General features: G+C 50.3%; 50 protein-coding genes (2 of these 50 running past the window's edge). 19 read left to right on the top strand and 31 right to left on the bottom strand.

From position 1 onward, the window contains the following. Positions 1–423, bottom strand: partial view of a Glu/Leu/Phe/Val family dehydrogenase gene (locus H8L47_RS06755; RefSeq protein ID WP_110255884.1) — the beginning only. Its footprint begins 609 nt before the window's first position; only the first 423 of its 1,032 coding nucleotides appear in the window; the start codon lies at positions 421–423; its stop codon lies beyond the left edge, outside the window. Between the two features lie 229 nt (positions 424–652). Further along, on the bottom strand, positions 653–1,243 hold the full coding sequence (locus H8L47_RS06760) for a dienelactone hydrolase family protein (protein WP_186952568.1): 591 nt from the start codon (positions 1,241–1,243) through the stop codon (positions 653–655). Between the two features lie 224 nt (positions 1,244–1,467). Here H8L47_RS06760 and H8L47_RS06765 point away from each other — a divergent pair, with 224 nt between their 5' ends. The 3 genes from H8L47_RS06765 (at position 1,468) to H8L47_RS06775 (ending at position 7,942) form a co-directional block, all read left to right on the top strand. Beyond that, positions 1,468–2,691: an efflux RND transporter periplasmic adaptor subunit gene (locus tag H8L47_RS06765; RefSeq protein ID WP_186952570.1), complete on the top strand. Its 1,224-nt coding sequence runs from the start codon at positions 1,468–1,470 to the stop codon at positions 2,689–2,691. A gap of 3 nt (positions 2,692–2,694) precedes the next feature. Continuing rightward, the gene (locus H8L47_RS06770) at positions 2,695–5,892 is read left to right on the top strand and encodes an efflux RND transporter permease subunit (RefSeq protein WP_186952572.1); all 3,198 of its coding nucleotides are present in this window, start codon (positions 2,695–2,697) and stop codon (positions 5,890–5,892) included. A 448-nt stretch (positions 5,893–6,340) separates the two neighbouring features. Then, entirely contained in the window at positions 6,341–7,942 is a 1,602-nt protein-coding gene (locus H8L47_RS06775) for a POT-type proton-dependent oligopeptide transporter (RefSeq protein ID WP_230413623.1), read from the top strand. A 78-nt stretch (positions 7,943–8,020) separates the two neighbouring features. Here the strand turns inward: H8L47_RS06775 and H8L47_RS06780 are convergent, their stop codons facing one another. Next, entirely contained in the window at positions 8,021–9,703 is a 1,683-nt protein-coding gene (locus H8L47_RS06780; protein ID WP_230413624.1) for an alkaline phosphatase family protein, read from the bottom strand. 286 nt (positions 9,704–9,989) lie between these two features. On the opposite strand from H8L47_RS06780, the gene H8L47_RS06785 reads away from it, so the two are divergent. Beyond that, positions 9,990–11,240: a sensor domain-containing diguanylate cyclase gene (locus H8L47_RS06785; RefSeq protein ID WP_186952574.1), complete on the top strand. Its 1,251-nt coding sequence runs from the start codon at positions 9,990–9,992 to the stop codon at positions 11,238–11,240. A 29-nt stretch (positions 11,241–11,269) separates the two neighbouring features. Here the strand turns inward: H8L47_RS06785 and H8L47_RS06790 are convergent, their stop codons facing one another. Continuing rightward, the gene (locus H8L47_RS06790) at positions 11,270–12,400 is read right to left on the bottom strand and encodes a DUF3667 domain-containing protein (RefSeq protein ID WP_186952575.1); all 1,131 of its coding nucleotides are present in this window, start codon (positions 12,398–12,400) and stop codon (positions 11,270–11,272) included. A 482-nt stretch (positions 12,401–12,882) separates the two neighbouring features. On the opposite strand from H8L47_RS06790, the gene H8L47_RS06795 reads away from it, so the two are divergent. After that, entirely contained in the window at positions 12,883–13,260 is a 378-nt protein-coding gene (locus H8L47_RS06795; protein WP_186952577.1) for a lysozyme inhibitor LprI family protein, read from the top strand. Positions 13,261–13,528: 268 nt separating this feature from the next. Here the strand turns inward: H8L47_RS06795 and corA are convergent, their stop codons facing one another. Both corA and H8L47_RS06805 read right to left on the bottom strand, forming a co-directional pair. Continuing rightward, entirely contained in the window at positions 13,529–14,494 is a 966-nt protein-coding gene (gene corA, locus H8L47_RS06800; RefSeq protein ID WP_186952579.1) for a magnesium/cobalt transporter CorA, read from the bottom strand. Between the two features lie 92 nt (positions 14,495–14,586). Next, positions 14,587–15,663, bottom strand: a complete 1,077-nt coding sequence (locus H8L47_RS06805; RefSeq protein WP_186952581.1) for a GlxA family transcriptional regulator — start codon at positions 15,661–15,663, stop codon at positions 14,587–14,589. A 332-nt stretch (positions 15,664–15,995) separates the two neighbouring features. On the opposite strand from H8L47_RS06805, the gene H8L47_RS06810 reads away from it, so the two are divergent. Genes H8L47_RS06810 through H8L47_RS06820 form a run of 3 tightly spaced genes read left to right on the top strand, consistent with a single transcriptional unit; the run spans position 15,996 to position 18,829 of the window. Beyond that, positions 15,996–16,769 carry an N-acyl amino acid synthase FeeM domain-containing protein gene (locus H8L47_RS06810; protein WP_186952583.1) on the top strand — a complete coding sequence of 258 codons (774 nt, stop codon included), beginning with the start codon at positions 15,996–15,998 and terminating at the stop codon, positions 16,767–16,769. A gap of 1 nt (position 16,770) precedes the next feature. After that, on the top strand, positions 16,771–17,697 hold the full coding sequence (locus H8L47_RS06815; RefSeq protein ID WP_186952585.1) for a ThiF family adenylyltransferase: 927 nt from the start codon (positions 16,771–16,773) through the stop codon (positions 17,695–17,697). Beyond that, the gene (locus H8L47_RS06820) at positions 17,684–18,829 is read left to right on the top strand and encodes a nitroreductase family protein (RefSeq protein WP_186952587.1); all 1,146 of its coding nucleotides are present in this window, start codon (positions 17,684–17,686) and stop codon (positions 18,827–18,829) included. The genes H8L47_RS06815 and H8L47_RS06820 overlap by 14 nt, the downstream gene beginning before the upstream one ends. A 36-nt stretch (positions 18,830–18,865) precedes the next feature. Here H8L47_RS06820 and H8L47_RS06825 read toward each other — a convergent pair whose 3' ends face one another. The 9 genes from H8L47_RS06825 to H8L47_RS06865 all read right to left on the bottom strand — a co-directional run bounded on the left by H8L47_RS06825 (position 18,866) and on the right by H8L47_RS06865 (position 31,206). Then, a complete protein-coding gene (locus H8L47_RS06825; RefSeq protein ID WP_186952589.1) occupies positions 18,866–19,615 on the bottom strand; it encodes a Crp/Fnr family transcriptional regulator in 750 nt (249 codons plus the stop codon). A 171-nt stretch (positions 19,616–19,786) separates the two neighbouring features. After that, positions 19,787–20,878 (bottom strand): DUF3667 domain-containing protein, encoded by a 1,092-nt coding sequence (locus tag H8L47_RS06830; RefSeq protein WP_186952591.1) that lies wholly within the window; start codon positions 20,876–20,878, stop codon positions 19,787–19,789. Positions 20,879–21,041: 163 nt separating this feature from the next. Further along, positions 21,042–21,569, bottom strand: coding sequence for a DUF4124 domain-containing protein (locus tag H8L47_RS06835; protein WP_222616429.1), 528 nt, complete (start codon positions 21,567–21,569; stop codon positions 21,042–21,044). Continuing rightward, positions 21,566–24,397 carry an ATP-binding protein gene (locus H8L47_RS06840; RefSeq protein ID WP_186952597.1) on the bottom strand — a complete coding sequence of 944 codons (2,832 nt, stop codon included), beginning with the start codon at positions 24,395–24,397 and terminating at the stop codon, positions 21,566–21,568. The genes H8L47_RS06835 and H8L47_RS06840 overlap by 4 nt, the downstream gene beginning before the upstream one ends. Positions 24,398–24,402: 5 nt before the next feature. Then, positions 24,403–25,185, bottom strand: a complete 783-nt coding sequence (locus H8L47_RS06845; protein WP_230413625.1) for a hypothetical protein — start codon at positions 25,183–25,185, stop codon at positions 24,403–24,405. Beyond that, on the bottom strand, positions 25,182–26,567 hold the full coding sequence (locus tag H8L47_RS06850; protein ID WP_230413626.1) for a hypothetical protein: 1,386 nt from the start codon (positions 26,565–26,567) through the stop codon (positions 25,182–25,184). The genes H8L47_RS06845 and H8L47_RS06850 overlap by 4 nt, the downstream gene beginning before the upstream one ends. A gap of 178 nt (positions 26,568–26,745) precedes the next feature. Next, on the bottom strand, positions 26,746–27,078 hold the full coding sequence (locus tag H8L47_RS06855) for a hypothetical protein (RefSeq protein ID WP_186952600.1): 333 nt from the start codon (positions 27,076–27,078) through the stop codon (positions 26,746–26,748). A 555-nt stretch (positions 27,079–27,633) separates the two neighbouring features. Then, a complete protein-coding gene (locus tag H8L47_RS06860; RefSeq protein ID WP_186952603.1) occupies positions 27,634–30,063 on the bottom strand; it encodes a DUF4214 domain-containing protein in 2,430 nt (809 codons plus the stop codon). A 246-nt stretch (positions 30,064–30,309) separates the two neighbouring features. Continuing rightward, entirely contained in the window at positions 30,310–31,206 is an 897-nt protein-coding gene (locus H8L47_RS06865) for a LysR family transcriptional regulator (protein ID WP_186952606.1), read from the bottom strand. A 121-nt stretch (positions 31,207–31,327) separates the two neighbouring features. On the opposite strand from H8L47_RS06865, the gene H8L47_RS06870 reads away from it, so the two are divergent. The 6 genes from H8L47_RS06870 to H8L47_RS06890 all read left to right on the top strand — a co-directional run bounded on the left by H8L47_RS06870 (position 31,328) and on the right by H8L47_RS06890 (position 35,352). After that, the gene (locus H8L47_RS06870) at positions 31,328–31,987 is read left to right on the top strand and encodes a DsbA family protein (protein ID WP_186952608.1); all 660 of its coding nucleotides are present in this window, start codon (positions 31,328–31,330) and stop codon (positions 31,985–31,987) included. Between the two features lie 318 nt (positions 31,988–32,305). After that, positions 32,306–32,509, top strand: coding sequence for a GFA family protein (locus H8L47_RS30500; RefSeq protein ID WP_456243382.1), 204 nt, complete (start codon positions 32,306–32,308; stop codon positions 32,507–32,509). Beyond that, positions 32,509–33,000 (top strand): DUF7000 family protein, encoded by a 492-nt coding sequence (locus H8L47_RS06875; RefSeq protein WP_186952611.1) that lies wholly within the window; start codon positions 32,509–32,511, stop codon positions 32,998–33,000. Before H8L47_RS30500 ends, H8L47_RS06875 begins: the two co-directional genes overlap by 1 nt. A gap of 199 nt (positions 33,001–33,199) precedes the next feature. Then, positions 33,200–33,748, top strand: coding sequence for a peptide-methionine (S)-S-oxide reductase MsrA (gene msrA, locus H8L47_RS06880; RefSeq protein WP_186952614.1), 549 nt, complete (start codon positions 33,200–33,202; stop codon positions 33,746–33,748). Between the two features lie 15 nt (positions 33,749–33,763). Next, on the top strand, positions 33,764–34,189 hold the full coding sequence (locus tag H8L47_RS06885; protein WP_186952616.1) for an HIT family protein: 426 nt from the start codon (positions 33,764–33,766) through the stop codon (positions 34,187–34,189). 116 nt (positions 34,190–34,305) lie between these two features. Next, entirely contained in the window at positions 34,306–35,352 is a 1,047-nt protein-coding gene (locus tag H8L47_RS06890) for a hypothetical protein (RefSeq protein WP_186952619.1), read from the top strand. Between the two features lie 39 nt (positions 35,353–35,391). Here H8L47_RS06890 and H8L47_RS06895 read toward each other — a convergent pair whose 3' ends face one another. From H8L47_RS06895 to H8L47_RS06930, 8 genes are all read right to left on the bottom strand, one after another. Then, positions 35,392–35,994, bottom strand: a complete 603-nt coding sequence (locus H8L47_RS06895; RefSeq protein ID WP_186952622.1) for an SRPBCC family protein — start codon at positions 35,992–35,994, stop codon at positions 35,392–35,394. Beyond that, a complete protein-coding gene (locus tag H8L47_RS06900) occupies positions 35,991–36,569 on the bottom strand; it encodes a dual specificity protein phosphatase family protein (protein WP_186952626.1) in 579 nt (192 codons plus the stop codon). The genes H8L47_RS06895 and H8L47_RS06900 overlap by 4 nt, the downstream gene beginning before the upstream one ends. Beyond that, positions 36,559–37,065, bottom strand: a complete 507-nt coding sequence (locus tag H8L47_RS06905; RefSeq protein WP_230413627.1) for a hypothetical protein — start codon at positions 37,063–37,065, stop codon at positions 36,559–36,561. Before H8L47_RS06905 ends, H8L47_RS06900 begins: the two co-directional genes overlap by 11 nt. A 14-nt stretch (positions 37,066–37,079) precedes the next feature. Further along, entirely contained in the window at positions 37,080–38,210 is a 1,131-nt protein-coding gene (locus H8L47_RS06910) for an MGDG synthase family glycosyltransferase (protein ID WP_186952629.1), read from the bottom strand. Between the two features lie 111 nt (positions 38,211–38,321). Beyond that, the gene (gene pdxH / locus H8L47_RS06915) at positions 38,322–38,957 is read right to left on the bottom strand and encodes a pyridoxamine 5'-phosphate oxidase (RefSeq protein WP_186952632.1); all 636 of its coding nucleotides are present in this window, start codon (positions 38,955–38,957) and stop codon (positions 38,322–38,324) included. Positions 38,958–38,995: 38 nt separating this feature from the next. Next, entirely contained in the window at positions 38,996–39,529 is a 534-nt protein-coding gene (locus H8L47_RS06920; RefSeq protein WP_186952634.1) for a hemerythrin domain-containing protein, read from the bottom strand. A gap of 72 nt (positions 39,530–39,601) precedes the next feature. Beyond that, entirely contained in the window at positions 39,602–40,477 is an 876-nt protein-coding gene (locus H8L47_RS06925) for a class I SAM-dependent methyltransferase (RefSeq protein WP_186952637.1), read from the bottom strand. Further along, a complete protein-coding gene (locus H8L47_RS06930; protein WP_186952639.1) occupies positions 40,474–41,892 on the bottom strand; it encodes an FAD-binding protein in 1,419 nt (472 codons plus the stop codon). Before H8L47_RS06930 ends, H8L47_RS06925 begins: the two co-directional genes overlap by 4 nt. A 126-nt stretch (positions 41,893–42,018) precedes the next feature. On the opposite strand from H8L47_RS06930, the gene H8L47_RS06935 reads away from it, so the two are divergent. The 3 genes from H8L47_RS06935 to H8L47_RS30225 all read left to right on the top strand — a co-directional run bounded on the left by H8L47_RS06935 (position 42,019) and on the right by H8L47_RS30225 (position 45,526). Further along, positions 42,019–42,762 (top strand): helix-turn-helix domain-containing protein, encoded by a 744-nt coding sequence (locus H8L47_RS06935; RefSeq protein WP_186952642.1) that lies wholly within the window; start codon positions 42,019–42,021, stop codon positions 42,760–42,762. 72 nt (positions 42,763–42,834) lie between these two features. After that, on the top strand, positions 42,835–43,647 hold the full coding sequence (tcdA, locus tag H8L47_RS06940) for a tRNA cyclic N6-threonylcarbamoyladenosine(37) synthase TcdA (RefSeq protein WP_186952645.1): 813 nt from the start codon (positions 42,835–42,837) through the stop codon (positions 43,645–43,647). A gap of 247 nt (positions 43,648–43,894) precedes the next feature. Next, positions 43,895–45,526: a methyl-accepting chemotaxis protein gene (locus tag H8L47_RS30225; RefSeq protein WP_186952647.1), complete on the top strand. Its 1,632-nt coding sequence runs from the start codon at positions 43,895–43,897 to the stop codon at positions 45,524–45,526. Positions 45,527–45,592: 66 nt separating this feature from the next. Here H8L47_RS30225 and H8L47_RS06950 read toward each other — a convergent pair whose 3' ends face one another. The 4 genes from H8L47_RS06950 to H8L47_RS06965 all read right to left on the bottom strand — a co-directional run bounded on the left by H8L47_RS06950 (position 45,593) and on the right by H8L47_RS06965 (position 51,598). Continuing rightward, complete coding sequence (locus H8L47_RS06950) at positions 45,593–46,345, bottom strand: energy transducer TonB (protein WP_186952650.1); 753 nt, start codon at positions 46,343–46,345, stop codon at positions 45,593–45,595. Between the two features lie 394 nt (positions 46,346–46,739). Next, a complete protein-coding gene (locus H8L47_RS06955; RefSeq protein WP_186952653.1) occupies positions 46,740–47,780 on the bottom strand; it encodes a GMP reductase in 1,041 nt (346 codons plus the stop codon). 178 nt (positions 47,781–47,958) lie between these two features. After that, positions 47,959–48,888, bottom strand: coding sequence for a metallophosphoesterase family protein (locus H8L47_RS06960; RefSeq protein WP_186952656.1), 930 nt, complete (start codon positions 48,886–48,888; stop codon positions 47,959–47,961). A gap of 79 nt (positions 48,889–48,967) precedes the next feature. Next, positions 48,968–51,598, bottom strand: a complete 2,631-nt coding sequence (locus H8L47_RS06965; RefSeq protein WP_186952659.1) for a heavy metal translocating P-type ATPase — start codon at positions 51,596–51,598, stop codon at positions 48,968–48,970. An 83-nt stretch (positions 51,599–51,681) separates the two neighbouring features. On the opposite strand from H8L47_RS06965, the gene H8L47_RS06970 reads away from it, so the two are divergent. Then, positions 51,682–52,104: a MerR family transcriptional regulator gene (locus H8L47_RS06970; RefSeq protein WP_186952663.1), complete on the top strand. Its 423-nt coding sequence runs from the start codon at positions 51,682–51,684 to the stop codon at positions 52,102–52,104. Here the strand turns inward: H8L47_RS06970 and H8L47_RS06975 are convergent, their stop codons facing one another. The 4 genes from H8L47_RS06975 to H8L47_RS06990 form a co-directional block, all read right to left on the bottom strand. Next, a complete protein-coding gene (locus tag H8L47_RS06975; protein ID WP_186952666.1) occupies positions 52,105–53,715 on the bottom strand; it encodes a DUF3369 domain-containing protein in 1,611 nt (536 codons plus the stop codon). A gap of 82 nt (positions 53,716–53,797) precedes the next feature. Continuing rightward, on the bottom strand, positions 53,798–54,613 hold the full coding sequence (locus H8L47_RS06980; protein WP_186952671.1) for a substrate-binding periplasmic protein: 816 nt from the start codon (positions 54,611–54,613) through the stop codon (positions 53,798–53,800). 122 nt (positions 54,614–54,735) lie between these two features. Continuing rightward, positions 54,736–55,359, bottom strand: a complete 624-nt coding sequence (locus H8L47_RS06985; RefSeq protein ID WP_186952674.1) for a TetR/AcrR family transcriptional regulator — start codon at positions 55,357–55,359, stop codon at positions 54,736–54,738. Then, positions 55,352–56,794, bottom strand: coding sequence for an aminotransferase-like domain-containing protein (locus H8L47_RS06990; RefSeq protein WP_186952677.1), 1,443 nt, complete (start codon positions 56,792–56,794; stop codon positions 55,352–55,354). Before H8L47_RS06990 ends, H8L47_RS06985 begins: the two co-directional genes overlap by 8 nt. A 267-nt stretch (positions 56,795–57,061) precedes the next feature. On the opposite strand from H8L47_RS06990, the gene H8L47_RS06995 reads away from it, so the two are divergent. Beyond that, positions 57,062–57,671: the 5' end (the start) of an aspartate aminotransferase family protein gene (locus H8L47_RS06995; RefSeq protein WP_230413628.1), read on the top strand. 701 nt of this gene lie beyond the right edge of the window; the window shows 610 of its 1,311 coding nt (coding positions 1–610); it begins with the start codon at positions 57,062–57,064; its stop codon lies off the right edge, out of view.

Below are 57,671 nucleotides of genomic sequence, written 5' to 3' on the forward strand. Positions count from 1 at the left end.
ACGGTCGCCCAGGCCGGCAACATATTTGGTCTTGCTGGCGACATTGGCCATGTCAGCCGGGCTGGTGCCTACATCTTCAGCTGTGACATAACGGCCACCCAGGCGCTCCAGGGCTTCACCCAGGGCTTCAAACAGGGCAGGGGTCTTGTCAGTCTTTGGGTTGCCGATGATGACGCTTTTGCCGCCGCCGATGGGCAGGCCAGCAACTGCATTCTTGTACGTCATGCCGCGCGACAGGCGCAATACATCACGTACAGCTTCGGCTTCATCTGCATAATTCCACATGCGGCAACCACCCATGGCCGGGCCAAGATTGGTGTTATGGACTGCGATGATGGCTTTCAAGCCGGATTTGGCTTCGGATGCGAACACGACTTGTTCGTGGTCGTCGAAATTGATTTCATTAAATACAAAGGCGGTCATGCTTATGGCTCCGCGCGGATCAACCAGACGAGCTGCCAGATCAGGCAGATGCACTGGTGCCGCAAAAAAGTTATTAAATAAGTGGTGGCGTTGTCATGCAAGTAAAACGGTCCCTGATCACTGGTTGGTAATCAAAAACACAAGGCGGTGATTGTGTCACGCGTGCGAAGTATAGGGTAAGAGGGGGCGAAACTCAATCTTGCCTGGTAGCTATAGGTATCAAAACGGCTCAGGCCGCCGCGCTGATTTGTGTCAGATTGAGCAACTCTTTCAAAAATAGCTCCTGGGTTTTCAGGCAAAAACCGGCAGAATAGGGGTTCATGAAACCATGTTTACTGCCCTTGACCAGCTCTGCATCCTGGTTGCGCTGCCTCAAATCGGCCACCAGTTTTGCTGGTTCAAATGCGGCTTCTTGCTCTGCAAATATCAGGCGCGTGGGACACACAGGTTGCACGTCGCGATAGTCACGAATGCGCGAGCCGTAAAACAATACGGCTTGCTGCAGCTTTGCCATTGCTGGATTGGCACTATTAAGCCACAGGGCGCTGGCACCCGCGCTAAAACCGAATGCATAACGCAGGCTGGACTGATTTGCCTCTATTAATTGGGCAACATGTTCGGCATAGGCTCCGACTCCACCCTCAGCAATAAAGGCATGATAAGCCAGAGTTTCTGCCGGATATTGTGTTTTCTCACCGCTAAAAGGCGATGCAATCAGGCAAGGCACAGGAAACTGTCGGGCAAAGCTGGCAATCGCAGGAGTATTGCCGAAAACATCAGTAACGATCAGTAAGACAGGTGGCGACACAGTAACAGACACAATAAGGGACTTGGTAAACACGCAGGAGGCGGGAGCCTACCGGACTTGTGCAGGGAATGCAAGAAAATCGCCCATAAACAAGGCGCTCGGGGTCAGTGTTGCAAGCAGGTAATGCATGATTGACACTTGCATACATGCTCATGGATACTTGGCAAGAATTAGAACTTTTTGTTACAAATCAGCTTCTTAGACAAACATTTATTATAAATATACGGAGATTCACCATGTTGCGACCCAGTCTGATTTTCCTTTCCCTTGCCCTGGTATTGACGGCATGCAGCAAGGGAGGGAAAGAGGGTAAGGAATCGGACCAGGCCAAGTCCAGTGCAGGTTCAGCGAGTTCAAAGTCGGCCAGTGGCAAGATACCGGACAGCCCTTTGCTGGTGACGCAAGAAGATTTGCAGCTTATCCAGAATAGCGCACTCTCGTCAGGCCCCGTGATTACCGGCTCAATACAGCCTGAACGCAAGGCTGACCTGCGTTCTGAACTGTCCACGGTGGTTTTGCAAGTATTGAAAGAAAACGGCGAGACAGTGAAACGTGGTGATTTGCTGGTGCGCCTGGATGATACCTCGATACGCGACAGCCGCAATTCGGCAGAAGAAGCTGCGAGGGCATCTGCCCAGTCGCTGGAGCAGGCTGAGCGCCAGTTCCAGCGCCTGAAGACTTTGCGTGCATCGGGAATGACTTCAACCCAGCAACTGGAAGATGCGGAAATCCGCCGCAATAATGCCCAGAGTGATCTGGTGGCTGCCAAGGCACGGGCAGCGCAGGCGCGCCAGCAAATGCAACGCACAGAAGTGCGCGCTCCCTTTGACGGCGTAGTCAGCGAGCGCAAGGTGTCTGCCGGCGATACCGCGCAGATAGGCAAAGAACTGGTCAAGGTCATCGACCCGACCAGCATGCGTTTTGAAGGCTTGCTGGCTGCTGACAAGGTCAATAAGGTTAAAATAGGCCAGGCAGTTAGTTTCCGTGTCAATGGTTACGGTGACCAGGTTTTTGCGGGCAAGGTGAAGCGTGTAGATATGGCAGCAAATGCCACCACCCGGCAGGTGGAAGTGCTGGTGGCCTTTGCCGATGCAAGTCCACCAAGAGTATCTGGCTTGTACGCAGAGGGCCGTATAGAAACAGGTTCGACCCAGACCCTGATGATCAAGAGTACGGCATTGGTGCGTGACGGCGACAAGGCTTATGTCTGGCGCATCAAGGATGGTGTTGTCAACAAAATCAGTATTGTGGTTGGTGAGCGTGACCCGCGTCGTGGTGATTTTGAAATTCGTAGCGGACTGGTCGATGGTGACAAGGTGATACGCAACCCGGTTTCCACTTTGGTGGATGGACAAAAAGTGAAGATGGTGGCTACGGCCGGCGCCGTGTTGCCAGCGGCTTCGGCAAGTGCAGCAATTGCAGCTTCGAGCACTGCACCTGCCAATCCACAAGGGAAATAAATCATGTTCCTTTCCGATTTCAGTATTAAGCGTCCGGTCGCGATGATCGTGATCATCATCGCCCTCATGTGTATGGGCTTGCTGGCGCTGAAGAAACTCAAGGTTAACCAGATTCCCGATGTGGAAGAGCCAGTGCTGGTGGTCAGCATCCCTTATCCAGGCGCATCACCAGAAACGGTGGAGCGCGAGATCGTCAATCGCCTGGAAAAATCACTGCAAAGCATTACCGGCGTGTACCAAGTGCGTTCGACAGCATTTGAAGGCCGTGCGCAAGTCGTGATCGTTTTCAATTTCAATAAGAACCTCATCGAAGCCTCGGATGAAGTGCGAAACGCGATAGCATCAGTTCGCTATAAATTGCCGACGGAAATGCGCGAGCCCATACTGGAGCGTAGCGACCCCTCGGCGCAGCCCATCATGCAGATGGCATTGTCTTCCAGTACCCTCAGTCATGCCGAGATTTCACGCCTCGCCGAAGATGACTTGTCCGATAAGTTTCGTGGCATTGATGGTGTTGCCACGGTCAGTGTGAACGGGGCGTTGCGACGCGAACTGACAGTCTTGCTGCATGCGCAGAAATTGCGTGAATACAATGTCTCAGTTGGTGAAGTGGTCACTGCGTTGCGCAATCAAAATACCACGGCACCGGTAGGCAAAGTACGCGGCAAGCTCGATGAGCAAAGCATAAGGCTTATAGGTCGCATAGAGTCCCCGGCAGAATTCCAGAACATCGTCATCAAGCGCCGTGGTACTGATCTGGTCAGACTGGCGCAAGTGGCCGAAATTGCTGACAGCTTTGCTGAAATCGGTGGTTTCAGTATACGTAATGGTAACCCCAATGTCGGTATTTCTGTTACCCGTTCACGTGATGCCAGTACCGTGACGGTAGCCAATAAAGTACGTGTACTGATCGAAGAAATCAACAAAACTCTACCAAAAGGCAGCAAGCTGGAAGTCACGCAGGATGGTGGCAAGGATGCGCAATCCAGCCTGAATAATGTCATTGAGTCCCTGATGTTTGGTGCAGTACTGACGATTTTCGTGGTGTATGTATTCCTCAATTCCTGGCGCTCCACGCTGATCACTGCCTTGAGTTTGCCGACCTCTGTGATTGCCGCCTTTATCGCCGTCTGGTTATGTGGTTTTACCCTCAACTTCATGACCCTGCTGGGCTTGTCGCTGGCGATAGGCGTGCTGATTGATGATGCGATTGTGGTGCGCGAAAATATCGTGCGCCATATGGAGATGGGATCAGACCGCCGTACAGCTGCCAGCAACGGCACCAAGGAAATTGGTCTGGCAGTTGCTGCGACTACTTTTTCTATTATTGCCGTGTTTATTCCAGTGGCCTTCATGCCCGGTGTTTCAGGTGAATGGTTCAGACCGTTTGCGCTAACGGTTGCCAGTTCTGTCCTCGTCAGTCTGTTTATCTCGTTCACGCTTGATCCCATGTTGTCTGCTTACTGGGGTGACCCGATAGGCCATCACCTGGAGAAAAAACGTGGCATCAGTCTGGTGCTGGCTAAATTCAATACCTGGTTTGATCATCAGGCAGACCGTTATGGCAACGTGATTGCCTGGGCCTTGCATCACCGTATCTGGATGGCGCTGATCGCAGCACTCAGTTTTGGCGGTGCCATCGCCTTGCATGCAGCCAAGGGTGGCACTAGTTTCTTGCCAGTCTCAGACAATGGTACTTTGGTGATAGATGTGCGCACACCATCCAGTTCCAGTCTCGATTATGGTCGCATGAAAGTAGAGAAAGCTGCTGAGTTGGCACGTACCCTGAAAGAGACCAAGGCGACCAACAGCGTCATCAACAGCGGCGGTGGGCGTGTGTATGTCGACATCGGCAAGAGTACCGAACGCAAACGCTCGGCGACTGAGGTTGGCGTCGAGTTGCGCAAACTGGTAGCCACCATTATCGGTGCTGAATATGTGGTGCAGGACGACCTCAGTAATGGTGCCAGAAAGCCTGTGCAAATCAGATTCTCTGGCCCTGACTCCAGAAAGCTGACTGAGATTGCAACTGATTTCATGGGGCAGTTAAGTAAAGTGCCGGGCGCAGTAGATGTTGGCTTATCCGAGCAAGATCCCAAAGATGAATTGCAGATAGAACTGGATCGTGGTCTGGCCAACTCTCTTGGCATTTCGGTCAATGATGCAGCCCAGGCTTTGCGCGTGGCGTTTGCCGGGGTCGAGATTGGTGACTGGGTTGATCCTACCGGTGAAGCGCGTGATGTGGCAGTGCGCCTGCATCCTGATGACAGGATCAGTGCAGAAAACATAGAGCGTCTGCCGATCGCTGTGGCGGGTAGTGACAAAATGGTGCCGCTGGAACAAATTGCCAAAATCACCATGGGCAAGGGGCCAGCCAAGATCCAGCATACCGATGGCAAACGCATGATAGAAGTATCTGCCAATGCACAAGGGAAGTCTTCTGGAGAAGTCACGACAGAGGCGCTGAAGCTCGCCAAGGCCATGAACTTCCCAGCTGGCTTTGGCATAGAGCTGGGTGGTGCGGCACGTTCGCAAAAAGAATTGTTTACTGAAATGACCATCGCTCTGGTATCCGGCATAGGCCTGATGTACCTGATCCTGGTCATGCAGTTTGGTTCTTTCACTGCCCCCATCGCCGTCATGCTGTCCTTGCCTTTGAGTTTGATCGGCGTAGTCGTTGCCTTGTTGATGACCAAGGGTACACTGAACCTGATGAGTTTCATCGGTATCATCATGCTCATGGGGCTTGTCGCAAAGAACGCGATTCTCTTGCTTGACTGTGCCAGGAAGCGCGAAGAAGAAGGCTATGACCGCGAAGAGTCACTCATGTATGCTGGCCGCAAGCGTCTGCGTCCTATTCTGATGACGACCTTTGCATTGATCGCCGGTATGCTGCCCGTGGCTATCGGTCTGGGTGAGGGTGGTGAGTTCTATCGCCCATTGGCGATTGCAATTATTGGCGGCACCATCACTTCTACCTTCCTGACTTTACTCGTGGTGCCGACTTTCTATGACAGCATAGAAATCAGCCGTGACCGCATGCTGGCCAAGTTCCGTAGCCGTGAATCGCGCTGGAATACTTTCTTTGCCTTCATTACGACATTTGTTGAAGCCTTGCTGACACTGATCATGTTGCGCTTTATCTACCGCCTGCCATTTAAGGTGTGGCGCAAAATCAGCGGCAAACCTGCTGTAAGTTGATGCAAGAAATGCCCACCTGACCAGTGGGCATTTTCATTTTGCGGGTGAGATATTCTTTGAAACGGATAAAAATATTATGCTGAAATTGTATTCATAACCGTATAGTCATGCATCCATAAGTTTTTTCTTTCTGCACTGCACAAAGCTAGCATTTACGAGGCTTGCAGCCCGGCTGGCAATTTGTTAAAGGCGATATTCTGATAGCTGTCTGGCATCATTTTCAAACCCTGTTCCAGATGAGCTCGCATGTGCTGCTTTTCTCTGGTCATCAGGTACGTTTTCAGGCTTGACTACCCCTTCACAAATCTGGATACTTCGCCCACTGTTTTTCCAGATATATCCAATTTATATACCGGACAAAACAAATCCATAATCCCAAATAGCAATCCCGTCTTCAAAAGAGATTTTTGCTGATGCAGTGATAAAAACAATTGAACAGGAGAGATGAATGACTCAATCCGCGGCTATGGATGGCGCTGAAAAAGCGCAGATGCCAAAGCAAATACCCTATATCATCGCCAATGAGGGCTGTGAGCGCTTCAGCTTTTATGGGATGCGTAATATCCTCACGCCTTTCCTGATTACCAGCCTGCTGTTGTCCATGCCGGAAGAATTGCGCAAGGGCATGGCGAAAGAAGTGTTTCATACTTTCGTCATCGGTGTGTATTTCTTCCCTTTGCTCGGTGGTTGGCTGGCTGACAGATTCTTTGGTAAGTACAATACTGTGTTGTGGCTCAGCCTGGTATATTGCTGCGGCCATGCCTGCCTGGCTATTTTTGAGAATAACCGTAACGGATTTTATACCGGGCTTTTCCTGATTGCCTTGGGGTCAGGGGGTATCAAACCGCTGGTGACTTCTTTTGTCGGTGACCAGTTTGACCAGTCGAATCGCTCTCTCGCACAGAAGGTATTTGATGGCTTTTACTGGATCATCAACTTCGGTTCTTTCTTCGCCTCTTTGCTGATGCCTTTCTTCCTCAAAGAATTCGGTGCCAGTATCGCTTTTGGTATCCCGGGTGTGCTGATGTTGATTGCGACCATCATTTTCTGGTCTGGTCGTACCAAATACATCCATGTACCACCAGCCCCGCGTGACCCGCATTCCTTCTTGAATGTGGTGCGTACAGCCTTGACGACCAATGTGCCTGGTCAGGCCAGGAGCGGTTATTTCATGGCAGTGGCAGGTGTCTTGCTGGCGATAGGTTCCATGTTCCTGATCCCTAAAGTCGGTATCGTCGCTGCCCTGTGTCTGGCGCTGGTACTGGTCCTGGGCTTTGGTGGCATGGGTGCCTGGATGCAGTTGGAACGTGCCCGTGGTATCCATCCTGACGCCGCGGTTGATGGCGTACGCTCAGTCTTGCGTATCCTGGTGGTGTTTGTCTTGGTGACACCATTCTGGTCCCTGTTTGATCAAAAAGCATCGACTTGGGTATTGCAGGCTAATGATATGATCAAGCCGACAATATCATTTTCTATATTTTCCTCCAGTTTCTCCTTTGAGTTCCAGGCTGCCCAAATGCAGGCGTTGAACCCTTTGCTGGTGATGTTGCTGATCCCTTTCAATAATATTGTCTTGTATCCTTTGTTGAAACGCAATGGCGTTGAATTGACAGCCTTGCGCCGCATGGGGGCTGGCATTGCCTTCTCAGGCCTTGCCTGGATCGTGGTTGGCTTCATGCAGTTGGCAATTGATGGTGGCAATGCCTTGGAAATCACCTGGCAAATCTTGCCGTATGCCTTGCTGACATTTGGTGAAGTGCTGGTGTCCACCACAGGCCTGGAATTCGCCTACAGCCAGGCACCTTTGGCGATGAAGGGCGTGATCATGAGTTTCTGGAATTTGTCCGTCACGATAGGCAATCTGTGGGTATTGCTGGCAAACTCCAGCGTCAAGAGCGCAGCTGTAACAGAGCAAATCAAGGCAACTGGTATGAGCGTCACTGCTTTCCAGATGTTCTTCTTTGCCGGTTTTGCCCTGTTTGCTGCCTTCCTGTTTGCGCTCTATGCGCGAGGCTATACGATGCAAAACAATTATCGCCAGGCCAAATAGACTGACCGCGTTGGTAAAAGAAAACAAAAAAAACCGCATGATTTGTATTCATGCGGTTTTTTTTCATTCAGATATTGATCAGCGCAGTATCTCAGTCAACACTCGCCCTTCAGAACCAGAAGGCGGGCGTAAGCGTAACAGGTGGGCCAGCGTTGGCGCTATATCCATGACTTCAGCATACTGTCCATAAGCACCCGCTTTGAAGGGTTTGCCCATGAGTATCAGCGGTACATTAGTGTCGTAGATATAGGGAGAACCATGGGAAGTGCCGTGTGCTTCACTGCCAAAATACCAGTAAGGCTTGGCAACCACCAAGACATCGCCTGAGCGCTGTTTATGCCATGCGCGTTGCATCAGGGTTCCCATGCGGGTGCGTGGCAGGTTGCCGTTTTCAAGCTGAGTGCGGGTAAAACTATCAGCCACACCTGGCAAGCCCAGCAGATATCTCGCTGCAGCAGTTTCGACTTCGTCGCGTTTCAGGGCTTTTTGTTCTATCAGCTTATAGTCGAGCAAAAAGTTGGGCGCAGACCATTTGCGGACCAAGTCCTTTTGTCCAAACTTTTCAGTCAGATGCTGATTCAGGTCGACCATCATTTTCTTGCTGTCCAGCCGCTGCGCATCGCGTTTGATGGATTGTGAAAATTCCGGCACGTTAGGAAAACCATGGTCAGCTGTCAGTACAACGATGGTATTGTCCAGCCCGACACGCTTGTCGAGATAGGTGAAGAAATTTGCCAGCATTCTGTCCAGTCTTTGCAGATGGTCATGCGACATGCGGCTTTCTGGTCCAAAACTGTGATTGACATAGTCGTGACTGGACAGACTGACCCCCAGCACATCCGGCACGCCCGACGGGTTTTGTCCCAGCTTTTCTCCTTCGATGGCGGCGCGGGCAAAGTCCAGCGTCATTTCATCCAGATAGGGTCCAGTGTACAGTTGCTTATAGTAGTCGGCATCTGGTTTGCCGGACTTACTGGTGTAGACAAAGGGGAAACGCTTGTCTTTTTCCTTTTGATTGATCACCAGTTCATCATCAGCATCGGCTGCATAGGCGGCGTCAGGTAACAATGGTCGCCATTCCTTGCCATAAAAACGGTCTTGCGGTTTTGCTGCCTGAAATTGCTGTACCCATTGCGGGTGGGATTTCATGTAATAAGTGGAACTGGCAAAATTGCCCGTCTTGCTCATATACATATAGGCGGTACCAGTCTTGCCTGCCAGCAGGATCGCCCCTCTGTCCTTGCCAGAGACAGTGACGACCTTGCTGCGCTCGCCATTCGAATAACGCAACTCATCCCCCAGAGTGCTGACGCGCAGATTGGCAGGTGAAGTGCCATCACTGGACTTGGTATCTTCGCCTATATAAGTGTGTTCTTTATCTTCCGTACAATAGACCGATGCCAGCGTGACCGGGTCTATCCAGTTATTGCCGACGACGCCATGCTGGTAGGGGTATGCGCCGGTCAGTACAGCCGAATGGCCGACTGCAGTCACGGTAATGCCATGCGCCTGATGTCCGTCAGAAAACCAGGCTCCCTGGTCCAGCAGACGACGAAAGCCTCCCTGGCCAAATTGATCGCGATAACGCACTACTTGCTCTTGTGGCAAACCATCGACCACCAACACCACGACCAGCTTGGCTTGCACTGGTTTTTCAGCGGCCAGGGTCGGTAACACTGGCAGGGCAGTAGCCACAGTGAGGCAAGTCAGTACAAAAAGTCGGCGCATTGGGACGAGGGTGTTGGGCATTCGTTTCTTCATGGTTTGTCCTGAATGGATTTCAAAAATAAGCAGATCAAAGCCTTGCTCGGCAATAACAAGCACTACAAGGTGTATTTGAAGCGCAGCTTGAAATGATAGGGTAAAAAGCGTGTATTTGCTGGCATATGTTTTTATCTACAAACAAATGAATTTGTTGAAATCACTGCCTTCAGTCAAAAACATTCTGCAAGGTATTGCATTTTATTACTTTACTCCCCTATGCTCAGCAGTAAAATATAGTGATGGGCCTATTTAGTCAGGCCCGGTCCAAGCGATAGGAATACTCTTGAGCAAAGAAAATTATTACGCTTACCTGTTTGATATCTTGCCAGTTGCAATTGCGATTCTGGTCGATGGCAAATTGGCAAAGCTCAATCCAGCTGCGCTTCAGTTACTGGAAGTCAGCGATGAGCAGCTAGTGCTAGGCAGGCCTGTTGATGAATTTGTTCATCCTCTGGATCAGCCACGCTCGCAGGGGCGGTTAAAAAAGCAGGGCGATAACTGGGCGAATGCGAATAGCAAATTCCGTGTGCGCACCAGTCAAGGCAATTTTCGCATGTTGCTGGTGATTAGCCGCGCTATCCGCTTTGAAGACCGGGATGCCGTCATGATCAGCGGTATGGACATGACTGAGCATAATGAAATGGAAGAGCAGTTACGACTCAGCGAGTTCAATTTCCGGCGTTTGTTTGAGAACATGCAAGACGTGTATTACCGTACCGATGTCAACGGTATAGTGCAAAAAGTCAGCCCGGCTGTCAGCAAGATTTTAGGTTATTCACCGGAAGAGATAGAAGGCAGGCCCGCCGAAGCACTATATCCCAAGGCCTCTGACAGGGATGCCTTCAAAAAAGAAATCATGCTGAATGGCATGGTGAATGATTTTCCTGGGCAGATGGTCAGCAAGGATGGGCGTGTCATCGATATCTCGGTGAACAGCCAGGCCTTGTTTGACGATGACGGCAATTTTGCTGGTGTAGAAGGAATATGTCGTGATGTGACCCAGCGCAAGATGCTGGAAAGGGAGTTGCAAAGATTGGCAACAACGGATTCCTTGACCGGCATTGCCAACCGCCGGGCTTTTCTTGAGCATGCCGAGCATATATTCAAAAGTTGCCAGCGCTATCAAACCCAAATGACTTTGATGATGCTGGATCTGGATTTTTTTAAATCCATTAACGATAAGTACGGTCATCAATGTGGCGACCAGGCACTTATCCATTTTGCCGAAACTGTCAAACTGGAATTGCGTGAATCTGATTTGTTTGGCCGTCTGGGTGGTGAAGAGTTTTGTGTATTACTGCAACAGGCAAGTCAGCCAGAAGCCATGTTGGTGGCTGAGCGCATCCGTGCCCACATCCAATCCCTGCCTTTGAGCGCAGCAAGTGGCGAAACCTTTTCCCTGACGGTGAGTATAGGCATCGCCACCTACAGGCCAGAAGATGACCGCCTGGGTCGCCTGTTGGAACGCTCAGACAAGGCACTATATCAAGCCAAGAGCCATGGCCGCAATCAGGTAATCTGGGAAGCCTGCTGATGCAGCAGGCACTTCCCGGTTATTGAAGATCATGCGCTGAGAACGATGATCAGCAACAAATAAATGATTAATGAGCAGGCTGCTATCAGTAGCAAGGCAAATGTGCGCCACAAACTGGCGAAAGTACCAAGTTCATAAGCGCCGCGCAATTGCCGGAATATATGAATAGGCGGTACAAAAATAAATAGCAGCAATGCCGTCATCGAAAAGCTGAAGGTGTTCAATATTGCTGCCACTATCAAGAGCAAAGCCATGAAAGACAGGGAGTAAAGTGAAAATACGGCATGATCGAACATGCCATAACGACGTTTGAAGATAAACATCAGCCATAAGAACGGCAATGAAATCGGCATCAGCAGGAATGATAGTTTTGAGGCATTGCTTTTTATCTTGTACAAGGTTAGCTCTGGTGTCTTGAGTGCATGCCTGACTTTCTTCTCTACCTGGGGGGATGAGAAGCTCACATTTTTTCCATCCAGTTTCTTTTCTATTGTTCGTGCGATGTCGGCCAGGCGATTGCTCTCAGGCTCTGATTTCTCACTTTCTTTTTTTGTGTTAGGAGCTGTCAATAAACTCAGCGAACTCTGCAAAGCAGTGATTTCCAGTTCAAGTTCAGTGATGTTTTCTTTCAGGTCTTCCAGCTTGGGATCTCCGGCAGGGAGTTTTGCACGCTGATCTTGCATTGATGCCAGTTTAAGCTTGTTTTCTTGCAAGACCTTGCTTATACCTTCTTTGGTATGCGGCTGATCCGAGATGCTGTTAAGCGGGTTGTTGCTTGTGAGAGAAAACACAAAAAACATCAGAAAAATCAAAAACAAAAATAAAGCCAGCGGCGAGACATAGCGGGTACGCTGACCAGCAATGTAATTGCGGGTTAATTTTCCTGGTGAGAATATCAATGCCGGGATCGTTCTCCATGCCTTGGTTTCAAAATGAAGCAGACCATGCAAGAGTTCTTCGATTAAATGCAATAGCGAGCGATGGATGTGTGCAGCCTGGCCGCAAGCATGGCAATAGCTGCCTTGCAACGCTGTGTTGCAATTAGCGCAGGTATGACCATGAGCTTCTGGCCCTGTCGCATGATGACTGGTTTTCTCTGCTTCATTCACCAGTATTATTGCTGTCGCCACTTCTGCGGCAGTCCCTATGTCCGGGCTCATAAATGCGCTCTCTTTTTGATGAAGGTGTCTGGTCGTTGCACTAACTCCTGTGCAAAGAAAAATAGTTTGGGCAAGGTGTAGATTTTATAATATAAAGCTGAATGTGAGCCGGGCTATTTAGAACTCATTTCATAAATAGGATGAGTGCGAACAAGACGATTTTGGATGCAGTGCAAGGCGTGCCCCTCGCTAAGGCTGGTGCCTTAGCGAGGGAGGGGTGGCACACTACGTGCTGCAATGCGCCAAAATCGTCAGTTCCCGAAGGGCTTGCCTCATAACGCGCGCTGGACGGCGTTGGACTCGTTGTCAATAGGCAAAGCTATTGACTGCCTCGTCTGCCTTGCCAGCCCACGTTATGAGGCAAACGCATCTCACCCTATTTATGAAATGAGTTCTAACTACTTAAGCCTGTTTTCGAATTATCTGAGCAGAGCGACGATGGAATGCGCGTATTAAAATACTTTTTATTTTTACCCCCACTTATGTTGAGTGCAGGTACACAGGCCCAGCGTGCAGCGTCTGGTGAAGACTGCTTCTCACTTGGCGGGCAGGCCGATGCGCGGGAGTGTCTGGGAAAACGTGTCACGCAAAGTGATTTCACACTCAGGCAAGTGGAAGCCGATACTCTGGCATCTGTGAGCGAATGGGATGATACCGCCGCAAACCGCGCGCGCGTTAAGAGCAAATTGCTATCGTCAGGCAGGCAATACCTGCTTTACCGGACAGAGCAATGTGAGCTACAAGCAAACCTGGCAGCAGGTGGTACTGGCACATCTCACAGACGCTACTTATGCATACTAGAAATGAACGAGCAACGCATCGCTCACCTGCAAAGCGTGAAGGAAGTGACGAATCGCTAAATCAGGCTGTATTGAACTCTGTTTACTTATTTACTCACGTCGTTTGCATGCCTGGTGCTGTGCTGCTTATTTGATCTGCCAGTTCAATATCTGCTTTGATCAGTGTCATGCTTTTTCTGTTGCAATTGAAATCGTTTAGTTCTGGATTACAAAGGTGCAAATCTCGTCGCTGACGCCTGGCAGGGACAATTTTGCGTAAGTGCTGCAAAGTGAATAAACGCATCGCCATGCTGAATTGCGATGCGTTTGAAACAGTATCCAGCGCGGTTTACAGCCACCCACTCTTGCGAAAACGGTAGTATAAATAAGCGCAGGTTGTAAGTATTATGCCTACAGCCAGCGGGTAACCATATGCCCATTCCAGCTCGGGCATGTTCTTGAAGTTCATTCCCCATATTCCAGCAAAAGCGGTCGGTACCGCAAAAATTGCTGCACCTGCTGCCAGGCGTTTGTTGACTTCACTTTCGTCTATGGCAACCATGGACAAGTTCACCTGTATTGCTGTGCTGATGGTGTCGCGTATGGTGTCGATTGACGTGTTCACACGATATAGATGATCATATACATCGCGAAAATATTCCTGGGTATTGACACACAAGGCAGGTACGCGACCGCCGAATAATTTACCGCTGGCTTCCATCAAAGGCGTGACTGCATGTTTGATCACCATGATCTTGCGCTTAAGCTGGTACAGGCGCTGGATATTCGCCCGCTCACTACCCTTGGTGAAAATCTGTTCTTCGATGAGTTCCAGCTCTTCTTCCAGTGCTTCCACAACAGGGAAGTAGCGGTCAACGACGGCATCAATCAGGGCATAAAAAACAAATGAAGAACCATGCTTGAGCAAATGCGGCTCCCGCTCACAGCGCTGGCGCACGCCAAGGAAATTTTGTTGGCAACGGTTGCGTACCGACAGGACATAGTTATCACCGACGAAGATATTAAGTTCTCCTATATTCAGTTCACCGTCTATCATTTCTACCGTGTGGATGACGGCAAACAAGGAGTCGCCATACTCCTCTATCTTTGGCCTTTGATAACCATGACGCGCATCTTCGACAGCCAGTTCATGTAACTCAAATTCCACCTGCATTTCCTGTAATTCTTCATCCGAAGCATCGCGCAAGGCTACCCAGACAAACTGGTCCTTATGTTGTACATAGTCGCTGATTGCTGCCACTGAGATGTCGGACAGTTTGCGACCTTCCTGATAAGTAACGCAGTTGATTAACATGTTTCAGTTTTCCATTTTTTTGTTTGGAGAAGATACCAGTTGTTCTAGTCTGATCCAGTATAAGCACGATGTAAACCCTGGTTTGGCATGGTTCATTTTGTGTCGTAAGAGGTAGTGTCGCTGGCGCGCCACCAGCGTTTGTCTACCCGGAAATTGAAGCGACGCCGGAATTGCAAGGGGCTAATTTGGGTTTCTCTTTTGAACAGACGGCAAAATGAGCTATTGTCGCGGTAGCCGCATTGCTCAACGATGGTGCTGATATCCAGCATACTGATTTCCAGCAAATGCTTGGCTCTTTGTATGCGCAATTTCTGCAGATAAGAGAGCGGCGACATACCCAGCACCTCATTGAAATAACGATTGATCGTGCGCGGGCTGACGGCAGCGGCATGTGCAACTTCCTGTAAATCATAGGGACGTCTGAGATCTGCCTCCAACCATGCGCGTGCCTTGAAGACAACGCCATCACGGGCTTTGGCGGACAACACCAGATTCATGTCGGCACTGATCTTATTGCGCTCTTCCCTGTAATAGGTGGCATCAATGGCGCTATTGGCCAGGGCATCTCCAGAGTGCAAACGTATAATTTCATAGATTAAACGGTAATTGCTGGCTGGGGCACCAGTGGTAAAGATGTTCCCATCGACCACAACCTCATGACGCAGATTCAATAAAACATTTGGATAATTATCTGCCAGCCATCCACTCATCATCCAGCTCATGGCAGCTTGCTTGTGCTCAAGCAAGCCTGCTTCTGCCAAATAACCTGTGGCGTTATAGCTGGCAGCGATGATGGCCCCAGATTGATGGCGGGAATGTAGCAAGGCTTTTTCTGCGGCCCCGGTTTTAACGCGCCTGTCCAGATCATAAATAGTGACTATTTGCAGGCCAGGCACAACCAGCGCGGTTTGCCTGGCGGGCAGATATTCATCGGCGCTATCGAAACCTGGTGCCATCACACTTTCCAGCCAGGGCAGGTGCAGGGTCTTTCCATGTACATCAATGATGCGCCAGCGAAATGGCAGGGCACGGCTACCTATGCTGCTTAGTTTTTCTGGATGTCGCAAACTCCAAAAGGTGTTAGCTGCCGTAATGGCATCCAGGCTGGTCAGCATGGCACCCGGCATACAACCCTCCAGATAAAGCAGGTCAAAACGAATTGGTAACATTTGATTACATAAATTTGCTTACAAGTCATGGCTGGATTGGCATAGCTCTTGTCTATTTTAGCTTATAACTTTAGTCAGGGCATGAATATACTTACTGCGCAGAAACGATATTTCTGCTTCCAGAAAGTGGGTGCACACGCCACAGGAAAGGTCTCTTTTCCCTTGGAACCTGTTTGCAATCTGACTGCGCGTGCGTGATCGGGGCTCATGTGCTGCTCAAAATGCTCATGTACGAGAGTACATTCCGCTTTTTGCGCTGCACTTCACCCCGCTGACGCTCGCTACAGATCCTAAACAGGTTCTTAAAACCGCTTACTACTTTGGATAAGATCATGCACTCGCTCGCTCAGACAAATACCATCATCGGTATGCCGCTCGATGTCCCGCGCAAAAATAATGACGCTGCCTTTACCCAGCAAACCCCGGTGTATCCATGGCCAGATAAACAAAACTCCAGCTTCAAGGTCAAGCTGGTGAATTCCAGCAATGATCTTGAATCCATCAGCATGCTGGTGAATCAGCGCTATTCTTCACGTGGCTATAGCAACCCTGCCAAACCTGCTAACCATGAGTTGCGCAAGACTATGAATGTCTTGAGCCTGCAAGCCACGATTGAAAACCGCACAGTTGGTACCCTTAGTGTGCAATTCGACTCTGAAGAAGGATTGCCTCTTGACAGTCTGTATAAGTTTGAACTCGACAGCTTGCGGCGCAAGGGTGCAAAATTATGCCAGTTCACCAAACTGGCTGTCGAGAAGGAAGTCAAATCCAAGAGTGTGCTGGCATCCCTGTTCCATATTGCAGAGATTTGGGCTTTCCAGGTCCGTCACTACAACTATATCTGCATAGAAGTAAATCCCAGACATGTGGCGTTTTATCAGCGCATGTTGAGCTTCACAATTTTGAGCGAGGTTCGTGAAAATCAGCAAATTCAGGCACCATCAGTCTTGCTGGGTATAGACTTGAATTATCTCGACACATTGGTGAAACAGTTTGGTGGAAAACCAGAGTTGGCAGACAAGGAGCGCTCTTTCTACCCTTATTTCTTTTCTCCCGAAGAAGAGTTTAGTTTGGCAGGGCGCCTGCGTAGCATGAGTGAGAATTAATATGGAACAATCGCTAGACAAGCAAGCTGGCTGCACTCCTGCTTTCGATTATGACCAGGCATTTTCACGCAACCTGGGCTGGTTCACGGAAGCAGAGCAGGCGCAACTGCGCGGCAAGAAGGCGGCGATTGCGGGCATGGGAGGCGTCGGTGGCGCGCATTTGCTGACGCTGGCCAGATTGGGTATCGGTGCTTTTCATATTGCTGATTTCGATCAATTTGATTTGCCAAACATGAACCGGCAGGCAGGTGCCATGCTATCCACACTGGGACAGGACAAGACACAAGTCATGCAGGCCATGGCAAAAGATATCAATCCTGAGTTGCGGATAGAAGTATTTCCACAAGGCGTGGGGACTGGCAATATGGATATCTTTCTCGATGGCGTGGATATTTATATTGATAGCCTGGATTTTTTTGCCTTTGATGCCCGTCGGGCAGTTTTCGCTGCTTGCTATCGCAAGGGCATACCGGCAGTCACCGCCGCTCCTCTGGGTATGGGGACTGCCGTGCTGGCTTTCATGCCCGGCAAGATGAGTTTTGATGCATATTTTCAAATGCAGGGCCAATCAGAGTTTGAGCAAGGCTTGCGTTTTTTACTTGGCCTGGCACCAGCCCGTTTGCATATGCCTTACCTGGTGGACTCCAGCCGCGTCAGGCTGGATTTAAAGAAAGGACCATCGACGGTGATGGCTTGCCAGCTATGTGCAGGTGTTGCAGCAACTGAAGCTGTAAAAATCTTGTTGGGTCGCGGTAAGGTAGTTTGTGCACCACATGGCATGCATTATGACGCCTACCGGCAAGAGTTGAAAAAAACCTGGTTACCCGGTGGTAACCGCAATCCCTTGCAAAAAATTAAGCTGGCCATCGCCAGACGCATGCTGGGCCAGAAATTCGCGACGGCAGGAAGGCAACATGAGCCCGCTTGAATACATACTGGATAAAGCACGCTGGGCACCCAGTGGCGACAATGTGCAAAACTGGCGTTTTGAAATAATTTCAGAAGATGCTTTCATCATCCGCGCCTTTGATACCCGCGACACCGTCGTCTATGATTTCGATGGTCGCCCCAGCCAGATCGCCCTGGGTGCGCTACTGGAAAACATTAGTCTGGCCGCCAGTCATCAGCAGCGACGTGCAGAATTTTTGCGCATGGACAGCCAGGAAAATAGAAACGATAGCAGGACGCTTGCGTATCAGGTCAGGCTCTTGCCTGTTGATATTTGTGTTCCACACCCATTGGTGGACATGATAGAAAAAAGAAGCGTGCAAAGACGTGCCCTATCCACCTCAAGCTTGAGTGAAGAACATCAACGTGCGCTGGAACAGGCAGTAGGTGAGAACTTCAGCATATGCTGGTTTGGCGGCTGGCAACAGCGCTGGAAGATGGCGAAGTTATTATGGCGTAATGCAAAAATACGCCTGACCATGCCTGAGGCTTTCCCTACCCATAAGAAAGTCATAGACTGGGGTAAACAGTTCAGTGAAAACCGTATTCCCGATCAGGCCATAGGTATGGATAAGTTGGGGCTGTTGCTGATGCGCTGGGCGATGCATAGCTGGCAACGGGTCAACTGGATGAATCGCTACATGGCAGGAACCTGGTTGCCACGCTTGCAGCTCGATCTGATTCCGGCATTATTTTGCGCCACCCATTTCATGATCGTGGCAAAGCAAGAACCACAAACGGTAGAAGACTTTGTCGCTGCCGGCCGTAGCCTGCAAGGCTTCTGGCTGACCGCCACACAGTTGGGCATACAATTGCAGCCGGAAATGACGCCGCTGATCTTTAGCTGGTATATCAAGGCAGGGCGCTCTTGTAGTGATACTGCTGGCATACAAGAACAGATGCTGGAATTACAGCAAAGCCTGGCAGCATTTTGCCATCCTGCTATATTGAAAAATACCGGCTTCATGGGAAGAGTCGGCTATGGCAAGCCCGCGCAATCACGTTCCTTGAGAATGAAGCTGCAGGATTTATTTGTTCAATCCCGCAGTGAGGAAAAAAATTCCAGCGACTATCTGACAGGTCAAGAGTGTCCTGATAAGGGGCACAGTTGATTAACACAAATTGCTTAGTCTGGACAATTGTTGCTGTTACGCAGCAGGGTCCGCATCCGGAACGGGCGGTAACAGACGCAGGTATTCTTTACGGACGACCTCATAGCATTCGCAGGCGCGCGCTTCCATGGCGTGCCTGTCCAGCACTTTGATATGACCACGCCTGACCTCAATCAATCCATCTTTTTGCAGTTGGCCTATTGTTTGCGTAACGCTCTCGCGACGTACCCCCAATAAATTGGAAATCATTTCCTGGGTGATCACAATGTCTTCAGAGTGCAATCTGTCCATACTCATCAAGAGCCAGCGACATAGTTGCTGATCCAATAAGTGATGTTGATTGCAAACTGCAGTTTGTGAAGTCTGGCAAATCAGTGCCTGGGTATACAGCAGCGCGTATTGCTGCAACTTACCTCCCAGGGCAAACTCCCTTTTCATGACCTTCCGGCTGAGCTTGTATGCCTTGCCAGTGCTTTGGACTTCCGTGCTGGATGGCATACTATCGCCACCCATGAAAATGGAAATACCGACCATGCCTTCGTTACCTACCAGCGCCACTTCACTGGAAGAACCATCTTCCAACGCATAAATCAGTGAGACGATGCCAGAGATAGGGAAATACAGGAAGCGCACGTGGTCACCAGACTCCAGCATGGTCCACTTTAAAGGAAGGGATACCAGTTCCAGATCAGGCAAGATACGCTCGTAATCTGCCTTGGGTAGCGCAGCTAATATACTGTTCTGTTTTGGGTTTTCAGACCAGACAGCTTTGGTTGGTTTTTTCATATGGCCTTGGAAGTAGCTTGTTTTTGTCTACCACAGGCTTGTATCAGCTGTAATGTCAAAGTAGCTTACAGGGTTTTACGTTTAAAAAAAAGCGGATTTTGTTTTAGCACGAAGAAGTCGCAGCACTGTGCTCAAATATATGCTGCGTGCACCAGATATGTAGTGTTTTTGCTAAAAGCTCATCCCGGCGACAATCACCGTATAAATCAGCAGCGACAGGGCCGCAATGCATAGCAAGGCTGCCGTGCGCCACAGGCTGGCAAAAAAACCCAGTTCATAAGCATCGCGCAGTTGCACAAACATATGCACAGGTGGGACAAAGGCAAATAATAAACCGGCGATGGCAGTAAGATTGAGTTTTGCCAGTAGCGCCATACACATCAGTAAAATACTCATGAAAGACAATGAGTACAGCGAGAACACTGCATGATCAAACAGGTTATAACGCCGTTTGAATACAAATAATAGCCAAAGAAAAGGCAAGGAAATTGGCATCAGCAGGAAAGCCAGTTTGGCCGCATTGGCTTTCAATTTGTAGAAAGTCAGGTCCTGATTTTTTTCGGCACGGTCCAGGATTTTTTTTATCCATCTGACTTGGGTGATGTCATATTCACTACTGGTTTTTTTGTTTTCTGCTCCTGTTTTCAATTGCTCTTTTTCTTCTTTTGCGAGTCGCTGGTTTTCTTCTGCCAGTGCAGTTTCAAGCTTGCTCAGTTTTTTCTGGGTGCTGCCCAGATCTTCGTCTGGCAGTGATGCCGCCTGTTTTTCTTGCGGCAATGTGAGTTTGTTCAGAGTCTCTTTGGTCTCGTAGATTTCCAATACCAGTTCATCCCTGGATTTGTAACTACCCTTTAGTCCAGTTACCGGGTCTTTCATCGTCAATGAAAAGACAAAAAACATGGCAACGATCAGAAACAACAACAGCGCCAGTGGTGACACGTAGCTATGGCGCTTGCCAGCAATATATTCACGGGTAAGTTTGCCTGGCCTGAGTATTAGCGCAGGCAGGGTGCGCCAAAGCTTGTGATCGAAATGCAGGATGCCATGCAGAACTTCTTCAAAGATATGCGCCATCGATCGATGCACATGGGCTGGCTGGCCGCAAGATTGGCAATAATTGCCAGCCAGCGGCGCACCACAGTTTTGGCAAAGTTGAGTATGGCCTGGTGAAGCCGCTTCTTTTGCTATGGGAAAGCGCGTTTGGCTTTCCGGCAGTTTTTTATGGACTTGCTGTGTCGCCTTGCTTTTTTTCTTGCTGCGCATGCCTGTATCCGATTATTTTTATCGTGGTGTCGATTCTGATTGTGACACTTTACTATGTAATATTCAAATCAATGCAGTCAAGCCAGTAGCTACCCCTGGCAAGTGACGCTCATGCAAAGATCAGGTCTTTCTCATTGAGCAGACAGGTGCAAGCTGGCCCCGGCTATGAATTGTATACCTGGTGGTTGACCTGATTTTGACCATCCTTGTATCGAACAGGTTCGCAGTGGTCTTTTTGTGGACTCCACTTATAAGATCTGCAAATGAATCCGGTTTTCGGACATACAGATTCAAGTTTGACAAAGAAGGCACGAATTTCACTCGCTGAATTTTCTTGCTTGAAATGCTCACGCACCATGGCAATGCATTGTGTCAATTTCTCCGGCGCGATGCCAGTTGGCGCTCCTTTTTCATACGGAGCATTGCCGGTATAGGGAGCTGCTGGCGAAATTGAAGCTGGTCCGGACTGGGGGCCAGAACTTTTGTCCTGGCTCCCAGTTTCTGCAGGCGTTGCCTGGTTATTGTTCGCGTTTGTCGAATTGAGAATAACCTGACTGCCCTTGGGCGCATTTTGCTGATCGCCAAAATGCAGACGGCCATCTTTATCGCGCCACTTATGGATTTCTCCGGCGTTAGCGACTGACAAGGAAAGAATTGTGGTTGCCAGTAAGAGTAATTTGCGAATATTCATGATGCTTTGGCAGTCTTGTTCTTCTCGGTTTTTCTTTGCAAGACAAAAATAGGCTGCGCCCACTCGGTATCTTTTTTCTTCTTGCTGGTGATCAGTGTCAGTTCAGATGGATCGTAGACATCAGTATTGTGCGTCAGCGGCGTGGTCATCAGATACTGGGCATCCGTGTTTTTGAGGAACTCACCAACCAGCTGGATGTTGCGTATGTCCAGATGGGCGAAAGGTTCATCGATGAAGACAAAGCCGCCAGAACCATCGTCAGATTTCAGCAGGCCTATCAGCAGTATCAGAGACTTCATGACTTGCTGGCCACCGGATGCTTCACCATCGTTCATACCTATCGGGCCCTTGCCGTCAAATTTGAAGCGAACATGCAAGCCAGCTTGTGCCAGTTGTATATCGTCATTTTCCAGCTTGACCGGGTCGGTATGCACTTCTATACCTGCCAACTCACCGAGTTGCTTGATGTTCTTGCTGTAAGACTTGATCGTGAAGCGCAGTCTGTCCATATAGGCGGCACGAGCATTCACTGTGGCTTCTATCGCCCGGTTATTCTGATAGCGGCGCTCATCGGTCTCTGCCTGGCGGCCTTGCAGCAGGGCATTCAGGCGGGTGTACTGATCGACCACGGTGGAGTCGGTTTCCCAGTCATCACGCGCCAGGTTATTCGTCAGGCTGCGTATGCGCAATTCTATCTGGTGGACGTTTTCATGCTCGGCCACCAGTTCCTTGCGGTGCGAGGCGCGTTTCCAGTTATGTGGCAAGGTATGCCAGGTGTCGCGCATGGCGCGCAGGGTTTCAAATTGTTCCTTGCGTTCATCGGCATGGCGTTTTTCTGATGTGCGCAATTGGGCTTCGGCATCGGCAATTGCAGCCTTGGCCTGTTCCCATTTCAAATGAGCGACCGAGCGCTGTTCAGTGGCGGCTTTCAGGAGCGGCGCTATTTCACCCAGACGGCCGCCGACTTCCATGCGCTGCTGTTTTAGCGGTTGCGTGTTGCGGCTGGCTTCTTCAAATTCGGCATGGCGGGCACTGAGTTCTTTTGCTGCATCAACACCTGCCAGGCGCGCCTTGTAGGCACTGATTTCACCAGCCAGCTTGCTGATCTGCATGGTCAGCACATCTTCTTGTGATTGCAGGCGTGGCAATGACTTTAGCAAGGCTTCCAGGCGCTGGGTGCGGCCTGCATTACCAAAGCGATAGCGCGATACTTCGACGAACAGCGAACGGCCACCACGGCGCTCAAAATGATAAGCGTCAGGCGTAATCCATTCCTGATTCTTGGGCAGCTTCATGCCCAACTCAATTGAGCCTACCGTGTCTATGCGTTGTAGCTGCTCTATCAACCAGCCTGGTGCCTGGCCGGTGAAGTTAACGACCGACAGCAGGCTCTGGTCCTTGACCACAGGTGCGCTGATACGGTCTGGCACGATGAAATGGCTGTAGCGCTGCTTTTCACCTATACGGTAAGCTGCAGAGGCGTCAGTTGCCTTGTCCAGCAAAATCACTGAGGTATAACCGCGCAATACACCTTCTACTGCAGCCTGCCATTTGGGATCAGTAACTTCTACGATCTCTGGCAACATGCAATGCGGAATATTTGCCTCCGCCAGTGCACGACGCATCTGGCGTACATTCTCAGGATCAGGCAGGGCAGACTTGCCTTGCAGGGCGGCGATGGTTTCCATCTCGCCAGCGATACGCTGGGTCAGGGCATCACGTTCCAGCTTCTGGCGCGACAGTTCGGCTTCTTTTTTCTCCAGATCGTCAGCGATATTGGCGACATCGGCATCTGCTTCTGCAGCCAGTTTTTGCAAGCGGGCTTTTTGTTCCAGCAAGCTTTCCTGCGGTTTCAGTTTGCTGTTGATCTGTCCCAGTTTTTCGCGCAGAGATGACTCTTCTGCTTCCAGTGCAGCTTCTGCCTGCTTGGCATCCGTGACTTGCTGCGCCTGTTGCGCCAGGTGCTGGCGGCGATCAGAAAGTGCCAGGTCTTGCGTCTTTAAAAAACGTTTGCTGGCCCGTAGGGTCTGACTGGTAGTACCCGCTTTTTCCAGTGCTTCATGGTATTGCAGGGTAGGCAGTATTTCTTCCTGCAGATCGCGCTTTTCCTTGTTCAGGCTTTCATACTGGTGGTAATTGGCAACGCGCAGGCGCAAGCCTTCGAGATTGGTCTTGGCGCCTTCAAGCTCGGTTTCAAAGCGCTGCAATTCAGTTTCGGTATCACGTTGATGGCGCTTGGCATCATCATAGGCATCCAGTACTTCTTTGTCGCCAAAGACTTGAAACACCAAGTCCAGCAACTGGCGCGGCGCGTATTCACACAGCTTGTCAGTCTCACCCTGTTCCAGCGCCAGTACCTTGCCCATGGCATTTGACAAGCCTGCATGTGACAAACGCTTGCGATAGCTTTCCACACCCAGCCAGTCATTGGCTTCCTGTATCTCTTCTATCTCGGTCTTTCCGCTGCGCATGAGGTATTGACGCTTCCAGTCACCACCATTTTTTTCTATCTTGCAAAACAGCGTGACTTCATCTTCATACAAACCCGACATGCGGAAAGGGCGGTTGGAAATCTGCGGCCCAACTGCACTGTTATCGACGACCGCACGTATCCATGCCGTTTGCTGGCCAGAGTGGCGGGCATAATGTTTGTAGGAACGCCCCATGGAACATTCCAGGCCGAACAGGGTGCGCAAGGCATCCAGCAGCGTGGTTTTACCCGAACCATTTTGCCCGGCGATGGTGATGATCTTGGCATCCAGCGGGATGTTCTTGATACGTTGCCAATAATCCCAATGGACAAGTTCCAGCGATTTGATATGAAACATGGTGCTTATTCTTTTTCGGTATTGGGGGTGAAGTCAGCGCCGGTGTTTGCACTTGCATCGTTGTTGGCAACAGGTGTTTCCACGCTTGCTACATTTATTTCTGTAGCAGTTTCAACTTCAGCTGGAGTTTCAACCACAGGTGCGATGACGGCTGGTGTGCGTGGTGCCGGGATGTGGAATATATCTGACAACGCACCATTAATGATGCGGTCTTTCAGGGTGTCGGTATCCATTAGCAGATCCAGCAGCGGGCCTTCCAGGATCAGGTCGGCCTTGCGTTCGATAAATCCTACGCGTGCCAACTGACCCAAGTTCATGTCCATACGGGTTTTCTTGCCCAGCTTTTCACCGAAGTCTGCCAGCAGGGCGCGGTAAGAGATGCCTATCGAAGTGTCCTCTGCACGCGGCATGGGTTTGTCTTTGCCGAACATATCATTCTGGTCTTCTTCTGCCAGTTGATGGGCTTCCTGCCGTTCGCGTTTGGGCAAAATAATCAAGGACCACAAGACCACCAGTAAGGCCACGCCATCGCGGGCCAGGCCAAAATTATTATTCTGCCAGGTTTCTTTGGTGCCAAATACCTTGGATTCGCTATCGCGTGTCAAGGCCAGAGTGACATAGTCTGCATACACATTATCGACAAACTTCATGCCGCAGGCTTTCAGGCGTGTGTCGATCTCGGTACGAAATAACTCATCCGACAAGGCGCGTTTAACCAGCTTGTCTTCACGGCGCAGGGTCTGGTGCGCCAGCAAGCGGGCGATCAGGATTTGAGCATCTTCGATCATGGTGTTTCTCTAGTCTGTACAGGCGGTGCTGGTGGTGCGGATGGGTCGACGGGTGCAGATGGCTTTGCTTTACCGGCGGTAGTGGCTTCAGTAGGGGCACTCAGGCTGGCGATCGACATTGCCGCAACATGTTCATCATGCACCTTGTGCATTTTGTCTTTGGAATTGAAGACCAGTGGCAGGCGTGCCAGTATCCCGGTCGCACCCTGCAAGGCGGATTCATTGGCATCTCCCAGCAAAGGCAGCATGGAGGCGCGGTATGAGGCAATCGAAAAATTCGACGGTAATAAAATATCCTGCAACGAGATAGGTTTTTCCGATGCATCAGCCTCAGTCAGCAAGGCCAGCCAGTGATCAAGCTCATGCAGGGCATCGCTATCATCATTGGCAATTGATGGTGCATTTTCACCAGCAGGCAAAGCACCGACAAGTGCAGAGACGCGGTGGCTCAGTAATTCGCTCTCGGCTACATCGATCATTTCCGATGGCGTAATAAACATAGGCGTCACCGGTTTGGCCAGCGCATCATCTGCTAATGCAGCCAGATCATCTTTTTGCAGCAACCAGGTTTTGATATCGGTAGTCGACAAGCCAGACTGACCCAGGTGCACACGCTGGCGTTCAATTTGGTTCAGTGCCCGCGAGAACATACCCTGCATATTCAACAAGGCACTCTGTGCACGGCCTATCGCCTGTGCAGCCCTGTGGGTTGCCGCATCGGCACGGCTGTCATTGGTGATGGCGTGAATGATCTCCGAGCCTTTTTCTACCCAGTCGCAGGCGGTATGCCATTTTTGCTGTGCAGTGCGCAGCTGGAACTCCGAACCTGAGGCAATCGCATCCGAGAATTCTTCCGTCAGTTCAATCAGGCGACCCAGCAAGTGATGCAATTGCTCCACCGAGACGCCACCAACTGCCTGGGCACCAGCGACCTGGGTGAGCATATAACTCATCTCAGCCTGGTCATTGTTTTCTTCGACGTGCAGCAAAGACTCTATCGCTGCTAGTACGTTACGGGCTGTCGGTGCGATGCGGTAGACCGACTGGCTGGCATCCCAGATCAGCAAGCCGGTTGAGCGCAGGCGCGACAATACCGTCTCCAAAGCATCTGCTTCGAGATATCCCAGTTTGGCATTGATATCCGCCCGGCTCAGCGACGGTGTTTCCACATCCGCTGTCAATTCCCGCAAAACCAGCAGGCGCAGCAATACGCCGTTGAAACCGCCATGGAACAAAGCCGTGAAAGCCTGCAATACAGGCTGGCCACGCTTCAGGGGGAATACAGCGGAAACGTCTTCGGGAGTAATACCAGGCTTGAAATAGGTCTGCAGAGCGAGATCGTCTTCGTTCTGAACCTCAGCTTCGTTACTTAAATTTTGCATGCTGGCATTTTAACCGCTTGCAGCCTGCTTGAATATTGTCAGGATTTTAATTTTTTCTGGTGCTACTTAAGAAAATGGATGTAACATGCTTATCAAAAATACATTTCTTAAGACTTTGCAATAGAATATTGATAAATATACTAAATTTTTATTGCAAGTATATTAATGTCTGCATGAATTAATGCAGGCGCGACCTGTCGTAACGGTGTTCTATGATTTGCAGAAGCAAGACTTCACGTTCGGTTTCATTGGCATGTAACAGGCGAGTCACCGCTTTGCGCGGTACCTTGAAATAGCGGCGGCGGTTGGCGCGCATGTCCAGGGTACGCCAGCCTTTGCCAGTCAGCCATTCCCATTGTTCATAATCAATAGGTACGATCAATTGCATTTTCAGACGTTTGTACACAACGGTGCTACCAAACGCCGGTTTTGGGCCAGGTGGCGGCAGTTCGCGTTCATGACGCATTCTAAAGATGGTTCTGAAGCCGTTTTTGATAACGTCAATTAACATGGTGTTCTTATTGAAAAGCAAGGCGGTAGTAATTTGCTTAGTTAAACACTGGCATCCATGATTTGTATCTTGAATGCAGGCGGATATTTAACTGACTGTTTGCTGGACAGCCTGCAAATTGCTGTCAGCAGTAAATTCGAGTGAAATATTTTAGTCGTATACCGAGTATTTACTGCAGTTCTCTTGTGTAAGTTTGTGTAATCTTTGCGCTGGGAAGTTACATTTTTTCACGTTTTTGCAGTTTTATTCTAATTTGCAGCAGCTTGCCAGATTTAAAAGCAAGCCGCTGCTATTTTGATACTGAGTATTGCTGGTGCTGTTTTGTATTTTTTATTCAGGACTTACGCAAAATTGTCCCAGCAAGGCTATCGCTGTGGGAAACCGCTCTTGCAGGAGCGGTTCGTTACGTTGGCAGACAACATATTGTCTGAAACCCCAACTACACCGTAGCGACGAAGACAGTACTTTAGTACGCGGCTCCTAGGAGAGGAGCTGCAACGCAGCTGGGGCGGTTTTGCGTAAGTCCAATTATTGTTGAGAATGATGTTCGTCGGACTATTGGAGATAAGGCGTATATGCGATGCCGTATTGTGTAGCGGATGCTGTCCTGGCCTTGTTTTCCTGACTTTCTGTAAAACTTGCCAGCACACCTGCAAGGTCTATGCGCTTGGCTTGCACCTCTGCCTTCCAGTAATCATAGCCGGCCTGGTCAGGTTGCCGGCCCAGGATATTTCTATATAAAGTTGTCAGGAAAATATCTGTTGATGGAGTGGCACCATACAGCGTCTTGAATTCTGCAGATTGCATGAAACTGGCCGCGACATTGAGTAGGCTGGTCCCCCTGTCCATCTCCTTGATCCAGTAGCCTAGCCCAGCCAGGTCTGGCACGCGGCCAAAAGCTGCCTGGTAAATGCGATAGGCCTGACCAGGTTGGCCTTCGACATCAAATGCAACTGTCACGTCCTTGAAGGCGATGCGTGCAGAGGCTGGAACGGTCTGGGTCGCGCTGTTGCCAGACTTGTCAGTAATTGCATAGCCGCTGGCAGTTTTGGAGATCGTATAATTCGCCAGGTCGCCTTCGAACCCGGTGGAATTGACAGTGAAATTATGAGGTTTTCCCCAATGAGAAAAGAAGCGTCCCTGGTACTGGTTGCGGGCTATGGCGAGATAATCCCCTGCTTTGGAAAAGGCAACACTGATGCTGCCCTGATTACCATTGATGAAGCCAGTTTGCTCATCCACCAATTGTGCAACATTGGCAAACTTGATATTGTTGAATTGCCAGCCTGAGATACCTGGCGTGGTATACACCGCGGCCCCTGAGTCACTAGTCACAATAAACCTAAAGTTGACGGTGCTGCCAGCATATTTACTCAGATCCACCTTGATGTGGCCAGTCGCTTGTGGGCTCGATGTCCCTTTTTCTGAGAACACGTCAGACCAGGCGGCACCGTCATTGGTCGAAACTTGTGCTTTCAAATACTCGCCAGGTGTGGCATAGCCAGTTGTTTTATCAAATTCGACTTGTCCACCTGCTGCGATGAGCAGCTTGTTATTGCAGGCCAGGGCCTGCAAGCCAAAGTCGCCGTGGAAAAGTACGAAGTTGCTATTACCAAATGCGGAATAGCTGGTAGCGGTGGTGGCAGTCCAGCTTCCGACGCCGTTCTTGACTGTCCAGGTGTCCGGCACAGGTGCTTTAAGGTAAGTCTTCAATTCATAGCCAGACGCATCTGCTACTGGCTTGACCTGGAAAGCCAAAGGTGCATTGACCTTGACGCTGGCACCCGCACTGATCTGGGGTGTGGCTGCCCCTGGCGTAGCGACTTCCGGATCAAAAACGATCACATTATAGTTAAATGTATGTGCAGCTCCCGAGATGCGCACATCAGCCAGAGTCACAGAATAAGACTCGTCACTTGATGGCTTGCTCGCCTTGCTGCCATCGGTCGTGCCCTGCAGTAACCAGACCAGCGTGTTCTCGCCATATCCCTTTGTCTGGGGCTCTATGGTCACAGGGATATTGACCCCCGCTTTGCTGACGGTGAGCCTGGTATTTGAGAAATCAGCATCCCTGTATGAAAACGACCAGCGGCCATAAACCACCGGGTAGGGGATATAGCCTTTTGGTGGCCAAGCGATAAAGTCATCGCGCAGCTTAGGACGCGCCATAGCAGCATTATTGTCAAAGACCCACAAAGAGTTGGCTGAGTAAAGAAAGTTGGCGCTGCCGCCAGCAGAGCCAGGTACGCTGCCTGATCCCATGGTTTGGGTTTGTGGATGCAGCAACCACCTGCGGTGTCCAACTGCTGCATTATTGCCACCGCTGTCCGCCAGGTAGCCATTCGAAATGGCATCAGCGCCAGCATTACCCAGAGCCAGATTGGAGCGACCGGCAGCCTCGCCACCATCGGCAGTATAAAACTTCCAGTTTGATGGCGGAGTATGCGAGAGTTGCCCATTGACGCTCATCATGAATGCCGCTTGCTGGCTCTTGGCTGAATAAGTGGGATCAAATGCAACGTTGGCGGGTACACCAGCCATGGCCCGAATCAGATTGATACGTAACAAGGTAGCGTCCTGATACTGCGTGCCGGGCGTGCCTGCCTTGCCAGTTGCGTAATCCCCGGTCCAGTTCATCGCGACATTGTCTGACTGCGGGTAGAGGGTATTGTAGGCATTTCTCACCATTTCCCGGTTTTGAGTATCAAGTACCAAGGGCGGCAGGAGGGTGGCCGGAGCTGGTGCAGGCCGGGACTGGATGGGCCAGTCTTTGTTGAGTGCCTTGAATTGCTCCAGAGTGAGCGGTTCATCAAGCTGTATGGTGGCACTGGGCTGACTTTCCGTAGTGGCAATCGCTACATTGGCAAGTGGCGCAGGTGCTGCCGGTGACTTGCTTGACTGTCCTTCCTCGGAGGTGCCTGCACCACCACAAGCCGACAAGAGTAGGATCAGCAAGGCAGATAGACAGGGTTTTATGTTTGCCATGTATGGATTGTTGCTTGCTTCATTGAGTGAAGTTTGCGGTAACTTGTACGCGGGCATACTTATTCTTTTCATATGTTATAAGTGCTGGCAATTCTTGGAGGTGCTGTTGATCTGTGCACTGATTTTTCATCAGCACCGGGCAGGGAAAAGATAGCATGGAAACCAATTCATCCCAAATTCCGCGGCGACAGCATGCATAGGCAATCAATCTGGCGTGTTTTTTATCCAGGTAACAATAGTGGCGCGCTAAGCTGCATCCAAAAATTGCGCCAGGGCCTCAATGGCAGCTCTCACCTTTTGCGGTTGCAAGCCACGTTTCAAGGTCACCGCGAAAATGCCCGCCCCAGGAAGTTGCCATGAGTCCAGTACAGTCACGAGGCGGTTTGCCCGCAAATCCTGGGACACTGCATAGCTGGGCAAACGTGCCAGGCCCATGCCCTCAACAGCCATGTGCACCAACAGGCGCACGCTATCAGTCATGGCTGATGGAGGCAAACTGACTTTGACGGTATGACCTTCCTTGTTCTTCAACGTCAGTGTGGTCGGGTCACTCAGGCGTGTCATCGCAATGATCTGATACCTGCTCAAATCTTCCGGGTGCTGTGGTATCCCGGATTTTTTCAGGTAGGCAGGCGAGGCGACCAGTACTTCATGCAGATCGGCGAGCTTGCGTGCCACCAGCGATGAATCGCGCATCCAGCCAGAACGTATGGATAAATCAATTTGCTGGCTCGCCATATCGACGATATTGTCTGCTACCTGAATGTCCAGTAATAACTTTGGGTGGGCCCTGGTCAATGGATGCAGGGCAGGCAAGATGATGTTTTCTGCCACATCAGAGGCGGCAGAAATGCGCAGACGGCCTGCGATTTCACCCGAACTTTCTGCAATCAATTCCTGTGCCGCCTCAGCGGCTGCCAGCATGGCCACACATTGCTGGTAATAATCCTGGCCTACCTCGGTCAGCGACAGGCGGCGCGTCGTCCTGTGTAGTAGTCGCACCCCCAGTTCAATTTCCAGTTGCGAGACTGCCGCACTCAGCACCGAGGTTGCCAGGTCAAGTGCCCTGCTGGCAGCTGAGAAAGAGCCGTGGCGCACCACTTGAGCAAACAGGGCCATGCGGCGTAATTGATCAAATTGCATTATTCGAAAAATATCTATGAGATTGTTCTGTTTTACCGAAAGATGCTTTCCATCATACGCACTTTTTCCCTTGCCGCCACTTGCTTAAAATAGCGACAGATATTCAAAACAGGAGCAAGGAATGAGCATCAGACTACATATGATTTTTGACCCCCTATGTGGCTGGTGCTATGCCGTCAGCCCCTTGCTGAAACGAGTGCAAGCCCACTTTCTTGGAAAATTGCCGCTGGTGTTTCATCCTGGTTTATTGTTTGACCAGCCGAATATCATCCCGCCGAGCTATCGTGAACATATCATTGCGGCTGACCAGCATATCGCCACCTTGTCTGGCGTGACTTTTGGCAATACTTACCTGGACAGGGTCAGGAACATAGGCGAGCTAAGTTATTATTCCGTACCATCGGCAACAGCCGTCATGAGCCAGGCAGATGCATCGGGTTCCGCTGCATTGCGCATGCTGGAGAAAATCCAGCATGCGCATTACATCGATGCGGCTGACATCAGTGATTTCCAGGTCTTGAGCCAGTTGGCGATGGGTTTGGGGCTGAGCGCCAGCGACTTCGAGGCAGCGTACACGAGAGCAAAAGCAGATTTGCCAGCTCTGGCGCAGATGGCACATCGATTATTACGCCAGGCCGGCGCTCAGGGTTTCCCCAGTTTTGTTCTGGAAAGCCAGGGAAAATTTCAACGCTTGAATCATAGTGTCGCCTACCAGGACAGCACGCGCTTTATCGCGGAGATAGAACAGGCGCGGGAGATAGCGGAACTGGCCGCCTCTTGAAGCTATTTGCAGCATTTTGTCAGTTGGTTGGCATAAACTCCATAAATGTAAGAAAATGATCTCCATACAGACTAAGACTGTATACACAAGGAGAACATCATGAACATGACATTGACTGAATTTGCCACCCTGGGAGGCGGTTGTTTCTGGTGCACGGAATCATTTTTATGAAAAAACATCCGATAAATCAATAAGATAGGTTTTTGTTAAGGAAGTTTTGCCATATTTTTGGCAAAAATTCTTCGACCCTGTCAACTGTTGCACGACGAAGTTTGTCTTGATTGCCATGAAAATGCAGTATTCTTGATGGAATTCCCCATGATCAATGGTAGTTGCTGTTGCGGCTCAATCAAATTTCAATTGACTTCACCCCCGAGCATGATGGGCATGTGCCACTGCTCTCCCTGCCGTAAGGTTGGGGCAAGTGCTTTGGCATTCGTAGATAAGAGTTCATTCAACTTACTTGAGGGGAAGGAATTTATTCAAGGTTATGTGTCAGCAGATTTTGGAGGGAACGGGTGATGCCGAGTAAAAGTCTAAATTCACGCATATCGGCTTATAAAGCCATCTTCTCGAATGGAGAATTCCAGCGGACCTATCAAGATCTAGTTGGTATTGTTCAAACTCTAAGAACTGAATTCTCTAAGAAATACAAAAGTGAATACTCGACTGCGAATGTGTTGCATGGATATGTAGATTTCACGTACTTCTACTTGCAAAATGATTACCTCAAGAAGAAAAAGCTAAAGCTTGCGATTGTCTTCAACCACAAAAATGCAAATTTTGAGCTATGGCTTCTTGGGCAAACAAAAGATGTGCAGGTTCTCTATTGGAAAAAACTAAGGGAAGTGAAGTGGGTCAATGAGGGGGCAATGCCAGAGTATTCAATTTTCGAAGTTCCCCTACTTTTAGCCCCAGACTTTGATAACTCAACCAAGCTATCAGAGTCCATTCACAGTCAATTTAAAACGCTGTCCAAGGAAATTTTCAACACGCTGGCGGCATACGAGTAATACCATTGACTTTTTTGTTGACACGGACACGGAACTTGACCTGCTTTTCTTTGGTCTTGTTCTGCCACTGAACTTGTGTTAATCCACGCGATAGGGCAAACATTGGCAGGCCCCAATCTTTGGCGATTTTCTGCCAAATTTTAGAGCACTTTTGACCGTTTTGTCAAAAGATACGGAACAGTCTGAAAGGAGAAATATTATGGAAAATCAACAAGTTATAAAGCTTGAAACCATCACTTTGGGTGGTGGCTGCTTCTGGTGCACTGAAGCGGTATTCCAGCAAATCCGCGGCGTATTGAAAGTAGTGTCCGGCTATTCTGGTGGTGCTGTGCATCAACCCACCTATGAGCAAATTTGTACCGGCAAGACCGGGCATGCAGAAGTGGTACGCCTGACTTTTGATCCTGCCATCGTCAGCTACCGGGATTTGTTGGAAATCTTCTTCACCATTCATGACCCCACCACATTAAACCGCCAGGGTAATGATGTGGGTACACAGTATCGTTCTGTGATTTTCTTCCACGACACGCAACAACAAAGCCTGGCAGAGCAAGTCGTCAAGGAAATGGCTATGGTCTGGGATGATGAGATCGTCACGGAAATCAGCCAGGCACCGATGTTTTATCTTGCCGAAGACTATCACCAGAATTATTTCCGCCAGCATCCGCAGCAAGGCTATTGCTCTTTCGTGGTGGCGCCGAAAGTCGCCAAGGCGAGAAAGATGTTCGCCAGCAAACTGATGGTCTGATGAAAGTGTCGATTGATGCCTACCCTGTTTGAAAGACTGATCTCTGGTGAGCTGCCCTGTGCCAAAGTGTATGAAGATGCCTTGGTGTTTGCTTTCATGGACGCCGGGCAAATCAACCCCGGCCATGTACTGGTTGCCAGCAAACAGCCTTATGTGACACTGATGGATGCGGATGCCACCACTGCCATGGCGATGATGCGTGCCGCACATGCGATTGCCAGGGCAGTTCAATTGGAATTCCAGCCCGATGGCATGACCATCTTGCAGGCGAATCGCGAAGCTGGTTGGCAAACCGTGCCACATCTGCACTTGCATGTTTTGCCCCGTTTTCACAATGACTGTGTAGAACTTGGCTGGCCGCGCAAGGAGCCTGGCCTTGATGTGCTGCAGTCTTATGCTGCACGCTTGCAGTTGACCCAGGAAATTTTGGGTTTGGCTTAAGCATCTCCAGCGCTACCATCAGAGTGTTGTTCTTGTCAGACAATTAAGCTGATGAGTTTGTTTTTTGCTATGATTCCACCATGATGAATTTGTATGAAAATCAATGGGGGAAGCCGATGTCTGATCTTTTTAGAAAAATACTGTGCTGCCTACTGCTGATGTGTGCTGCGACCGCGCAGGCAAGCATCAGCAAGATAGATGAACCTGTCACTTTGCAATTGAACCAGTCATTTCAAATCGCCATTCCTGGAGTGTGCAGTACAGTGCTCAAGGACCAGTTCAATTTGGTGGAATTGCGTATCAATGGCGTGTTGACGCAATTAAAGCCCCTGGATTGCAATCCAGATCCTGCGATGAACAAGCTGAGTTTTTTCTTGCCTGAGCAAGACGGTAGTAATACCGCAGCGCAGCGCGAAGCTTTGATGGGTTCACCATGGCGTGAACTCAAAAACAATTTTCGCCGTGATTTGCCATTCAGCGTCAGCTTCAATAATGGTGCAGGTAATTCTGTTTTGGCGACAGGAACTTTCCGTTACCAGATATTGCAACCAGCTTACATCGTGGTCGGCTTTGGTTTTATTTTTGCCGTGGCTTATGCCCTGCTGAGACTTGGCCGTGAATCAGGCTTGCTCAGGGATACTGGCACAGCGGCAATTGCCAAACGCTCATACAGCCTCGCCAGGGTGCAGATGGCATGGTGGTTTTTCATCGTGTTTGCTTCTTATGTGTGGCTATGGATAGTCGGGGAGGGGATTCCCGATATTTCTACTCAGGCATTGGGCTTGATGGGGATAGGCAGCGCGACTTATCTGACTGCTGCAGGTGTGGATTCCAGCAAACAAAATCAGTTTGGCGAGAGCAAGGGTTTTTTTGACGACATCATGAGTGATGCGCAAGGCCTGGCACTTTACCGCTTTCAATTGCTGGTATTTAATATCTTGTTTGGCGTACTGTTTTTTGTGTATGTGATACAGCATGTCAGCATGCCTGACTTTGACGGCAGTATCCTGACCTTGCTGGGCATGAGTTCAGGTACTTATGCTGGTTTTAAAATTCCTGAACATGTACCAAAGCCATCAGACGCCAGTGCCAGTAGCGGTACTGTGATTGTTACTAGCACCAGCAGCGTATCCAGCAATGGCAGCAGCACAACAACAACTTGATTCGAGCCGGGAAGCAGGGGAGCTATGACTCCCCTGTGTTTAGCGCAGCTTGTTTCTCAGTGCATCCATCATTTTCGGTATGCTGTCTTTGCTCATGCTATCAACGATCCAGCCCAGGCCCAAGGGGACAGGTCCGGGATCGGTAAATACCTGGTATTTGACGACAGTCTTTGCAGGGTTGCTGACCAGGCTAGAAAGCTCCCATAAACCAGAAGTGTCTGCAATCGTTTCTTCCTGTTTCAATCCTTCCCATGGCTGCAATTTCCAGCTCAGATTGCAGGTGGCAGGGCTGACTTTGGGTGTCATTTTCAAACGGTATTTTTTGACTTTACCGAGCGGCAGATGCAGGGTGAAGTCCACCAGGGCAGACTCATCTGGCTGGCGCGTGACCTTGGCGTTGGCAGTATTTGGCATGAAGCTGGGGTAATCTTCATACGCCTGTATTGTCGCGCACACTTTGGCGACCGGGGCATTCAGGATAGTGCTTGCCACAAAAGTCTTGCCATTGCTGTCAGGCTTGCTTTGATCAATTAACTGCACTTCGGTTTCATTGAATTTGCTGGCATCCAGCTGTGCTGCCTGCGCACTCGACAGTAATAATAATCCGGCCGTAATGCCGATTAAAACAAATACATGCTTCATGGTTGACTCACACCTTCACGTATTTTTTCTATATTCACTTTTTTCAGATACTTGGGGATATTTCTCCACATGCTGTGGTAGCCATAACCACCTTTTATCAATTCTTCCATTGCCTGTTCTTTACTCCAGGCCTGATACAGGATTCTATACATGGCTGTCACCAGGCCGGTGCGGTCGGCGCCATGCAGGCAATGCAGCAGCACAGGGCCATCTTTCTCGGCAGCCTTGATTGCCCGCAAGGCGGCAATGACATTCTGGTCATTGATACTCCAGGTATTGATACCTACCCGTTGCAGCCTGATGCTGGAATCTTTGAGTAACTTGTCGTCTGAATGAAAGGAGCGCAAGCTGACCACAGTCTTGATACCAAGTGACTGCAGCAAGGCGACATCTTTGCTATCCAGCTGGGCGCTACGATAAAAATCCTGATGAATACGGTACAGGTTTTGTGCTTCTGCTACTGGGGTGGCCCAGTCAGCAGGACGGTTTTCTTGTGCACTGGCGACATTCGTTGTCAGGAGAAAAGCAGCACAAGACAGTGCAGCCAGACTGACAACGAGTCGTTTATTTTGCATTTTTCTGATCTTGTAGAGCATGGTTTTTATACGAAAAAATGTAGAGAAAAGTAGCACCAAAAAAGCCCAGCCAATAATCGGTAGGCAAACCCAATAACCAGTGTACATGCCAGGGAACATCATGGGCGCTGAATCGTGAAATGCCGTAAGCGGGGTTCATGACAAACCATAAAAAATCTTCAACTATCCAGAATGTGATGATATTGGCGATGGCGCGGCATTCAAGTTTCACGGACCATTGCTGCAGCATTGCAAAGGGAAAATGAAAAAACAGCGTAATGAAGGGAAACACCCAGGCATGATAACCCGTCATGGCCCGGCCACCCCAAAAGATGTCCAGCAACCAGTGTTTTTCTATGCGCCAGGTGGGCAGATTGGCAGCCCAGCCTGCACTGCCTTCTATCTGGATTTCTACCTGAGCAAAAAACAAGGCCAGGACACAGACAAAGGTAAAGCAAAGCAGGAAGGGCTTGAATGAATTGTTGGCAGATTTCATATTCAAACCAGGTCTCAAACCGGTGTATCCAGTATGGTTCGTAAGACTTGCATTGCTGCCTGCGGACGACCCAGCGCTTGTGCCTTGACATGCATGTCGTGTAATTTTCCCGGGTGCTGCAGCAGGTAATTCAGTCTATATGCCAGGCTGATATCGTCATAGGCTTTCATGGCAACGCCCTGTTCCAGCAAAAAGTCGGCATTGCGTTCTTCCTGTCCTGGAATCGGGGAGTTGACGATCATCGGCAGGCCCATGGCCAGGCATTCAGACGTAGTCAGACCACCTGGCTTGGTAATGACCAGATCAGCGCAAGCCATCAGGCGTTCCACTTTATCGGTATAACCTTGAGGTAACAAGCGTCCAGGGAAACGCAATGCCAACTTTTGCAGGGCTTGCAATGCCGGTGCGTTTTTGCCAGCCAGGACGATAAGCTGGAAATTGCCTGGCAGTGACAGCAGTCGTTCAGCAACTTCATCCAGACCGCCGAGGCCAGCACCGCCACCCATCAGTATAAAGGTTTGCAGTGCAGGATTAAGGCCAAATTCTCCCGCACAGCCAGTCCTGTCAAGGTGCTGCGTGAAGGCAGGCATGATGGGAATACCGGTGACATGGATGCGTTCACTCGGGATTCCAGACGTGCGCATGCGGTCGGCTACTTCTTCACTGGCGGCAAAATAACCAGCCATATGTTCGTGTACCCACATCCTGTGCAAATCAAAGTCGGTGACTTGTACCCAGACCGGGCAATGCAGTCTCTCTTTGCGCAACAAGCGGGACAACATTTCTGCTGGCAGGAAATGGGTGCAGACGATGACATCTGGCGCAAAGTCGGCAATTGCTTGCAGTAGAGGGCGAGCATTTAGTCGTTCTATGCCACGCCGTAGCTTTTCCATGGTGCTGTCAGACTGCGCTTCATTGCTGGCATGGTAGAGATAACCCCACAGCGTCGGCGCTTTATTGACCAGTTTGATATAAAAATCAGTATAAATCTTGCGGAATCCGGCGGTGACAAAATCCATCACATCCAGATGCAAGACTTCAGTGTCAGCAGGGTATCCCAGCGATGTTGCCTGTATGGCCTCGGCGGCGCGCTTGTGACCGGCACCAGCGGAAACGCTTAATAACAAGATCTTTTTCGTAGGCATGGACTTCGGTGTGGGTAAAAACACCGAGAATACCACGGTCTGTAAACCATTATGCCAATTTGGCCTGCTGACTATCACCTGCTCGGTTAGTAATCAGCGACCTGGATTGCTTTAAGGTTGCAGACGGGAAATTTTCCACCCACCATTTTCATCCGATGCATAAATGATACGGTCATGCAGGCGCGAACTGCGTCCTTGCCAGAATTCGACGTGGTCTGGTATCAGCCGGTAACCACCCCAATGTGCAGGGCGTGGTGGGTTATCGCCAAATTCAGCAATTACGGCGGCGAGTTTTTGCTCGAGTTCGGCACGGTCAGCAATAGGCTGGCTTTGTTGCGAAGCCAGTGCACTTTGACGGCTACCTAACGGGCGGTTATTGAAGTAGGCATCATTTTCAGCGTCGCTGAGCTTTTCTATGCGGCCTTCTATGCGTACTTGTCTTTCCAGCGGAATCCAGAAAAACAGCAGGGCAGCATGCGGATTGCTTTCCAGGTCCTGGCCTTTGGCACTATCGTAATTGGTGAACCAGGAAAAACCGCGCTCATCGAACTCTTTGATGAGGACAATGCGTGAGCTTGGCCTGCCTTCAGGATTGACCGTGGACAGGGTCATGGCATTTGGTTCTGCTACATCAGCTTTCAAAGCTTGATCAAACCAGTTGGCGAACTGACTGTATGGGTCGTCAGTGACATCGGATTCAGCCAGGCTGGCTTTTTTGTAGTCAGTGCGGATATCAGCTACGGACATGGTTTTCCTCGATATGGTATTGATAAACTAGTTAATTTTTATGCGGCAATGCCACGCCTTGCCTGCATGGCTGTACCGAGCGCTGACATTTGTGCATCAGAAAACAGGCGCTTTGCCATGGGGGCAATTTGAGTTTCTTCTATTTGCATGTGCTCGCTGTAAAGGACTTGAAAATCCTGAACCGCCCTGGCAGACAGGGATGCCGCACTTGCTGCGGCAATGGCACTGAGCTGTTTCTCCAGTTGTTGCCACTGCGCTGCCATATCTTCATGCTGACCAAGAATTTTTGGCAACAGCGCGGCTAGCAGCCTGGCATCGTCGTCTTTGGCGGTCACTTGCAGTTCCGGCAAGAGATTAATTTCTTCATCTTCGTGATGCAAAGGCGCTGCCTTGGTAAAGTAATTCAACACAGACTGGGCAGCCTGCTGGGCTTCTTTGTCGGCCCCGTGAGTGGGCAAGTGGTCCAGCAACTTGGTCATGGTCGCCAGTTGTTTGCGTATGCGATCATGGCAATGCTTGAGTACTGCCAGGGGCTGATCAAAGCCTGGGGCACTGTCGAATAAAGTATTCATTTTCACTTTGCGGCTGTGTGAGTATGCTCATTATGCAATAGACAGGCTACCCCTGCTTGCGTCATATCAAATTCAGGCGTGCTGGCAGTCAGCCAGGCAAATATACTCACCGGCAATAGCTTGGCACTTGTTTGGCTGCTGGGATGCAGCCGTGCTTTCTTTCAAGTCGTTCAGATTAAAACCATGTTGCTGCAGAAATCTCGCAACCTGGTCTTGCGCCATGCCTGACAAAAAAGGCTCGGCTTTTCTCTCGAGGAAAAAATCAATGATTTTGCTGGCCGGACGGAAATTAGGCCGGCCATTCGTCTGGATTTCCATCCACGTAAAAATCAACGAAGCATTCGTGCTTGCCAACTGTATTTGCTGCAAAAAGCTGGCTACATCGCTGCTCGTTAAATACATCAGCAAGCCTTCTGCGATGAACAGGGTCTTCAGGTTCGCATCAAAGCCCTCACACTTTCTTAATACATCTGCCAGATTTTGTTTGCCCAGTTCAGCGGCAATATAGTGAATACGATTTTCCTGTGATGCATTTGCCGCTGCACGCTTGACTGCCTGCGTTGCCGGGTGATCGATTTCTATCAGCCTCAAGTTCTTATGTTGCTCAGCCAATTCCATGCACAAGGTATCGTAACCCGCACCAAGCAAGACGATCTGGTGCGTGCCGGCAGCGATAGATTGCGCGGTGTATTCCCTGATCACCTTTTTGCGTAAGACATAGTGCAGCAAGATACCAGGAAGGGTGATTTTCTCTGCCGCATAGACCAGTGTGCGAAACCAGTGCCGCGCTACCAGGCTGGCCAGGCGCGGATGGCTGGCACGTAATAGACCATGGCCATGCGCGGCCATGGTAGCAGGCACCATGGCGCGATAGTCTGGATCAAGCGCCAGCATTTGCACTCCTGCGGCAACGATCAGCGCAGTGTTGCTGGCTTGATCCGCCTTCATGCTGCCTGCTCCAGGTGCGCAGCAAACATGGCTGCATGATGCTGGAACCAGGTGCTCTGGAATAGCAGTTCAGGGTCAAAGCGGTGTTTGTAAGCGAGGAAGTTTTCAAAATTGGGATAGCAATGGCGAATTTGCTCCGCCGTGGCAAAGCGACCATAGGTAAGATAAAAACTGCCATCGCGTTTGATCGCCAGATCGATCAAGCGGCGGAAGGCGCTACCGGTTGCAGTAATGCCGCATTCAGTATGTTCCGTATGCAGATTAAAAATAACACAGGCATAGTCTTGCCTGGCCCAAGGCATAAAGCTCTCTGTATCTGCCTCTATCAAACGCACTGTTCCGTAGATGAGGTCAACACCATGCTGGCGAAAATCCTGGGCTGCATCACGCATGAAGGCTGGCAGTTCAGCTTTTGGTACATACAATTCACCGATCATCTCCGAACCCTGATGTCCGAGCAGGCTGTCAATCTGTTTGTGATAGCCATTCAGATAAGTGGTTTGTTGCAGCCTGTCACTCCAGTAAGTCTGGCCAGAACTGGCCATATAGTGCTGGGCATAGCAATCAAAGGCACGGCTCTTGTCCACATGGGCGAGTACCAGCAATTGTTGCCATTGTTCATCACTGAGCGCATGCTCTTCCTTGATGTTGCTTGCATGAGATACAGGGCAATAACAGGAAAATACACCGCGCTGTAAAAAGTCAGGGCTGGCTGGGTCGATGGCGAACTGGAAGTCTCCATAGACATAGCCAGCGTCTATACGTTGTGCAAACGCGGGCATCAATTCCTCCAGCGAGATGATACTGACATCGCGACGCATTTTTTGTCTTTTCGTCAGACGCAGACTGACTTTGGTAATGACGCCAAACATGCCATAGCCACCGATGGCAAGCCGGAACAGATGATTGTTGCTATCGCGGCTGCAATGCAGCAAATTGTTTTCAGCATCAAGCAGGCTGAAGCTTTCTACATCATCAATGAAGGGGCGCATTTGCAAACCACGTCCATGCACATTGGCAGACAGACAGCCGCCTATACTCAGGTCATCGGCCCCCGTTTGTTTTTGCCGTATGCCCCATTGATGCGCGCTGTCTTTTTGTGCTTCTTCAAGGTAGTCAATCAGCGCTGGCCACTGTATGCCAGCCTCGACCTCGATGATGCCCAGTTCGCGATCGAAATTGAGCACCTTGTCCATGCTACGCATGTCCAGCAAGATGGCATTTTCTGCAAACTGTTGCCCACCCATGGCATGCTTGGCTGCACTGATGGCAATTTTCCTGCCCAGGCTTTTGGCTTTTTCCAGGGCGGTGGCCAGTTGGGGGAGGCTGCTTATTTCCTTGATTTCGCTGACCGTAGTCAGGTTCAGGGCGGAATGGACGTCGTTGACCATGTTTGTAGGTTCAGGTTTGTGCATGTTCTTCTCTCCTTGATAGAAGATTGCATTTTGCAATTTTAGGTATTGATATACAATCTAATAAAAAATGGTATTAAATATCAATACTGAAGGTCATTTGTCTTCTATCCAAAGAATGGACCCATCATGAACCTGACTAAACAAATCACTATTGCCCTGAAAAAACATCTGAAGCAAAAAGGTCTGACCTATGCGCAATTGGCAACCCATTTGCAGATCAGCGAAGCTAGTGTGAAGCGTCTGTTTTCTGAGTCCACATTCACAGTGCGCAGACTGGAATCCATCTGTCAGTTGCTGGAGCTGGATTTTCTCGAACTGGCAAGGCTGGCTCGTGGACAGCAAGAATTGAAGGGGGAACTATCAGAATCGCAGGAGCAAGCTCTGGCAGAACAGCCCAGGTTGCTCGGTGTGTTTTACCTGTTGCTGAATCAATGGCAAGTCAAGGAAATTGCCAGGCAATTTGAGATCGCAGAAACCGAGTTATTACAGTTATTGATGAGGCTTGAGCGTCTTGGTTTGATCGAATTGCATCCAGCCAACCGCATCAGATTGCTGACCCACACCACCCTTCAATGGCGTGAAGGCGGACCTATACGCATGAAATATCAGTCGCAGGTCATGGAAGAATTCTTGCAAAGTGACTTTCACGAAGAACTGGCAGTATTGCGTTTTGAAACCCGCGAACTTAGCCCAGCGTCGATTGCCGTATTGCAAAGAAAAATGACGCGCTTGTTGACTGAATTTAATGAGCTGGCAGATATTGATGCCAGCTTGTCATCAGAGCAAAGACAAGGCATGGCATTTTTGATGGCGACCCGACCCTGGGTCTTCTCTTTATTCTCTGATTTAAAGCGCAAAGCAGGGCGCTAAAGTCCCACCTTGCCATGCATCAAGTAAAATAGCGCCTGCTTACAATGTTCAGCCTTTAGGCGCAAATTTCCTATGCAAGATGTACTAGATATCGATTTTGACCGCCGCTTTGGCGGCATCGCCCGTTTATATGGAGCTGCTGCACTTGAACGTTTCAGGCAGGCACATATTTGCGTCATTGGCGTGGGCGGTGTTGGTTCCTGGGTGGTAGAAGCCCTGGCGCGCAGTGCGATAGGGCGCATCACCATGATAGACCTCGACAATGTCGCAGAATCGAATATCAATCGCCAGATACAGGCCAATACCGAGACCGTAGGCAAAGCCAAGGTGACGGCGCTCGCAGAACGCATTGCCCTCATCAATCCCTATTGCCAAGTGAATGAGGTTGAAGACTTTGTCACACCAGACAATCTTGATGTCATGCTGGGCCAGCCAGGCTTCGATTATGTGATTGATGCCATAGACAATGTGAAAGCCAAGACCGCCCTGATCGCGTACTGCCGCCAGCATACCATTCCGTTGATTACCATAGGTGCTGCAGGCGGGCAGACTGATCCCGGCAAGATAGAAATCCGCGATCTTTCACGTACCGAGCAAGAGCCATTACTGGCACTGGTGCGCAAGCGCCTGCGTCAAAACCATGGTTTTCCGCGTGGTGCAAAAAGCAAATTTGGTATTGATGCAGTGTTTTCCATGGAAGCCCTCAGCATGCCGGAAACTGCTGAAGTTTGTGAAGTAGGTGCAGACAACAGTTCAGGCGTCACGGGCTTGAATTGTGCCGGTTTCGGGTCATCTATCGTCGTCACAGCCTCCTTCGGTCTGATGGCTGCTGCACAGGTGCTGCGCAAATTGGCCGCTATCGATACCAGCAATAAGTCTGATTAATTTCCATCTCCTAGAACTATTTTTGCACGGAAACAATTTTTCATACTTTGTGGGAAAAACAACTCAGGGAGTTGTAAAAGTTTAGTCAGATCTTGAATTGTTGCCTCTTTGCACTTACAGTCAATTTACAGACGAGTGTATCTTGCTCAGTGTTTTACCCCTGGTTCTGCTACTTCAGACCAGATTCAAATATTCTGTATTGTAAGCATGGTATTTCATGTTCAACCTGGTGTTTACGGAGGTGAGTATGTTTCAGGATATACGCATTAAGACCAAGCTTATTTTCAGTTTTATCTTGTTGACGGCATTGGTATTGTCCATCGGTGTGGCTGGGTATCTTAGCCTGAATGCCAGCAATAATTCGATCAAGACTGTTTATGACGACAGGCTGGTCGCCCTGGGGCAACTGGATACCGTCATGCGCCTCATCATGCGCAATCAGGTCATTGTCGCCAAGGCCATCACGGATGATCAGGAAAAAATCGAATCCCATATCGCAACAGTCGAAAAAGGCAAGGCCGATGCCAGCAAGATATGGTCAGAATACATGGCAACTTATCTGACTCCGGAAGAAAAAGTCCTTGCTGAACAGTTTGCTGCCAAGCGCAAGCAATTTTTGGATGAAGGATTGAATCCTGCATTAGCTGCCTTGAAAGGCAAAGATCTAGATGCCGCTTCCAAGTTATTTCATGCTAGGGTGGATCCTCTGTTTTTAAGCATGAAGGAGAACATGGATGCTCTTATACAATTGCAGCTGAATGTTGGTAAAAAGGAGTATGAAGCTTCGCAAAGCTTCTTTCACAGCTTCCAGATATTTGTAGCAATCTTTATTGTTTTGTCTGTACTGTTTGCTAGTTTCATGGGTGTCTGGCTGGTCAGCAGCATTTCGCGGCCTTTGAACTATGCAGTCGAGATTGCGAATAATATTGCAGCGGGCGACTTGCGTCAGGATATTCAGATCACATCCAGAGACGAGGCGGGCGAATTATTGCAAGCTTTGTCCAATATGAATCAGAGCCTGATCAGTATCGTTAGCCAGGTCAGAACCAGTACGGATACCATTTTTACCGCGTCGAATGAAATTGCAACAGGCAATATGGATTTGTCTGAACGCACTGAAAGCCAGGCCAGTTCACTCGAAGAAACTGCTTCTTCCATGGAGGAGCTAACCTCCACAGTGCAACACAATGCAGCCAGCGCAGCGCAAGCAAATCAACTGGTCATGTCTTCATCTGATTTTGCCAGCAAGGGCGGGGATGTGGTTGGGCAAATGGTGAACACCATGGGAGCCATCAAGGACAGCTCACGCAAAATCGTCGATATCATTGGTGTAATTGATGGTATCGCCTTCCAGACCAATATTCTCGCGCTGAATGCAGCGGTAGAAGCTGCCCGGGCGGGGGAGCAAGGCAGGGGCTTTGCGGTGGTTGCTTCCGAAGTGCGTAATCTGGCACAAAGATCGGCAAGTGCCGCCAAAGAAATCAAGCAATTGATCGGTGACTCGGTTTCCAAAGTCGATGCAGGTTCTGCACTGGTGGATGAAACCGGCGTTACCATGGACCAGATCGTGACCTCGGTCAAGCAAGTTGCAGACATCATGAGTGAAATTGCGGCTGCGGGTGGAGAGCAAAGCCGTGGCATAGAACAGGTGAATGTGGCAATTACCCAGATGGATCAGGTCACCCAGCACAATGCCGCCCTGGTAGAAGAAGCTGCCGCTGCCGCCCAGAGTTTGCTGGAACAAGCTGATAATTTACATCAGGTGGTCGGTGTATTTAAAATGAATAGCATGCCAGAAAACAATAGCGGCAAGGCCGCAAAATTCAAGAAAGCAGAAGCCGCCAATCAGGGGCAACGGCAGGCTTTGCGACTGGGTTAAGCATGCAGCGCGCGTAAAAAAGCCAGCCTGGATGTATGCCAGGCTGGCTTTTTTTTGATTGAATTTTTAATTGTCGAGCTTGAAATTAAATTCCAGCAAGGTGGTCAAGGGTTTTGAGATAGGGGCATATTTCCATTGAGAAGCTGCGGCGATCACTTCCTTGTCAAAATGCTTGGGTGGGTTGGCCTTGACGATGTCTACGTGAGAGACTTTACCGTCTGTATCGACATGCACGCGCGCACTGACCACACCTGATGTCACGCCAGCACGAACCGCAGTACTTGGGTATTTAGGCTGTACGCTGGAGACGACTTTCAAGGTCAGGTTTTCTACCGGGGCTGGTGCTGGGGCTACTGGCTTGGGAGCTGCAGCAACGACCACGGGTGGTGGTGCCTCTACAGGTTTTGGAGCAGGTGCTACCGCCGTGGCGGAGGCGGAGGCAACTTTAGGCGCTTCCTTTACCTTGGCAGCCAGTGCTTTGGCTTCTGCTGCCAGTTTGGCCTCTTTCGCTTCCTTGGCTTCCTTTGCCTCTTTCGCTTCCTTGGCTTCTTTCGCCAGTTTTTCTTCTTTGGCTATCTGCGCAGCACTCTTAGTGGATGCCATATCCATCCACTTGGTAACGTCCGCAGTATCGCCATGTTTAACCGGATTTTTCACCAGGCCAGTAGGCATGCTAGCAGGAGGCGATGATTCGGAGGCACTGGCAGCAGGAGCAGGCTCTGGTGTTTTTTGACAAGCTGTGATGAGCAGCGCACTGGACGCCAGCTTGAAAGTAAGAAATGACAAAGTCCCCGTTTTTTTAATGACTACCGTTTTCATATCACTCCAGGCAAAAAACTGTTGTAAAGCTAAAGTTAAAACGAAGCAAGATACAGACCCATGGCGAAATGTCAGTTGCGCCCTAAAATAGTGAGCGCTGCTAGGGCTGCATTATTTTGGTGCACCATTAATTTATCCGCTGCTGCGAAAATTTTCATAAATCCGAACGAGTATCCTGCCATGGATATACTTGCATAGCAATATTCAATTCACAGAAGTGAATGAAATCATGAAAATTCAGATATCAGAAATACTTTGTTCGTGCAAAGTCATGCAGGAATTGTGCCAAATGTGATCTAAATCATATAAAACCTTTAAATTCTGAAAAAAAAGCCAACTTCTTTTGAAGCTGGCTTGATTTGATGAAGCAAAACTACTTTTTCCTGGATGAGACTCAGGATTTTCCGAACACTTCATTCAATTGCTGGGTTACCCGGATGAAAGTCGTACGCTTGGTGAGTTCCTTGAGCTTGTGCGCGCCGACATACGTACAGGCTGAGCGCACTCCACCGAGTATGTCTTGTAAGCTTGTCTCAACCGCGCCACGATAAGGTATCAATACCTCCTTGCCTTCAGATGCACGATATTTCGCAACACCGCCTGCGTATTTATCCATGGCAGCGCGGCTGCTCATGCCGTAAAAGCGCTTGAATTGCTGTCCATCACGTTCGACCAGATCACCAGCACATTCATCGTGACCTGCCAGCATGCCGCCCAGCATGATAAAGTCTGCACCTGCACCAAATGCTTTGGCCAGGTCACCCGGCACAACACAGCCACCATCAGCGCAAATCTGGCCGCCCAGGCCATGTGCAGCATCGGCACATTCTATGACTGCCGATAGCTGTGGGTAACCCACGCCCGTCATCTTGCGGGTTGTGCAGACCGATCCAGGGCCTATGCCGACCTTGACGATGTCGGCACCGGCTAGTATCAGTTCTTCAGTAATGTCGCCTGTGACAACATTGCCTGCCATGATGGTCAGGTGCGGGTAAGTGGTGCGTACTTTTTTCACGAAGTTGATAAAGCCTTCGGTATAGCCATTTGCCACGTCTATGCAGACATACTCTATGGCATTTTGCGCACGGGCCATGACAGCAGAGAACTTCTCGAAATCGGACTGGGTAATCCCCATGGAATAAAAGGCTGTCGACTTCTTTTGCAAGTTAGAGAAATACTCAACCAGTGCATCTTCGTCATAGTGCTTGTGTAGGGCGACCGATAATTGATGCGCGCCCAGCGCAGCGGCCATTTCCATGGTGCCGGTAGAATCCATATTCGCTGCAATGATGGGAATGCCGTGATAAGTCTTGCGCGAATGATGAAAAACAAATTCGCGTTCCAGATTGACTTGGGAGCGGGAGGTGAGGGTGGACCGCTTGGGACGTATCAAAACGTCCTTGAAATCCAGCCTGAGGGTTTCTTCTATATGCATGACGACTCCAGTATGCGCCTGGCGGGCGCGGGAAATCACGACTTGTCACAATGATGCGCTCAAGTCGTTGGGCCGTACTTGAGTATAGTGCATAAATTTTCCACGGCCCGATCCGTTTCCTTAATGATTAATATAAGCCAGGACGTATACTGTTGCCCTAAAGAAATATGTTAATCAATTAATGGCAGATTCGCTTGCCCTTGTCGGCAAAGCTTTGGTCTGGTATCGGCAAGAATTCCCATTCATAGGATTTGTCATGCAGGTCCAGCTTCAATACTCCATGGGCAGAATTGTCTCGGACTGCGGTTGCCCCCTTTGGTAAAAACATGGGTGTCAGTTTGGCGCCGCCCGTACCAACGATAAAGCTGAGTATGCCATTCTTGTCATCCCTGTCGCCATTGGCGTCAAGCGGGGCAAAGCGTTCATAATTATGGTCGTGCGAAGTCAGCACGATATCCGCCTTTGCTGCTGCCAGCATCGTCCAGGCTTCCTGCATGTTTTTGTTGTTGCCATGTCCACCAGAGCTATAAACGGGATGGTGCCAGAAAGCCAGCGTACAGTTCTGCTTGTTGTTGGCCAGTTCTGCCTTCAACCATGTCAGTTGTTCTTGCATCTGGTTTTTATCGACATTGCTATTGAGTGAAAGAAGCAGCCACTTGCCCAATTGCGTCGCATAGTAGCCACGCCTGTCTGGCCCGGCCAGTTCTCCAAAGTAGTTGTAATAACCCAGGGCTTTGGGCATGCCGTAATCATGGTTGCCGGGTGAGGGCAGGGTCTTATCCTTGAAACGTCCCCAGGTTGGCTCATAACACTTGTTGAATTCTTCGGGTTTGCCAATCGGATAAGTATTGTCACCCAGGGTAACTACCCTTGCTGTGCTGTCTTTTGCAAGCCCGGTAGCAATCAATTCCGCAGTTCTGGCTGCCATGCTTTCCAGGGGAGATTTTCTCTTGCAATCGGCGATGTCGCCAGCAGCATAGATGGTGATGCTGACGGGTTTTTCTAAGTTTCTTTTGGGGGCTGGTTTGGCTTTATCGGCAGCGTGTGCGGGCGAGACGGGCAGGAAAAACAGGGTGGAGACAACAACAGCCAGGATGGAAATACGCATGAATTCTTCTTGATTACTAGGGCAATGCCAGGTGCTGGCAGGAACAGGCGCGTATTTTACCTGTTCCTGATGGTCCTAACTATAGTTTGGCGTTCCTCAAGCGCAAGGCATTGCTGATTACCGATACAGAACTAAGGCTCATCGCTGCACTGGCAATCATGGGGCTGAGTAAAATTCCAAACCATGGGTACAAAAGTCCGGCAGCCACTGGCACGCCCACAAAATTATAGGCAAAGGCAAAGAACAGGTTTTGCCGGATGTTCTTCATAGCCTGATGGCTCAATGATCGTGCCTTGAGTATGCCGCCCAAGTCGCCTTTTACCAGCACCACATGGGCGCTGTGCATGGCGACATCGGTGCCGCTACCCATGGCAATACCCACGTCAGCCTGTGCCAGCGCCGGTGCATCGTTGATGCCGTCACCTGCCATGGCAACGACACGACCTTGTGCCTGCAATTCTTGCACAATACGGAACTTGTCTGCAGGTAGCAAATCGGCGCGCACATCATCCAGGCCCAGCTGCTTGGCCACAGCTTGCGCCGTGATGGCATTGTCACCCGTCAGGACGATGACCTGTATGCCCTGTTGCTGTAATTGCGCTATGGCCTCCTTGCTGCTGGCCTTGATCTTGTCTGCCACGCTCAGCAAGGCCACGGCCTTTTGATCGACTCCCATCAGCATGACGGTATGCCCTAGCATCTGCAAATCTGTGACTTGCTGCGCAAAGTCTGATATGTCGATCGCCCGCTCGTTCAATAGCGCAGGATTGCCCAGCAAGACTGTCTTGCCATCAAACCTGGCACTGACCCCTTTGCCGGTAATGGACGTGAAATCGCTAATCTCCGCAGGTTTGCTGTCACGTGCTTCTGCATAGCTGACAATGGCATGGGCTACCGGGTGTTCGCTACGCTGCTCCAGTGCCATGGACAGCGCCAGCAAGTTTGCCTCTGACTCACCTGCGGCGACGCTGAAGTTTTGCAACGTCGGTTTGCCCTCTGTCAGGGTGCCGGTTTTGTCAATCAGCAGGGTATTGATTTTCTCCAGACTCTCCAACGCTTCAGCGTCCTTGATCAAAACCCCGTCACGTGCACCGCGGCCTATGCCTACGGTGACTGATATCGGTGTCGCCAGGCCCAGTGCGCAAGGGCAGGCGATGATTAATACTGATACTGCGGCCATTAAGCCATTCGCCATTCCCGGTGCCGGGCCCCACACCGCCCATCCCAGGAAGGCCAATACCGCCGCTGCTATGACGCCGGGCACGAACCAGCCAGAAACCTGATCAGCCAGTTTCTGTATCGGTGCGCGTGAACGACCCGCCTGATTCACCAGATCAATGATACTGGCCAGCAAAGTATCCTTGCCTATACGTTGCGCCTGCATGCTGAAACTGCCTTGCTGGTTGATGGTACCAGCACTGACCTTATCACCCACCTGTTTGCTGACCGGTAACGGTTCACCCGTCAGCATGGCTTCATCGACATTGCTATGGCCATCAAGCAAGACGCCGTCAACAGGAATATGCGCGCCAGGCTTGACGCGCAAGCTGTCGCCAATTTGCACGGCATCCAAAGTGATTTCAGCTTCGCTGCCATCGGCTGCAATGCGTATTGCTGTCGCCGGTGTCAAACCCAGCAGGGCCTTGATCGCCGCATTGGTTTGCGAACGCGCCCGCAATTCGAGTACCTGTCCCAACAGTACAAGAGTAATAATGACCGCTGCCGCTTCAAAATACAGCGGTGCCATGCCATCCATCTTGAAGGCAGCAGGCAATACATTGGGCAACAGCAGCGCCACCAGACTGAACAAATAAGCGGCTGCCGTGCCCACGCCTATCAGACTGAACATGTTCAGGTGCATGGTTTTGAAAGAGGCCAGTGCACGCTCGAAGAATGGCAACCCAGCCCACAGTACGACTGGCGTTGCCAATATGAATTGCAGCCAGTTAAAGGCTGTCATGCCCAGCAGACGATGAAAGGAAACACCTGGCAGCATATCGCCCATGGTCATGATCAACAGCGGCAAGCTTAGAATGAGGCTGAATTTGAAGCGCCGCCACATATCATCCAGCTCACTGGTATCTTCTTCTGCCGAGGCTTCCTTGGGTTCCAGTGCCATGCCGCACAACGGGCAAGTACCAGGGCCTACCTGTTCTATCTCCAGATGCATGGGGCAAGTAAAGATCGCATCTTTGGCTACTGCCTTGGGAGCAGGGCGCTTGGATGGCTCCAGCCATGCAGCAGGGTCTTTGCGGAATTTCTCCAGGCAAGAGTTGCAGCAAAAGTAATAACTTTGTCCATCATGGTTCAACTGATGCGGGCTTTGCGCATTGACACGCATGCCACACACAGGGTCTTTGTGCTCGCCCTGGACATCGCTTTGCATGGCATCACCGCTACCACAGCAGGATGAAGCTTTGTTGGCGCTTGTTGCGGCAGCGCTGGTGACCGTGCTTGTGCTCCCAAGTCCTATCACTTTCTTTGCCTTGACATAATTCTCAGGCGTAGCAGTGAACTTGCTGACACAGGAACTACTGCAAAAATAGTAAGCGACACCCTGGAAACGGGCGGTTTTTTCAGGATTTTTGCTAACCTGCATACCGCAGACTGGGTCTGTGTACTTCTTTTCCTGTTCAGGGACAACCTGACTTTCATGCTTGTGACTACAGCAATTACCACTATGCTGGTGATTGGCCTGGTTTTCAGTCATGGTTTTCTCCTCCAATACAAATTTAGCTTGATTGCCTTATCATAGACTCCGTACCCAAGAACAGAGTCAAGGAGTATTTAGCAATGATTGATGCAGATCAATATACGATAGGGCAATTGGCCAAAGCGGCCGGTGTGGGCGTAGAAACCGTACGTTACTATCAGCGCCGCGATTTGTTGCCTGTACCCCAGGTTGCGACTGGTTTTCGGACTTATCCGGCCAGTCTGGCCGAGCGCATACGTTTTATCAAAAGAGCGCAAGAGTTAGGCTTTAGCCTCGATGAAATCGCCAATTTGCTGATGCTGGAAGATGGCAACGACAAGCATGCAATACGCGAGCTGGCGCAGGAAAGGTTGTTGCAAGTACAGGCCAAACTGACCGATCTGCACAAGATGGAAGACATGCTGACACAGTTGATACATCAGTGCGCATCATCGGCGCAGCAGGCGCAATGCCCAATTATCCAGGCGCTGGCCAGCGTTGCTCCTGAAAGCTTGAAGCGCTGATCAATGCGCGCCACCGGCAATCCAGTCCGGGTTTTCTGTCTGTATGAAGTGCAGCAGTGCATCTACCACCAGGGGGTCGAACTGCGTCCCGCTCCTGGCCTTGATATAGGCAATGGTGTCTGCCAGTGTCCAGGGTTCCTTATAAGGGCGGCGGTGCAGCAAGGCATCAAATACATCAACCACAGCGACGATGCGTGCTGACAGCGGGATTTCTTCCCCTTTCAACTGGCGCGGATAGCCCTGCCCGTCAAAATGCTCATGATGGCTGCCTGCAATCTGCGAGCCATAAGTCAGGTAACTGACACCATCTACCATGGTGGCTGCGCGTGCCAGCACAGTCTCGCCTGCCAGTGCATGGTATTCCATGATGATACGCTCGCGCTTGTCATGGCCACCTGCTTTCAGCAAGACAGCATCCGGTGTCGCTACTTTGCCCACATCATGCAAAATGCTGGCGATGCCTACCATTTCCATGAATTGCGGGGTCAGGTCAGTCTCAAAATTATTGCGTTTCTTAAGCTCACTGGCTATCGCGTTGGTCAGCTTGCAAACACGTTGCACGTGGCCACCAGTGTCAGTATCGCGCGATTCTGCCAGGTCAGTTAAAGCAACGACCGAGGCTTCCTGGGCTTTTTGCAATTGCTCATTGAGGTAGCGGTTGTCAAAGGCAGCAGCAATACGATCACAGAATAACTCCAGCAAGTCGCGCTGCATTTGCCCTAGTGGCCAGGGCGGTGTCACCAAAATGGCGAACTCGTGACCTTGTCTGGTATGGATGAACAAAACATCAGCCGGATGCTGGAACTGGCTTTTCTTTTCTGTAAAGGCTTTCTCTACAATGGCAGTCCATTCACAGTCTGCAGGCAAGCTGTTCAAGCCAGAAAAATCGCTGTAAGTGCCGGTTGCGGCAATAATACTGGTCTGCAGCCGATCACCAGAGCGACCCACTGCATTACGCGAAAGACATAAAACGCCATCAGCGCCCACATCAAGGATGGCACCGATCTGGTTCAATACCCCTGAGGCAAATTCCTTCAGGGATTTCAGCTCATACAAATTGGCGGATGCTTGCAGTATACGTGTCAAACCTATACGGCTTCGTTCTATTGACAGCAAGCCTTCGTAGGCACGCAATGAGGCAATCACTGTTGTGAACAGTCGCTGGGTAGTCAGTTCGGTCTTGGTTTTGTAATCGTTGATGTCATAGTCAACGATGACGCTTTTTTCGGGCGCCTGGCCAGGCTGGCCTGTGCGCAGGACAATGCGCACCAGTTGATTCTTGAGTTCTTCGCGTATGCGTTTTACAAGCAGCAGGCCAGCGTCATCGGTTTCCATGACGACATCCAGCAAGATCAGGTTGATGTCGTTTTCTTTGCTGAGTATCTCGAATGCTTCGGATGCGCTGTGGGCAGAAAAGATCTCCAGCGGTCTGCCCTTGAAAACAATATTATTGAGCGCCAGTCGGGTGACGGCATGAATATCTTCTTCATCATCAACGATAAGCAGGCGCCAGGGATGTGACTCAAATGAAGTATCAAGCTGTTGCTGTGATTTGTCGTCCTTTTCATCTTCGATGATCCAGTCTTCTTCTGATCCCTGTTCGTGATTCATACACTCCCCCGATCAATTATACTGACTTGGCCGAACTGTATTGCTAAGCTGACTGATTGTAATCGAAATAAATAAAAAATAATTATTCCAGCATCTTTTCTGCCTCTGCCTTGCTAACGTATCTATTCAAGAGCCGTAACATGGTGCCATCCTTGATCATGGCTTGCAGTAATTGATTCCATCTCTGGGCTTCTGCTTCCGGGAAATTTTTCCGGGTGAGCGCCAGATGCGCATAGCCTTTCAGGGTTTCCGGGCTCCAGTCTATGGCTTTGTATTTGCTTTCCATTTGCGCCCTGTCCAGGTAAGCGTTATAGATCAGTGGCAAGCCTATGACCGCATCAAAGCGCCGTGCTTCCAGCATGGCATATAGTCGCTCGCTGTCATTGACATCGACCACGCGGTTTAACTTGCGCAATTGCTGGACGAAAGCTTCGTTATAACCATGGTTGAAACTGCGCACTGCACCCAGGAATAAATTATCCTGTTTCAGAAAGTCTTCCTGAGAATTGACGGTGACGGCCTTGTCCTTGTGGATGACAACTTGCAGTCGCGACTGCAGATAGGGAAAAAGCCAGAATTTCTCAGCGCGCTCAGCAGTCTTCAAGGCCGACAAGGTCATATCAACCCGGCCAGCCTCAATCTCGTGCCAGGTACGGGAGCGGGGCAATACAGGTGTCTCGAATTTGCAACCACTGCGCAAGGAAAATTCATCGGCCATATCCTTATCCAGGCCCACACCTGCACGATAGAATTGCCCCAGTTCTTGCAAGGCCAGAACAATAGGGCGGGAAGGGCATTGTGGCAGATTCTGCGCCTGCAGCAATGCACTGAAACTCAATAAATACAAGCATGAAATGCTACGCAGCATCAGCGTCTTTTGTGCAGCCATGCCAGACATGGTGTCTCCAGTAAAAGGTCAACTTTGTGCGATCAGCAACCAAGGCATACTACTCCTGTCCTGTAATTTAGCAGATAGCAGCTGGATTAACCACCCCAGACAGATAGGGAGATTGGTTGATGCTAACAAACCCGGCTTAATACCATCTCAACGATCATGGTTTCTGCTTCTGTAAAATCATTTTCATCCAGAGGGCTATGCCCCAGAACCAGACTCATCTGTGCTGCAAAGTCAGCATAGGATTGCGTCATGGCCCAAATGGCGAACAAGAGATGTGTGGTATTGACGGCAGCAATTTTTCCAGCCGCCATCCAGGCTTCAAAAACGGCGATGTCTTTTTGCAATAAGGGCAGAATTTTATTGCGCATGGTTTCAGCATAGACAGGTGCACCACTGATGACTTCCATCGCATATACACGCGATGCCTGCGGTTGCTCACGCGAAAAGCGCAGCTTGGCGCGTATGTAATTGCGTAACAGCGTCGCCGGGTCTTGCTCGGGATCTGCCAGGATATTCATGCGATCCAGCCATTGATCCAGCACCTGGTCCAGCACCTTTTCATAAAGGATTTGTTTGGTAGGGAAGTAGTACAGCAAATTCTGTTTTGAAAGACCCGCACGTTCAGCAATCGACGCCAGCGCCGTACCTGCATAACCGGCCTCGGCAAATACTTCGACAGCCGCCTGCATGATGCGTGCTTCCAGCGCATCGCGTGAGCGCGTGAGTTTATCCGGCGCTCTATCCATGGCGCTGCTTCATCAAAAAGGTTTTCAAGGCATCTGAATTGCTATAAGCAATATTGAAACGGAACCAGGGGTGGTCGCTGGCGCGCAAGCTAAAGAATTCGTCGGGTGCCAGCAAGATGCCTTCCTGTAAAGCCTGGCGTGAAATTTCGCCGGCATTAGCCTTGCTGTCTTTCCAGCCCGCACTGATGAACATGCCGCCGCGCGGTTCTGCCAGGGGTGTGAGACCTGCCGCCAATAGCATGTCCATGCTGGCATTGCGTGATGTTTCCAACTGGCGTTTCAATTTTTCCAGCATACGCCGGTACAGGCGCGAGCTGATCGCATGCAGCACGGCGCGTTCATTGATTTCAGATGTCGTCAAACCGGCCAACATCTTTACCCGCAAAAGTTCACCAATTAACGAATGCGATGCGCAGACTGAGCCAACACGCAGCGTTGGGGAGAGTGTCTTGGAAAAACTGCCCACCCGTATCACGCGGCGCAAACCGTCCATCGCCGCCAGCGAGGGCTCTGGTCGCGGGCATAGCTCTCGGTAGATATCATCTTCCACCAGCCAAAAATCAAACTGTTCTGCCAGAGCCAGCAAGCGGTGCGCCTGTGCCTGGCTCAGGCTGGTGCCCAGCGGGTTTTGCAAGACCGTATTCACAAACATCAGCTTGGGCTGGTGCAACAAGGCTTTTTCCATCAGGCTGTCGAGATTCAGACCTTTTTCATCACGGGCTATGCCTATAGGTATGCAGCCGTGATGGCGTATCAGGGATAGCAGATTGCTATAACCGGGGTCTTCAACCAGTACAGCGTCGCCGGGTTTGCAGAGCGTGCGCAGGATAAGGTCAAAGCCGTGAGTAGCACCATGGGTCAGCAATATCTGTTCAGAATCAACACTGAACAGTTCCTGCGACAGGCTGCTGGCCAAATGCTGGCGCAGGCTGGGGAAACCCAGAGGGTTACCATAGCCACGCAGGCGCTGGGTAGGGATGCGCATAGATTGCTTCAGGGCATCCAGCAAAATATCGTCGCCATACCATTCAGGCGGCAACCATCCTGAGCCTACGGGCAGGGCGCTCGACACGCCAGAATACAAATCGGGGCTCAAGGCATCCAGCGCGCTGGGTATGACGGCTTGCGCCATAGGCTGCGGTGTACATGCCGGTTTGGTGACAAAATAACCAGAGCCGCGACGTGAACTCAGCAAGCCGAGGGTAATCAGGCGCTCGTAAGATTCCACAACTGTAAAGGTACTTACCGCATTGCATTTGGCAAATTGCCGCACAGAAGGCATCTTGCTGCCCTGCGCTAGATCGTTCTGGCGCACCAGACGGCTTACTTCCTGCACGATCTGTTCGACCAGGCTGGCTTGGCGGCTGCGTTCCAGTGACAGTTGCGGCCAGATGGGGCTTTGTTCTACTTCCTGCACTTCTTTTACGGCGTCCATGCTTGCTCCTTGCTAAACACACAAAATCTGTGGAACTTGCACAAAATCGTTCCAGCAAGAAACAGCGACGAAGACAGTACGAATAGTACGGCTAGGAGCTGTGACGCAGCTGGGGCGGTTTTGTGTAAGTTCCAGCACAACTGTGTTGCTTTGGCTACCAATACGGTTGGATGAAATTAAACTGGCTGTATATGTCATTACTGCATATGCTTATTTAGCATTTCAGCATATTTTTACCACTTGGTAAATTGTTTTCAGGAGAAGCCCATGCTCAGCAAACAACAACTTAATTCCTACTGGATGCCTTTCACGGCCAACCGTGACTTTAAAGAGGCCCCGCGCCTGGTGGCTTCTGCCTCTGGCATGTACTACCGTGACCAGAATGGCCGCGAGATACTTGATGGTACGGCAGGCCTGTGGTGCGTGCCACTGGGCCATTCCCACCCAACTGTGGTGAAAGCGGTACAGGAATCGGTAGCGACCCTGGATTACGCACCTGCCTTCCAGATAGGCCACCCGCAAGCCTTCGAGCTGGCAGAACAGTTGATCGACTATAGTGGCAACAGATTTGGCCAGGTGTTTTATACAAACTCTGGCTCTGAAGCGGTCGATACTGCCATGAAAATGGTGCTGGCCTACCACCGCAGCCGCGGTGAAGCACAGCGCACACGCTTTATCAGCCGCGAACGTGGCTACCACGGCGTCGGTTTCGGCGGCATGTCGCTCGGCGGCTTGCCAGCCAACCGCAAACAGTTTGGCACCTTGCTGGCCGGTGTTGATTACCTGCCGCACACGCACAACCTGGAAAAAAATGCCTTCACCCGTGGCTTGCCAGAATACGGCACCCACCTGGCAGATGAACTAGAGCGAATTATCG

This window comes from Undibacterium umbellatum, assembly GCF_014284125.1.
GTDB classification, from domain to species: domain Bacteria; phylum Pseudomonadota; class Gammaproteobacteria; order Burkholderiales; family Burkholderiaceae_D; genus Undibacterium; species Undibacterium umbellatum.

Bases quoted from the DNA above. Each gene is read 5' to 3' on its own strand.
- corA (WP_186952579.1), bottom strand. From the start codon at position 14,494: ATGTTAATCAACTGCGTTACTTATCAGGAAGGTCGCAAACTGTCCGAC.
- H8L47_RS06975 (WP_186952666.1), bottom strand. From the start codon at position 53,715: ATGAATCACGAACAGGGATCAGAAGAAGACTGGATCATCGAAGATGAA.
- H8L47_RS06845 (WP_230413625.1), bottom strand. From the start codon at position 25,185: ATGATCGAAGATGCTCAAATCCTGATCGCCCGCTTGCTGGCGCACCAG.
- H8L47_RS30225 (WP_186952647.1), top strand. From the start codon at position 43,895: ATGTTTCAGGATATACGCATTAAGACCAAGCTTATTTTCAGTTTTATC.
- H8L47_RS06990 (WP_186952677.1), bottom strand. From the start codon at position 56,794: ATGGACGCCGTAAAAGAAGTGCAGGAAGTAGAACAAAGCCCCATCTGG.
- H8L47_RS06770 (WP_186952572.1), top strand. From the start codon at position 2,695: ATGTTCCTTTCCGATTTCAGTATTAAGCGTCCGGTCGCGATGATCGTG.
- H8L47_RS30500 (WP_456243382.1), top strand. From the start codon at position 32,306: ATGATCAATGGTAGTTGCTGTTGCGGCTCAATCAAATTTCAATTGACT.
- H8L47_RS06875 (WP_186952611.1), top strand. From the start codon at position 32,509: ATGCCGAGTAAAAGTCTAAATTCACGCATATCGGCTTATAAAGCCATC.
- H8L47_RS06985 (WP_186952674.1), bottom strand. From the start codon at position 55,359: ATGGATAGAGCGCCGGATAAACTCACGCGCTCACGCGATGCGCTGGAA.
- H8L47_RS06930 (WP_186952639.1), bottom strand. From the start codon at position 41,892: ATGCACAAACCTGAACCTACAAACATGGTCAACGACGTCCATTCCGCC.
- H8L47_RS06790 (WP_186952575.1), bottom strand. From the start codon at position 12,400: ATGAGCCCGGACATAGGGACTGCCGCAGAAGTGGCGACAGCAATAATA.
- H8L47_RS06925 (WP_186952637.1), bottom strand. From the start codon at position 40,477: ATGAAGGCGGATCAAGCCAGCAACACTGCGCTGATCGTTGCCGCAGGA.
- H8L47_RS06895 (WP_186952622.1), bottom strand. From the start codon at position 35,994: ATGAAGCATGTATTTGTTTTAATCGGCATTACGGCCGGATTATTATTA.
- H8L47_RS06905 (WP_230413627.1), bottom strand. From the start codon at position 37,065: ATGAAATCTGCCAACAATTCATTCAAGCCCTTCCTGCTTTGCTTTACC.
- H8L47_RS06810 (WP_186952583.1), top strand. From the start codon at position 15,996: ATGCACTCGCTCGCTCAGACAAATACCATCATCGGTATGCCGCTCGAT.
- H8L47_RS06780 (WP_230413624.1), bottom strand. From the start codon at position 9,703: ATGAAGAAACGAATGCCCAACACCCTCGTCCCAATGCGCCGACTTTTT.
- H8L47_RS06850 (WP_230413626.1), bottom strand. From the start codon at position 26,567: ATGCAAAATTTAAGTAACGAAGCTGAGGTTCAGAACGAAGACGATCTC.
- H8L47_RS06860 (WP_186952603.1), bottom strand. From the start codon at position 30,063: ATGGCAAACATAAAACCCTGTCTATCTGCCTTGCTGATCCTACTCTTG.
- H8L47_RS06910 (WP_186952629.1), bottom strand. From the start codon at position 38,210: ATGCCTACGAAAAAGATCTTGTTATTAAGCGTTTCCGCTGGTGCCGGT.
- H8L47_RS06885 (WP_186952616.1), top strand. From the start codon at position 33,764: ATGCCTACCCTGTTTGAAAGACTGATCTCTGGTGAGCTGCCCTGTGCC.
- H8L47_RS06830 (WP_186952591.1), bottom strand. From the start codon at position 20,878: ATGCGCAGCAAGAAAAAAAGCAAGGCGACACAGCAAGTCCATAAAAAA.
- H8L47_RS06855 (WP_186952600.1), bottom strand. From the start codon at position 27,078: ATGTTAATTGACGTTATCAAAAACGGCTTCAGAACCATCTTTAGAATG.
- pdxH (WP_186952632.1), bottom strand. From the start codon at position 38,957: ATGTCCGTAGCTGATATCCGCACTGACTACAAAAAAGCCAGCCTGGCT.
- H8L47_RS06820 (WP_186952587.1), top strand. From the start codon at position 17,684: ATGAGCCCGCTTGAATACATACTGGATAAAGCACGCTGGGCACCCAGT.
- H8L47_RS06970 (WP_186952663.1), top strand. From the start codon at position 51,682: ATGATTGATGCAGATCAATATACGATAGGGCAATTGGCCAAAGCGGCC.
- H8L47_RS06920 (WP_186952634.1), bottom strand. From the start codon at position 39,529: ATGAATACTTTATTCGACAGTGCCCCAGGCTTTGATCAGCCCCTGGCA.
- H8L47_RS06825 (WP_186952589.1), bottom strand. From the start codon at position 19,615: ATGAAAAAACCAACCAAAGCTGTCTGGTCTGAAAACCCAAAACAGAAC.
- H8L47_RS06775 (WP_230413623.1), top strand. From the start codon at position 6,341: ATGACTCAATCCGCGGCTATGGATGGCGCTGAAAAAGCGCAGATGCCA.
- H8L47_RS06900 (WP_186952626.1), bottom strand. From the start codon at position 36,569: ATGCAAAATAAACGACTCGTTGTCAGTCTGGCTGCACTGTCTTGTGCT.
- H8L47_RS06795 (WP_186952577.1), top strand. From the start codon at position 12,883: ATGTTGAGTGCAGGTACACAGGCCCAGCGTGCAGCGTCTGGTGAAGAC.
- tcdA (WP_186952645.1), top strand. From the start codon at position 42,835: ATGCAAGATGTACTAGATATCGATTTTGACCGCCGCTTTGGCGGCATC.
- H8L47_RS06865 (WP_186952606.1), bottom strand. From the start codon at position 31,206: ATGCAATTTGATCAATTACGCCGCATGGCCCTGTTTGCTCAAGTGGTG.
- H8L47_RS06980 (WP_186952671.1), bottom strand. From the start codon at position 54,613: ATGTCTGGCATGGCTGCACAAAAGACGCTGATGCTGCGTAGCATTTCA.
- H8L47_RS06840 (WP_186952597.1), bottom strand. From the start codon at position 24,397: ATGTTTCATATCAAATCGCTGGAACTTGTCCATTGGGATTATTGGCAA.
- H8L47_RS06870 (WP_186952608.1), top strand. From the start codon at position 31,328: ATGAGCATCAGACTACATATGATTTTTGACCCCCTATGTGGCTGGTGC.
- H8L47_RS06890 (WP_186952619.1), top strand. From the start codon at position 34,306: ATGTCTGATCTTTTTAGAAAAATACTGTGCTGCCTACTGCTGATGTGT.
- H8L47_RS06815 (WP_186952585.1), top strand. From the start codon at position 16,771: ATGGAACAATCGCTAGACAAGCAAGCTGGCTGCACTCCTGCTTTCGAT.
- H8L47_RS06950 (WP_186952650.1), bottom strand. From the start codon at position 46,345: ATGAAAACGGTAGTCATTAAAAAAACGGGGACTTTGTCATTTCTTACT.
- H8L47_RS06935 (WP_186952642.1), top strand. From the start codon at position 42,019: ATGAACCTGACTAAACAAATCACTATTGCCCTGAAAAAACATCTGAAG.
- H8L47_RS06805 (WP_186952581.1), bottom strand. From the start codon at position 15,663: ATGTTACCAATTCGTTTTGACCTGCTTTATCTGGAGGGTTGTATGCCG.
- H8L47_RS06835 (WP_222616429.1), bottom strand. From the start codon at position 21,569: ATGAATATTCGCAAATTACTCTTACTGGCAACCACAATTCTTTCCTTG.
- H8L47_RS06960 (WP_186952656.1), bottom strand. From the start codon at position 48,888: ATGCGTATTTCCATCCTGGCTGTTGTTGTCTCCACCCTGTTTTTCCTG.
- H8L47_RS06765 (WP_186952570.1), top strand. From the start codon at position 1,468: ATGTTGCGACCCAGTCTGATTTTCCTTTCCCTTGCCCTGGTATTGACG.
- H8L47_RS06955 (WP_186952653.1), bottom strand. From the start codon at position 47,780: ATGCATATAGAAGAAACCCTCAGGCTGGATTTCAAGGACGTTTTGATA.
- H8L47_RS06965 (WP_186952659.1), bottom strand. From the start codon at position 51,598: ATGACTGAAAACCAGGCCAATCACCAGCATAGTGGTAATTGCTGTAGT.
- msrA (WP_186952614.1), top strand. From the start codon at position 33,200: ATGGAAAATCAACAAGTTATAAAGCTTGAAACCATCACTTTGGGTGGT.